The sequence below is a fragment of the Streptomyces sp. NPDC033174 genome (assembly GCF_055577795.1).
The window spans coordinates 216476-272418 of sequence record NZ_JBVIPQ010000006.1; the positions used below are offsets into that span (position 1 = coordinate 216476).

General features: G+C 69.7%; 50 protein-coding genes and 1 tRNA gene (2 of these 51 running past the window's edge). 21 read left to right on the forward strand and 30 right to left on the reverse strand.

Annotated features, from left to right (window positions below; genetic code table 11):
* From pfkB to ACZ5VC_RS20750, 3 genes are all read right to left on the reverse strand, one after another.
* Positions 1-93 carry the 5' end (the start) of a 1-phosphofructokinase gene (gene pfkB / locus ACZ5VC_RS20740; RefSeq protein WP_469121484.1) on the reverse strand. 861 nt of this gene lie to the left of the window's left edge, so only the first 93 of its 954 coding nucleotides appear in the window; the start codon lies at positions 91-93; the stop codon falls past the left edge of the window.
* The gene (locus ACZ5VC_RS20745) at positions 90-851 is read right to left on the reverse strand and encodes a DeoR/GlpR family DNA-binding transcription regulator (protein WP_469121732.1); all 762 of its coding nucleotides are present in this window, start codon (positions 849-851) and stop codon (positions 90-92) included. Before ACZ5VC_RS20745 ends, pfkB begins: the two co-directional genes overlap by 4 nt.
* Before the next feature lie 234 nt (positions 852-1085).
* A complete protein-coding gene (locus ACZ5VC_RS20750) occupies positions 1086-2639 on the reverse strand; it encodes an MFS transporter (RefSeq protein ID WP_469121485.1) in 1554 nt (517 codons plus the stop codon).
* A gap of 63 nt (positions 2640-2702) precedes the next feature.
* Between ACZ5VC_RS20750 and ACZ5VC_RS20755 the strand changes: the two genes are divergently transcribed.
* On the forward strand, positions 2703-3659 hold the full coding sequence (locus ACZ5VC_RS20755; protein WP_469121486.1) for a helix-turn-helix transcriptional regulator: 957 nt from the start codon (positions 2703-2705) through the stop codon (positions 3657-3659).
* 128 nt (positions 3660-3787) lie between these two features.
* Here ACZ5VC_RS20755 and ACZ5VC_RS20760 read toward each other — a convergent pair whose 3' ends face one another.
* Positions 3788-4783, reverse strand: a complete 996-nt coding sequence (locus ACZ5VC_RS20760; protein ID WP_469121487.1) for a sigma-70 family RNA polymerase sigma factor — start codon at positions 4781-4783, stop codon at positions 3788-3790.
* A 148-nt stretch (positions 4784-4931) separates the two neighbouring features.
* Between ACZ5VC_RS20760 and ACZ5VC_RS20765 the strand changes: the two genes are divergently transcribed.
* Together ACZ5VC_RS20765 and ACZ5VC_RS20770 are read left to right on the forward strand one after the other, a co-directional pair.
* A complete protein-coding gene (locus tag ACZ5VC_RS20765; protein ID WP_469121488.1) occupies positions 4932-5462 on the forward strand; it encodes a GNAT family N-acetyltransferase in 531 nt (176 codons plus the stop codon).
* Between the two features lie 96 nt (positions 5463-5558).
* Positions 5559-6695, forward strand: a complete 1137-nt coding sequence (locus ACZ5VC_RS20770) for a questin oxidase family protein (protein WP_469121489.1) — start codon at positions 5559-5561, stop codon at positions 6693-6695.
* A 90-nt stretch (positions 6696-6785) separates the two neighbouring features.
* Here ACZ5VC_RS20770 and ACZ5VC_RS20775 read toward each other — a convergent pair whose 3' ends face one another.
* Entirely contained in the window at positions 6786-8285 is a 1500-nt protein-coding gene (locus ACZ5VC_RS20775; protein WP_469121490.1) for an MFS transporter, read from the reverse strand.
* 241 nt (positions 8286-8526) lie between these two features.
* On the opposite strand from ACZ5VC_RS20775, the gene ACZ5VC_RS20780 reads away from it, so the two are divergent.
* Positions 8527-9285 (forward strand): TetR/AcrR family transcriptional regulator C-terminal domain-containing protein, encoded by a 759-nt coding sequence (locus tag ACZ5VC_RS20780; protein WP_469121491.1) that lies wholly within the window; start codon positions 8527-8529, stop codon positions 9283-9285.
* Positions 9286-9351: 66 nt separating this feature from the next.
* On the opposite strand, the gene ACZ5VC_RS20785 is transcribed toward ACZ5VC_RS20780, so the two are convergent.
* Positions 9352-10140 (reverse strand): dioxygenase family protein, encoded by a 789-nt coding sequence (locus ACZ5VC_RS20785; RefSeq protein WP_469121492.1) that lies wholly within the window; start codon positions 10138-10140, stop codon positions 9352-9354.
* 107 nt (positions 10141-10247) lie between these two features.
* Here ACZ5VC_RS20785 and ACZ5VC_RS20790 point away from each other — a divergent pair, with 107 nt between their 5' ends.
* Positions 10248-10766 carry a MarR family winged helix-turn-helix transcriptional regulator gene (locus ACZ5VC_RS20790; protein ID WP_469121493.1) on the forward strand — a complete coding sequence of 173 codons (519 nt, stop codon included), beginning with the start codon at positions 10248-10250 and terminating at the stop codon, positions 10764-10766.
* A gap of 54 nt (positions 10767-10820) precedes the next feature.
* Here the strand turns inward: ACZ5VC_RS20790 and ACZ5VC_RS20795 are convergent, their stop codons facing one another.
* The gene (locus ACZ5VC_RS20795) at positions 10821-12353 is read right to left on the reverse strand and encodes an MFS transporter (RefSeq protein WP_469121494.1); all 1533 of its coding nucleotides are present in this window, start codon (positions 12351-12353) and stop codon (positions 10821-10823) included.
* A gap of 118 nt (positions 12354-12471) precedes the next feature.
* Positions 12472-13137: a TetR/AcrR family transcriptional regulator gene (locus ACZ5VC_RS20800; RefSeq protein ID WP_469121733.1), complete on the reverse strand. Its 666-nt coding sequence runs from the start codon at positions 13135-13137 to the stop codon at positions 12472-12474.
* Between the two features lie 315 nt (positions 13138-13452).
* Here ACZ5VC_RS20800 and ACZ5VC_RS20805 point away from each other — a divergent pair, with 315 nt between their 5' ends.
* A complete protein-coding gene (locus tag ACZ5VC_RS20805; RefSeq protein WP_469121495.1) occupies positions 13453-14721 on the forward strand; it encodes a M6 family metalloprotease domain-containing protein in 1269 nt (422 codons plus the stop codon).
* 53 nt (positions 14722-14774) lie between these two features.
* Here ACZ5VC_RS20805 and ACZ5VC_RS20810 read toward each other — a convergent pair whose 3' ends face one another.
* The 3 genes from ACZ5VC_RS20810 to ACZ5VC_RS20820 all read right to left on the reverse strand — a co-directional run bounded on the left by ACZ5VC_RS20810 (position 14775) and on the right by ACZ5VC_RS20820 (position 17828).
* Entirely contained in the window at positions 14775-16448 is a 1674-nt protein-coding gene (locus tag ACZ5VC_RS20810; RefSeq protein ID WP_469121496.1) for a class I adenylate-forming enzyme family protein, read from the reverse strand.
* Positions 16449-16487: 39 nt separating this feature from the next.
* Complete coding sequence (locus tag ACZ5VC_RS20815; protein ID WP_469121497.1) at positions 16488-16730, reverse strand: acyl carrier protein; 243 nt, start codon at positions 16728-16730, stop codon at positions 16488-16490.
* Positions 16731-16796: 66 nt separating this feature from the next.
* Entirely contained in the window at positions 16797-17828 is a 1032-nt protein-coding gene (locus ACZ5VC_RS20820; RefSeq protein ID WP_469121498.1) for a beta-ketoacyl-ACP synthase III, read from the reverse strand.
* A 245-nt stretch (positions 17829-18073) separates the two neighbouring features.
* On the opposite strand from ACZ5VC_RS20820, the gene ACZ5VC_RS20825 reads away from it, so the two are divergent.
* The 7 genes from ACZ5VC_RS20825 (at position 18074) to ACZ5VC_RS20855 (ending at position 26689) form a co-directional block, all read left to right on the forward strand.
* Complete coding sequence (locus ACZ5VC_RS20825) at positions 18074-18820, forward strand: phytanoyl-CoA dioxygenase family protein (protein WP_469121499.1); 747 nt, start codon at positions 18074-18076, stop codon at positions 18818-18820.
* 6 nt (positions 18821-18826) lie between these two features.
* Positions 18827-20848: a carbamoyltransferase family protein gene (locus ACZ5VC_RS20830; protein WP_469121500.1), complete on the forward strand. Its 2022-nt coding sequence runs from the start codon at positions 18827-18829 to the stop codon at positions 20846-20848.
* Positions 20835-21731: an acetaldehyde dehydrogenase (acetylating) gene (locus ACZ5VC_RS20835; RefSeq protein WP_469121501.1), complete on the forward strand. Its 897-nt coding sequence runs from the start codon at positions 20835-20837 to the stop codon at positions 21729-21731. Before ACZ5VC_RS20830 ends, ACZ5VC_RS20835 begins: the two co-directional genes overlap by 14 nt.
* Positions 21728-22807 (forward strand): 4-hydroxy-2-oxovalerate aldolase, encoded by a 1080-nt coding sequence (gene dmpG / locus ACZ5VC_RS20840; RefSeq protein ID WP_469121502.1) that lies wholly within the window; start codon positions 21728-21730, stop codon positions 22805-22807. Before ACZ5VC_RS20835 ends, dmpG begins: the two co-directional genes overlap by 4 nt.
* A 75-nt stretch (positions 22808-22882) precedes the next feature.
* A complete protein-coding gene (gene argS, locus ACZ5VC_RS20845) occupies positions 22883-24928 on the forward strand; it encodes an arginine--tRNA ligase domain-containing protein (protein WP_469121503.1) in 2046 nt (681 codons plus the stop codon).
* A 22-nt stretch (positions 24929-24950) separates the two neighbouring features.
* A complete protein-coding gene (locus tag ACZ5VC_RS20850; RefSeq protein WP_469121504.1) occupies positions 24951-25712 on the forward strand; it encodes an SDR family NAD(P)-dependent oxidoreductase in 762 nt (253 codons plus the stop codon).
* Positions 25709-26689, forward strand: a complete 981-nt coding sequence (locus ACZ5VC_RS20855) for an ornithine cyclodeaminase family protein (RefSeq protein WP_469121505.1) — start codon at positions 25709-25711, stop codon at positions 26687-26689. The genes ACZ5VC_RS20850 and ACZ5VC_RS20855 overlap by 4 nt, the downstream gene beginning before the upstream one ends.
* 34 nt (positions 26690-26723) lie before the next feature.
* Here ACZ5VC_RS20855 and ACZ5VC_RS20860 read toward each other — a convergent pair whose 3' ends face one another.
* The 6 genes from ACZ5VC_RS20860 to ACZ5VC_RS20885 all read right to left on the reverse strand — a co-directional run bounded on the left by ACZ5VC_RS20860 (position 26724) and on the right by ACZ5VC_RS20885 (position 32598).
* Positions 26724-27233, reverse strand: coding sequence for a MaoC family dehydratase (locus ACZ5VC_RS20860; protein ID WP_469121506.1), 510 nt, complete (start codon positions 27231-27233; stop codon positions 26724-26726).
* The gene (locus ACZ5VC_RS20865; RefSeq protein WP_469121507.1) at positions 27230-28135 is read right to left on the reverse strand and encodes an HpcH/HpaI aldolase/citrate lyase family protein; all 906 of its coding nucleotides are present in this window, start codon (positions 28133-28135) and stop codon (positions 27230-27232) included. The genes ACZ5VC_RS20860 and ACZ5VC_RS20865 overlap by 4 nt, the downstream gene beginning before the upstream one ends.
* Positions 28132-29385 (reverse strand): 8-amino-7-oxononanoate synthase family protein, encoded by a 1254-nt coding sequence (locus ACZ5VC_RS20870; RefSeq protein WP_469121508.1) that lies wholly within the window; start codon positions 29383-29385, stop codon positions 28132-28134. The genes ACZ5VC_RS20865 and ACZ5VC_RS20870 overlap by 4 nt, the downstream gene beginning before the upstream one ends.
* A complete protein-coding gene (locus tag ACZ5VC_RS20875; protein ID WP_469121509.1) occupies positions 29382-30257 on the reverse strand; it encodes a cupin-like domain-containing protein in 876 nt (291 codons plus the stop codon). Before ACZ5VC_RS20875 ends, ACZ5VC_RS20870 begins: the two co-directional genes overlap by 4 nt.
* Positions 30254-31372, reverse strand: coding sequence for a glycosyltransferase (locus tag ACZ5VC_RS20880; protein ID WP_469121510.1), 1119 nt, complete (start codon positions 31370-31372; stop codon positions 30254-30256). The genes ACZ5VC_RS20875 and ACZ5VC_RS20880 overlap by 4 nt, the downstream gene beginning before the upstream one ends.
* 146 nt (positions 31373-31518) lie before the next feature.
* Positions 31519-32598: a hypothetical protein gene (locus ACZ5VC_RS20885; RefSeq protein ID WP_469121511.1), complete on the reverse strand. Its 1080-nt coding sequence runs from the start codon at positions 32596-32598 to the stop codon at positions 31519-31521.
* Positions 32599-33223: 625 nt separating this feature from the next.
* On the opposite strand from ACZ5VC_RS20885, the gene ACZ5VC_RS20890 reads away from it, so the two are divergent.
* A tRNA-Arg gene (locus ACZ5VC_RS20890) sits at positions 33224-33296 on the forward strand.
* Between the two features lie 282 nt (positions 33297-33578).
* Here the strand turns inward: ACZ5VC_RS20890 and ACZ5VC_RS20895 are convergent.
* Entirely contained in the window at positions 33579-34214 is a 636-nt protein-coding gene (locus ACZ5VC_RS20895; protein ID WP_469121512.1) for a hypothetical protein, read from the reverse strand.
* A 572-nt stretch (positions 34215-34786) separates the two neighbouring features.
* On the opposite strand from ACZ5VC_RS20895, the gene ACZ5VC_RS20900 reads away from it, so the two are divergent.
* Positions 34787-36100: a cation:proton antiporter domain-containing protein gene (locus tag ACZ5VC_RS20900; protein WP_469121513.1), complete on the forward strand. Its 1314-nt coding sequence runs from the start codon at positions 34787-34789 to the stop codon at positions 36098-36100.
* A gap of 85 nt (positions 36101-36185) precedes the next feature.
* On the opposite strand, the gene ACZ5VC_RS20905 is transcribed toward ACZ5VC_RS20900, so the two are convergent.
* Together ACZ5VC_RS20905 and ACZ5VC_RS20910 are read right to left on the reverse strand one after the other, a co-directional pair.
* The gene (locus ACZ5VC_RS20905) at positions 36186-36605 is read right to left on the reverse strand and encodes an SHOCT domain-containing protein (protein WP_469121514.1); all 420 of its coding nucleotides are present in this window, start codon (positions 36603-36605) and stop codon (positions 36186-36188) included.
* 62 nt (positions 36606-36667) lie between these two features.
* Complete coding sequence (locus ACZ5VC_RS20910; RefSeq protein WP_469121515.1) at positions 36668-38068, reverse strand: DUF2252 domain-containing protein; 1401 nt, start codon at positions 38066-38068, stop codon at positions 36668-36670.
* Between the two features lie 712 nt (positions 38069-38780).
* On the opposite strand from ACZ5VC_RS20910, the gene ACZ5VC_RS20915 reads away from it, so the two are divergent.
* On the forward strand, positions 38781-39215 hold the full coding sequence (locus ACZ5VC_RS20915; protein WP_469121516.1) for a DUF7144 family membrane protein: 435 nt from the start codon (positions 38781-38783) through the stop codon (positions 39213-39215).
* Between the two features lie 85 nt (positions 39216-39300).
* Here the strand turns inward: ACZ5VC_RS20915 and ACZ5VC_RS20920 are convergent, their stop codons facing one another.
* The 3 genes from ACZ5VC_RS20920 to ACZ5VC_RS20930 all read right to left on the reverse strand — a co-directional run bounded on the left by ACZ5VC_RS20920 (position 39301) and on the right by ACZ5VC_RS20930 (position 43838).
* Positions 39301-40917, reverse strand: a complete 1617-nt coding sequence (locus ACZ5VC_RS20920) for an MFS transporter (protein ID WP_469121517.1) — start codon at positions 40915-40917, stop codon at positions 39301-39303.
* Positions 40918-41109: 192 nt separating this feature from the next.
* On the reverse strand, positions 41110-42942 hold the full coding sequence (locus tag ACZ5VC_RS20925; RefSeq protein ID WP_469121518.1) for a sacsin N-terminal ATP-binding-like domain-containing protein: 1833 nt from the start codon (positions 42940-42942) through the stop codon (positions 41110-41112).
* On the reverse strand, positions 42939-43838 hold the full coding sequence (locus ACZ5VC_RS20930) for a hypothetical protein (RefSeq protein WP_469121519.1): 900 nt from the start codon (positions 43836-43838) through the stop codon (positions 42939-42941). Before ACZ5VC_RS20930 ends, ACZ5VC_RS20925 begins: the two co-directional genes overlap by 4 nt.
* A gap of 239 nt (positions 43839-44077) precedes the next feature.
* Here ACZ5VC_RS20930 and ACZ5VC_RS20935 point away from each other — a divergent pair, with 239 nt between their 5' ends.
* Positions 44078-46156, forward strand: a complete 2079-nt coding sequence (locus ACZ5VC_RS20935) for a restriction endonuclease (protein ID WP_469121520.1) — start codon at positions 44078-44080, stop codon at positions 46154-46156.
* A 195-nt stretch (positions 46157-46351) separates the two neighbouring features.
* Complete coding sequence (locus ACZ5VC_RS20940) at positions 46352-46867, forward strand: flavin reductase family protein (RefSeq protein WP_468710467.1); 516 nt, start codon at positions 46352-46354, stop codon at positions 46865-46867.
* Here ACZ5VC_RS20940 and ACZ5VC_RS20945 read toward each other — a convergent pair.
* From ACZ5VC_RS20945 to ACZ5VC_RS20955, 3 genes are read right to left on the reverse strand one after another with little or no spacing between them, the layout of a single operon-like run.
* Positions 46858-47811, reverse strand: a complete 954-nt coding sequence (locus ACZ5VC_RS20945) for an MBL fold metallo-hydrolase (protein WP_469121521.1) — start codon at positions 47809-47811, stop codon at positions 46858-46860. The two genes, ACZ5VC_RS20940 and ACZ5VC_RS20945, sit on opposite strands and share 10 nt — an antisense overlap.
* 43 nt (positions 47812-47854) lie before the next feature.
* Positions 47855-48754, reverse strand: a complete 900-nt coding sequence (locus ACZ5VC_RS20950) for a 4'-phosphopantetheinyl transferase family protein (RefSeq protein WP_469121522.1) — start codon at positions 48752-48754, stop codon at positions 47855-47857.
* An 11-nt stretch (positions 48755-48765) separates the two neighbouring features.
* Positions 48766-49194: a nuclear transport factor 2 family protein gene (locus tag ACZ5VC_RS20955; RefSeq protein ID WP_469121523.1), complete on the reverse strand. Its 429-nt coding sequence runs from the start codon at positions 49192-49194 to the stop codon at positions 48766-48768.
* A 103-nt stretch (positions 49195-49297) separates the two neighbouring features.
* On the opposite strand from ACZ5VC_RS20955, the gene ACZ5VC_RS20960 reads away from it, so the two are divergent.
* The gene (locus ACZ5VC_RS20960; RefSeq protein ID WP_469121524.1) at positions 49298-50158 is read left to right on the forward strand and encodes a DUF6081 family protein; all 861 of its coding nucleotides are present in this window, start codon (positions 49298-49300) and stop codon (positions 50156-50158) included.
* A 137-nt stretch (positions 50159-50295) separates the two neighbouring features.
* On the opposite strand, the gene ACZ5VC_RS20965 is transcribed toward ACZ5VC_RS20960, so the two are convergent.
* The 4 genes from ACZ5VC_RS20965 to ACZ5VC_RS20980 all read right to left on the reverse strand — a co-directional run bounded on the left by ACZ5VC_RS20965 (position 50296) and on the right by ACZ5VC_RS20980 (position 54183).
* Positions 50296-51237, reverse strand: coding sequence for an aromatase/cyclase (locus ACZ5VC_RS20965; RefSeq protein WP_469121525.1), 942 nt, complete (start codon positions 51235-51237; stop codon positions 50296-50298).
* A gap of 74 nt (positions 51238-51311) precedes the next feature.
* Positions 51312-51572, reverse strand: a complete 261-nt coding sequence (locus tag ACZ5VC_RS20970) for an acyl carrier protein (protein ID WP_468710477.1) — start codon at positions 51570-51572, stop codon at positions 51312-51314.
* A gap of 50 nt (positions 51573-51622) precedes the next feature.
* Positions 51623-52921: a ketosynthase chain-length factor gene (locus tag ACZ5VC_RS20975; RefSeq protein WP_469121526.1), complete on the reverse strand. Its 1299-nt coding sequence runs from the start codon at positions 52919-52921 to the stop codon at positions 51623-51625.
* Entirely contained in the window at positions 52918-54183 is a 1266-nt protein-coding gene (locus ACZ5VC_RS20980) for a beta-ketoacyl-[acyl-carrier-protein] synthase family protein (protein WP_469121527.1), read from the reverse strand. The genes ACZ5VC_RS20975 and ACZ5VC_RS20980 overlap by 4 nt, the downstream gene beginning before the upstream one ends.
* 238 nt (positions 54184-54421) lie before the next feature.
* On the opposite strand from ACZ5VC_RS20980, the gene ACZ5VC_RS20985 reads away from it, so the two are divergent.
* Entirely contained in the window at positions 54422-55276 is an 855-nt protein-coding gene (locus ACZ5VC_RS20985; RefSeq protein WP_469121528.1) for an SDR family NAD(P)-dependent oxidoreductase, read from the forward strand.
* Positions 55276-55943: the 5' portion of an SDR family NAD(P)-dependent oxidoreductase gene (locus tag ACZ5VC_RS20990; protein WP_469121529.1), read on the forward strand. The gene runs 151 nt beyond the window's last position; the window shows 668 of its 819 coding nt (coding positions 1-668); it begins with the start codon at positions 55276-55278; its stop codon lies off the right edge, out of view. The genes ACZ5VC_RS20985 and ACZ5VC_RS20990 overlap by 1 nt, the downstream gene beginning before the upstream one ends.

The following is a 55943-nucleotide window of genomic DNA, read 5'->3' on the forward strand; positions in this document are numbered from 1 at the left end:
CTCGGCGGAGGCGCGCAGCACGCCGCCGCGCTCCAGGGCCGGCACCTCGTACGTCCGGTCCAGGGAGGGATTCGGGGTGACGGTGAGAATCATGTACGTACTACTTCCGTGCCGGCCGCCTCGATGGCGGCGGCGTCCTCGGGGCCGAGCCCGCTGTCGGTGATGAGCAGGTCGACCTCGCTCAGGTCACCGAAGCGGGCGAAGTGCTCCTGGCCGTACTTGGCCGAGTCGGCGAGCAGCACCACGCGCCGGGCGGCGGCGACGACGGACCGCTTGACGGCGGCCTCGGCGAGGTCGGGGGTGGTGAGGCCGTACCGCGGCGAGAAGCCGTTGGCGCCGAGGAAGACGACATCGGCGCGGACCTCGCCGTAGGCCCGCAGCGCCCAGGCGTCGACGGCGGCGCGGGTGCGGTGGCGGACGCGGCCGCCGACCAGGTGCAGATCGATGCCGGGGTGGTCGGCGAGACGGGCCGCCACGGGCAGGGCATGGGTGACGACGGTGAGCGGGCACTCCAGGGGGAAGGCCGCCGCGAGCCGCGCGACCGTGGATCCGGCGTCGAGGATGACGCTGCCCTCGGCGGGGAGCTGGGCGAGGGCGGCCCGCGCGATGCGGTCCTTCTCGTCGGCCGCGGTGGACTCCCGCTCGGCGAGGTCGGGCTCGAAGTCGAGGCGCCCGGCGGGGATGGCGCCGCCGTGGACCCGGCGGACCAGGCCGGCGCGGTCGAGTGCGGTGAGGTCGCGCCGGATGGTTTCGGCGGTGACCTGGAACGCGTCGGCGAGGGAGAGCACGTCGACCCGGCCGCCCTCGCGGGCGAGTCGCAGGATCTCTTGCTGACGCTCTGGTGCGTACATGTGGGGGTACATCCGTTCCATGCCCGAACCTGTTGTTTCTCTGGCAGGCTACGACGACTCACCCCGAGAAGTAAACACATTCGGGCATGGGAAGGACCGATTCGGGCAGATACGGGCATCGGCCGGTGGGCAGCAGCACGAAGCCGCCCCCCGCCGTACGGAAACCCGTACGGGTCGGGGGGCGGCTCGTCGAACAGCCTCCGTGCCGTCGGCGCTCGCGCGCGCCTCACGCGGTCAGGGCGTCAGTACCGGCTCCCGCTCGTCCCCCGCGGCCCCGGCGCCGTTCTCGGCGCCGTTCTCGACCGCGGTCTCCACGGCGTCGGCCTCCGCGTGCCGCTTCGGCTTCGCCGGCAGCGCGAACATCACCAAGAAGATCACCACCAGCACCGCCACGACCCACCACAGCGAGCTCTGGAAGGCGTCCGCGAACGCCGTGCCGAGCGCGCCCGGGCCCTCCTGCGGCCGGGCGTCGTCGATCGCCCCGAAGAAGACCACCGAGACCAGGCCGAGGCCCAGCGCCGTACCCATCTGGCCGGTGGTGTTGATCAGCCCGGACGCCGAACCGGCGTGCTCACGCGGCACCTCCGACAGCACCGCGTCGGTCAGCGGCGCCACGATCAGCCCCATGCCGAGGCCCATGACCACCAGCGGCGGGATCATCTGCCAGGACTGGATGGCGGTGCCGTAGCGGTCGGCCTCGAAGATGTAGAGCAGCAGTCCGGCGACCATCGTCAGCGCGCCCGCCTGCAGCACCTTGCGCCCGAAGCGCGGGACGAGCTTCTGCACGGACATCCCCGCCGCCACCGAGACCGCGATCGAGAACGGCACGCCGGTCAGACCCGCCTTCAGCGCGCTCCAGCCGAGGCCGATCTGCATGTACATCGTCCAGACCAGGAAGAAGATGCCCAGCGCCACGCCGAAGGTGAGCTGCACGGCGATGCCGGCGGCGAAGCTCTTCACCCGGAACAGCGACAGCTCGACGAGCGGCGAACCGTCCTTGCGGGTCTTGTACTTCTCGTACGCGACGAACGCGCCGAAGACGAGCACGCTGCCGGCCATGCACAGGTGGCCCCACAGCGGCCAGCCCAGCTCGCGGCCGCGCGTCAGCGGGTAGATCAGCATCAGCAGGCCGAGCGTGACCAGCAGGACGCCGACCAGGTCGAGGCGGAGCGCCTTCGGGGCGCGGGACTCGATGATGAACTTCCGGCCGAGGATCAGCGCGGCGACGCCGACGGGCAGGTTGATCAGGAAGATCGGGCGCCACTCCAGACCGAAGAGGTTCCACTGGGTGAGCAGCGCGCCCAGCAGCGGACCGGACACCGCCCCCAGGCCGACGATCGCGCCGAACAGTCCGAAGACCTTGCCGCGCTCGTGCGGCGGGAAGGTGACATGGACGATCGCCAGCACCTGCGGGACCATCAACGCCGCCATCGCGCCCTGGAGGAGGCGGGAGGCGACCAGCATCTCCGGATTGGCGGCGAAGCCGCAGAGCGCCGAGGCGAGGGTGAAGCCCGCGATTCCGATGAGGAACAGCCGCTTGCGGCCGTAGATGTCACCGAGGCGGCCGCCGGTGATGAGTCCGGCGGCGAACGCCAGCGCGTATCCGGCGGTGATCCACTGGATCGCGCCGAAGGACGCGGCGAGGCTCCGCTCGATGCTGGGGATCGCGATGTTGACGATCGTGACGTCGACCAGGTCCATGAAGGCGGCGGTCATGACGATCGCGAGGGCGAGCCAGCGGCGCCGGTCGCCCTGCTCAGGCGCGAGGGTCTCTTGGGAGGAGGTCATACGAAGAAATTAGACGTCATATAGGTCAGCTAGTGTCCTAGATGGACCGGCATCCTGGAACACATGACGGACACTCCGGCACGACTCCTGAATCTGCTCTCGCTCCTTCAGACTCCGCGCGAATGGCCGGGCAGTGAGCTCGCCGAGCGCCTGGAGGTCAGCCCGCGCACGATCCGGCGTGACATCGACCGGCTGCGGGAGCTGGGATATCCGGTCGAGGCGACGAAAGGCGCGGTGGGGGGCTACCGGCTGGTCGCCGGTACGGCGATGCCGCCGCTACTCCTCGACGACGAGGAGGCTGTGGCGATCGCGGTCGGCCTGCGGGCGGGGGCGGGACACGCCATCGAGGGCATCGAGGAGGCGTCCGTACGGGCCCTGGCCAAACTGGAACAGGTCCTGCCGTCCCGGCTGCGCCACCGTGTCTCGACCCTCCAGAACGCGACGATCCCCCTCACCCGGGGCGACGGCGCGACCGTCGACCCGCACACACTGACGGCGATCGCGGCGACGGTCACCGGGCGGGAGCGGCTGCGGTTCGGTTACCGGGCGGGGGACGGTACGGAGTCGAAGCGGCAGGTGGAGCCGTACCGGCTGGTGTCGACGGGGCGGCGGTGGTACCTGGTGGCGTACGACATCGGGCGGGAGGACTGGCGTACGTTCCGGCTGGACCGGGTGAGCGATCCTTTCGCCACGGGCGCGCGCTTCACGCCCCGGGACCTGCCGGCGGGGGACGCGGCGGACCTCCTGTCCCGCTCGATGTCCCGTATGCAGCCGGAACAGGACGTGGACGTCTCCTTCGAGGCCCCCGCGGACTTCGTGACGGCCCGCCTGCCGGGGCACCTCATCCCGACGCCGACGGGCCCGACCACCTGCCGCCTGCGGGCCCGGACGGCGGACTCGGTGGAGTGGCTGGCGATCCGCCTGGCGCTGGTGGACTGCGCGTTCACGATCGAGGGGCCGGCGTCCTTGCGGACGTATGTGACGGATTTGGGGGCGCGCCTGGCGTCGGCCACGCGGTAACCACGGGCCGGGGGGGCTCGTACGGCGGAGGCGGGCGCAACCCGCCCCGGCAGGCTGGAACGCACGGGCTCAAAACCGGGGAGGCGGGTCGCCGCCTCCGCGGTGCCCGCCCCCGTTCGCCGGCCGCCCTAGGCCACCGCGTCGAAGCCCGTGTCGCGGGCCATCTTCTTCAGTTCCAGAAGCGCGTGCTTCTCGATCTGGCGAATGCGCTCGCGCGTCAGGCCGTGTTCCTTGCCCACCTCCGTCAGCGTGCGCTCACGGCCGTCCTCGATGCCGTACCGCATCCTGATGATCGACGCCGTCCGGTGGTCCAGCTGGCCGATCAGGTCCTCGAGCTCCTCGCTTCGCAGCAGCGTGAGGACCGACTGCTCGGGCGACACCGCCGACGTGTCCTCCAGGAGGTCGCCGAACTGCGTCTCGCCGGCGTCGTCCACCGACATGTTCAGGGACACCGGGTCCCGCGCCCAGTCCAGGACGTCGATGACCCGCTCGGGGGTCGAGCCGAGCTCCGACGCGACCTCCGCCGGCTCCGGCTCGCGGCCGTTCTCCCGGTTGAACTCGCGCTGGACACGGCGGATCCGGCCGAGCTCCTCCACCAGGTGGACGGGGAGCCGGATCGTGCGCGACTGGTCCGCGATGGACCGCGTGATGGCCTGCCGGATCCACCACGTCGCATAGGTCGAGAACTTGAAGCCCTTGGCGTAGTCGAATTTCTCCACCGCCCGCACCAGGCCCGCGTTGCCCTCCTGGATCAGGTCCAGCAGCGGCAGGCCACTGCGCGGATAGCGCCGGGCGACGGCGACGACGAGCCGCAGGTTGGAGCGTATGAAGACATCCTTGGCGCGCTCACCCTCCGCGGCGAGCGCTTCCAGCTCCTCGCGGCTCGCACCACCCGCGTCACTCTCGATCTCCTTGTCGAGGATCTGCTGGGCGTAGACACCGGCCTCGATCGTCTGGGAGAGCTCGACCTCCTTGGCGGCGTCGAGCAGGGGCGTGCGCGCGATCTCGTCGAGGTACATGCCGACCAGGTCGCGGTCGGCGATCTCTCCGCCCCCGGCGCGAACGCTGCTTGCCCGGCTCGTCCCGTTGGCAGCGGACTGGCGGGCGACGGCACGGGTTGCCATGCGTGCTCCCTTGCTGAGTAGGGTCGCGACACCTTTCGGGTGCCCTGCATCCGACGGAAACAACGACTGGAATCCGGACAGAATTCCCATGGCGCCCATCGATTTTCGTGATCATGCAGTACCCTGTGCCGCCACCAGGGGAGGCCGGATGCCGCCGGAACACACGGATACGCAGGTCAGAGCGGGGACCGAGGCAGACCTCGTGGCGCTGACGGAGCTCTACAACCACTACGTACGCGAGACCGCCGTCACGTTCGACACGGTTCCTCTCACATTCGAGCAGCGTCGCCCCTGGCTGCATTCCCACCCTGAAGACGGCCCCCACCGGCTTCTGGTTGCTCACGATGTCCGCTCTGGCCGGACTCTCGGGTACGTGACCAGTAGCGCCTTCCGGCCGAAGGCCGCCTACTCCACCTCCGTGGAGGTCAGTGTCTACCTCTCCCCCGACGCCGTCGGCCGGGGCGTCGGCACACTCCTCTACGAGCGCCTCTTCACCGCCCTCGCCGACGAGGACGTGCACCGCGCCTATGCCGGAATCGCGGTACCCAACGACGCCTCGGTCCGTCTCCACACCCGCTTCGGTTTCCGCCACGTCGGGACGTACGGCGAGGTGGGCCGCAAGTTCGGCCGCTACTGGGACGTGGCCTGGTACGAGAAGCGGCTCGGTCCGCAGGCGTAGGCCCCGGCCGGGCGTGAGACGTAGGACCCGCCCTCCACCCGGACTCGGTCCTCAGCCCGTTACGCCCCCGGCCGGCCCGCTCCTAGAGTCCGCTCCATGGACACTTCAGCGGACTCCTCGGACTCCACGGACTCCCCGCGTCGGTCGCCGCGCCCCTCCCCGGACTCCTCGACGGTCGATGCCGCGGACACCCCGACGGACGCCTCGACGGTCGACACCACCGGGATCCTCGACGAAGCGCTGGAACGGCTCCATCTCTCCGGCCCCGAGCGCAACGGCTGGCTCTCCAACCACGCGCCGATGGCCGTCGAAGCCCTCGTACGGCACGGCCAGGCACCGGCCGTGCACCGCTGGCTGGACTACTACAAGGCCAAGCTGGAGGACATGCCGTCACCCAACACGACCATCACGCAGGCCAATTGGCGTGAAGCGCTCGGCGATCCGGCGCGGATCGGGGACTGGGCGCGGTACTTCGGGCGGGAGACCGCCGACCGGCCGTGGCGCGAGGTCCTCGCCGAGTGGTGGCCGCGCCTGCTGCCCGGCATCGCGGCCGGCGCCACGCACCCGGTCATCCGCACCGGTCACGCCGTACGGACGCTGCTGGACGGGCAGGAGTCCGAGCCCCGGGTCACCGAACTGGCCCATGCGCTCGCCTACTGGGCCGCCCGTCACCGCACCCTGCCGGATCTGCCGCCCCTCGCCGCCGCACCCGACGCCGCGTCCGCGCTCGACGCCGTACGGCCCGTACGCAGACAGCACGGCGGGATCCGCGAGCGCCTCGACCAGCTGGAAGGCTTCCCCACGTGGGGTACCGCGCCGGACCCTGAGCTCGCGCCGGCCCCGGACCTCGCGCGGCAGCGGCTGATCGAGCTCGTGACGGCGGCGACGCACCGCTACGCCACCCATGGCCATGGCGAACCGATCATGCTGGTGCACGCGGCGACCGCGCCCAACGCCGTCCTCAGGACGCTCCCCGCTCTCCCGAAGGAGTTGTGGGCGGCGAGCCTGTCGGCGGCGTGGACGGCGAGCGCGGCGGTGACGGCCGCGTACACCCCGGCGGCGCCCGCGCCGTACGCGGCGACGCGCCTGACGGCCGAGGAGCTGTTCGAGCGGGCCGCCGCGCACGGCGACGACCACACGATCAAGTTCACCGACACCGCGCTCGACGTCGGGGACCCGGTCGCGCTGGCGGCGGCGGCGCGGGCGATCGCTCTCAACACGCCTGTGTTCTAACCCCTGTTCGGCGCCCGGTCGAGGAAGAAGGCCGGTGTCCCTGGAGGGACACCGGCCTTCTCGGTACGGACGTGCGGGTCGGACGAGAGGTCAGGCGACGAGTTCGGCCTCCTCCGCCGGGGCCTCGGCGGGCTGGGGCTTGGTGTCGCGCATGACCAGCGTGGCCAGGACGGCGGCGGCGACGACACCGATCGCGCTGACGGTGAAGGTGGTCGACATCGAGGCGGTGAAGGCCTCCCGGGCGGCTTGGATCAGGCCGGTGTCGTGCTGGGCGACGGCCAGGGCGTCCCCGAGGGAACGCTTCGCCTGCTCGGGGGCGTCGGCGGGCATCTCGCGGGTGAAGCCGCTGGACAGGAGCGAGCCGAGGATCGCGATGCCGAGGGCGGTGCCCGCCTGCTGGATGGTGTCGTTGAGCGCCGAGCCGACGCCCGCCTTCTCCTCCGGGATGGTGCCCATCAGCGCGCCGACCGCGGCCGGCATCGCGAGGCCGGCGCCGAGGCCGAGCAGCCCGAGCGCGACCGCCGGGACGGTGAAGCCCGTCTCGGCCGTGACGGTGGCCAGCAGTGCGAAGGAGGAGGCCATGACGAGCATGCCGGCCAGCACCAGGAAGCGGTTGCCGATCTTGACGGCGAGCCCGGCCCCGGCGATGTTGCCGGCCAGCGCGGCGACGGCCAGCGGCACGAAGGCGAGGCCCGCCTTGATCGGCGAGTAGCCGAGTACGAACTGCAGGTACTGGGTGAGCACCAGCAGCAGACCGCCGTTGCCGACCTGAACGAGGGTCAGTGACAGGGAACCGCCGCTGAAGTTGCGGTGCTTGAAGAGGACCAGCGGCACCATCGGCGCGGAGGTGACGTTCTCCCAGACCACGAACCCGGCCAGGGCGAGGACCGCGACGGCCAGGGTGATCGCCGACCGGCCGCCGAAGGCACCGTGCTGCGGGAGCTCGATGATCCACCAGACCAGGGCGGTCATACCGGCGGCGGACAGCACTGCGCCGAGCGGGTCCGGCTTCTGCCACGGGCCCTTCGACTCCGGCATGAGGGTGAGGCCCGCCAGCACGGCCAGCGCGACGACCGGGACGTTGATGAAGAAGATCGAGTGCCAGGAGAGGTGGTCGATCAGCACCCCGCCGAGCACCGGGCTGCCGACCAGGCCGAGCATCGACACCGAGCTCCACACCGCCATCGCCTTGCCGCGCTCGTCCTCGTCGAAGACGGTGATGAGGATCGACAGCGTCGACGGCATGATCAGCGCTCCGCCGATGCCCATCGTGACCCGCGCGGCGATGACCTCGCCGGGGCTCGTGCAGAAGGTCGCGGCCAGCGACGCCGCCCCGAAGAGCAGCAGGCCGATGATCATGATCTTCCGGCGGCCGAACCGGTCGCCCAGGCTGCCGGAGGTGAGCAGGAGCCCGGCGAAGACCAGGATGTAGGAGTCGAGGATCCACTGGGTGTCCTGGGCGCTCGCGCCGATGTCCTCGGTCATCGCCGGCACGGCGACGGTGAGCGCCATGCTGTCGACCACCAGGACCAGCGTGCTGAGGCAGAGCACGACGAGGATCCACCAGCGGCGTGGATTACGGGTTTCCATGGAGTTCCTTTCGGCGGCTGGCGCACGCTGTTCCGTTGATGCGCACACTGTACGCAGAGCGGAACAGTGTGCGCAACCCTCGCTGCCTGTACGCTGGATGCGAACGATGTACGCGCAGTGGGGGACGGTGTTAGCGCCGCGCTGGACGGTGTACGCCCGCCGCGACCGACGGACGGACCGCCCCCGCGAGTGGCGCGCGCACCGCCGGGAACGGTGTCCGCCCCGCCTACGAAGGAGTGCCATGGCCGCCAAGACGAACCCGATTCCGTCCGTATGGGCCCGGCAGCAGCGCGAGCCCGACCAGCCGGCACTCAGCCGGGCCGCGATCGTCCGCGAGGCGATCCTCATGCTGGACGCCGAGGGCATCGACGCGCTGAGCATGCGAAAGCTGGCCGCCCGCCTGAACGCCGGGGCGACCTCCCTCTACCGGCACGTCGCGACGAAGGACGAGCTGATGGAGCTCGCGGTGGACGAGGTCGCCGCCGAGATCGCCGTCCCCTCCCCCGACGCCGTCCGGGGGGGCCTCCCGAAGGGCAACGCCGAGTGGCGCGCCGCCGTCACCGAGGCCGCCCGGTCCTTCCGTACGACGGCCCTGCGCCACCCGTGGCTCTCCTCGGTCCTCGGCCAGGCGGGTCTCGCCTACCTGGGCCCCAACCTGATGGCCTTCTCCGAGCGGCTGGCCGCCCTGTTCACGGCCGCCGGCTTCCCCGAGCCGAGCCGCGCGATCGACACCGTCGTGTTGTACGTGATCGGCATGAGCACCACCGAGGCGGCCTGGCTCACCACGGTCGCCCGCTCCGGCGAGACGGAGGCCGACTTCATCGCCCGCCTCATGCCCGCCGCCCAGCAGGCCGCGGCGGGTCACGACCACCTCGCCGACGCGTACGCCGCCGCCGCGGACGGCGGCGCGACCGTCGATCCCGTGGGGATCCGCGACGCCAAGTTCGCCTACGGCCTGGACGTCGTCCTGGACGGCCTGGCGTTGCGACTCCCGGACTAGTCACGGCGACGCCGGGTGGCGCGGACCGAGGAGGCCCGGACCACCCGGCGTGGTCGGCCGAAGCGTCTAGCCGAACTGCACCGAGCGCTTCGCGAGGCCCATCCAGAAGCCGTCGATGACACTGCGCCCGCCGTCGAGCTCTCCGGCCGCATCGGCGGCGCCCAGCGTCACGAACAGCGGCGCGAAGTGCTCGGTGCGCGGGTGGGCGAGCCGGCCCGCGGGCGAGGTGTGCGTGAAATCCAGCAGCGCGTCCACGTCCGTCGCCTCCAGCGCCCGCCGGCCCCAGTCGTCGAACTCGGCGGACCAACTGGGGACTCCGGGCCCGGTGTGGCGCAGCGCGGCCAGGTTGTGGGTGAAGAATCCGCTGCCCACGATCAGTACGCCCTCGTCGCGCAGCGGCGCCAGCGTGCGGCCGATGTCCATCAGCCGGCGCGGATCGAGGGTCGGCATGGAGATCTGCAGGACGGGGATGTCGGCGTCGGGGAACATCTCGACCAGCGGGACGTACGCGCCGTGGTCGAGGCCCCGGTCCGGGATGTCCTGGACCGGCATTCCGGGAGCGCGGAGCAACTTGCGTACGGACTCCGCGAGTTCGGGCGCGCCGGGCGCGGCGTACCGGACCCGGTAGTAGTGCTCGGGGAAACCCCAGAAGTCGTACACGAGAGGCACGGTCTCGATGGCGCCCAGCGCCAGCGGGGCCTCTTCCCAGTGGGCGGAGACCATCAGGATGGCCTTGGGCCGGGGCAGCCCGGCGGACCAGGCGGCGAGCTCGCCGGGCCAGACAGGGTCGTCGGCGAGCGGCGGGGCGCCGTGGGACAGGTAGAGGGCGGGCATCCGCTCCGGCGTGGTCTTCATGGTCCCACCTGCTTCAACAACACTTACTTTAAAGTTCAAGCTCACCTGACGTGACGAGCGTAGACCTCTTTAGTTCAACTTTCAAGGAGTGGTCGTAAGCTGGACGCATGACCACGGCACCCAGGGACGACGGCGGGCACGAGGCGCCCCGCTGGCTCAGCGACGAGGAGCAGCACGTCTGGCAGGCCTATCGCCATGCCACCACCCTCCTCGAGGACCACTTGGACCGCCAGCTGCAGCGGGACGCAGGGATGCCGCACATCTACTACGGCCTGCTCGTCCAGCTCTCCCGGGCGCCCCGCCGCCGGATGCGGATGACGGAGCTCGCCAAGGACGCCAAGATCACCCGCTCCCGGCTCTCCCACGCCATCGCCCGCCTGGAGAAGAACGGCTGGGTGCGCCGCGAGGACTGCGCCTCCGACAAGCGCGGCCAGAACGCCTGCCTCACGGACGACGGCTTCGACGTCCTCAAGCGGACCGCGCCCGGCCATGTCACCGCCGTCCGGGAGGCGCTCTTCGACCGGCTCACCCCCGAACAGGTGGAACAGCTCGGCGAGATCATGAAAGTGATGGCCGAGGGGCTCCAGCCCGGGGACGCGAACGCGGACCTGCCCTGGCTCCGCTGAGGAGCCAGGGCAGGGAACACACCCACCACGGCAGGTGGCCGGCACACCGGGGGGTCAGTGGGCGATGACGGGGATCTTCACCTCGTCCTCGACGCCCGAGCCGGCACCCTCGCCCGTACCCGAGCCGGTGACCGCGCCCATTCCCGGTCGCCCGGTGTTGATGAACGTCACGGCGATCGTGGCGGCGACCGCCAGGATGCCGACGGCCCACCAGATCGCGGCCGAGTAGCCCTCGACCATGCCCTGGAGCTGGAGCAGCTTCTGCGCCTGCGGGGTGGTCGCGGCGGCCGCGTGGCCGGTCAGGTACGCGGTGGTCGCCGAGGCGGCGATCGTGTTCAGCAGCGCCGTACCGATCGCGCCGCCGACCTGCTGCGACGTGTTGACCATGGCGGAGGCGACGCCCGCGTCCTGCGGGTTCACCCCGTGCGTGGCCAGGGACATCGCCGGCATGAACGCCGTACCCATACCGAGGCCGAGCAGCAGCTGCGCCGGCAGGATCAGGCCGGCGTACGAGGTGCCGACCTCCAGCTGGGTGAGCAGCAGCATGCCGACCGCGGCGGTGAGGAAGCCCGGGCCCATCAGCCAGCGCGGCGGGACGCGGGTCATCAGACGCGTACCGATCTGGGTCGAACCCGTGATCATGCCCGCGATCATCGGCAGGAAGGCGAAGCCCGTCTTGACCGGCGAGTACCCCTTCACGACCTGGAGGTAGTACGTCAGGAAGAGGAACAGGCCGAACATCGCGATGATGGCGAGGCCCAGCGAGAGGTAGACACCGCCGCGGTTGCGCTCGGTCAGGACGCGCAGCGGCAGCAGCGGGGACTTCACCTTGGACTCGACGAGGGCGAACGCGGCGAGCAGCACGGCCGAGCCGATGAACAGGCCGATCGTCGTCGGGTCCGACCAGCCCTCGGACTCGGCGCGGGTGAAGCCGTAGACCAGCGAGACCAGACCGAGGGTGGACAGGACCACGCCGGGGATGTCGAGCGGCGAGCGGTTACGCGCACCGGAGGGCTCGCGGATCACGAAGTACGCGCCGAGCGCGGCGACGATCGCGAAGGGGATGTTGACGAAGAACGTCCAGCGCCAGTCCAGGTACTCGGTGAGGAAACCGCCGAGGATCAGGCCGACGGCGCCACCGCCACCGGCGATCGCACCGTAGATGCCGAACGCCTTGGCGCGCTCCTTGGCGTCCGTGAACATCACCGCGAGCAGCGACAGGGCGGCCGGGGCGAGCAGCGCGCCGAAGGCGCCCTGGAGCGCGCGGGCGCCGAGCATCATCGCCTCGCCGGTGGCCGCGCCACCGAGCGCGGACGCGGCGGCGAAGCCGATCAGACCGACCACGAAGGTGCGCTTGCGGCCCCAGAGGTCGGCGATCCGGCCGCCGAAGAGCAGCAGGCCACCGAAGGCGAGCGCGTAGGCGGTGATGACCCATTGGCGGTTGCCGTCCGAGATCCCCAGGTCCTGCTGGGCGGAGGGAAGCGCGATGTTCACGATCGTCGCGTCGAGCACGACCATCAGCTGGGCCAGGGCTATGAAGACCAGCGCTTTCCAGCGACTGGGGTCAGGGAGAGAGGTCTCGGGCATTTTTGGCATGGGAGTAGCCACCTAGCGGTGCGAAGTGATCAAAAACGGGCGTGGTGGTGGGGGTAACGCTGTACTGAAGTCCGGTGCCCCGCAAGCGATTTACGTCCGGGGCGGGGGGTCAAGGGGTCCCGCGCAAGTCCTCCAGGGTCGCGGCGCAGCCGGGGAGGACGGATCGCGCCGGTGCCTGCAGACCGTCCAGGAACAGTTGCAGGTGCCGGTGGACGAAGCGGTCCATGTTGAGACAGCCGGTGCCCGGCAGAGGCCGGGTCAGCTGGGAGAGGGCCACCAGGAGATCTCCGACGGCGACGTCGGCGCGGAGCCTGCCCGCCTGCTGCGCCCGGTCGACGAGGCCCTGGACGGCCTCCTCCAGCCGCTCGCGCTCGACGTGCAGTTCGGGGTGGTCCTTGTCGAAGGCGCCGGCGAGCATCGGGCACAGGGCGCCGATCCGCTCGTCGGCGGCGGCGTGGGTGAAGCGCCGCAGCGCCTCGAAGGTGTCCGGCTCCTCCTCGGCCGCCTCCCGGGCACGCTCCGCGGTACGGGACATGACGGAGACGACGACCTCGTGGACGAGCGCGGCACGCTCGGGGAAGTGCCGGTAGAGCGTGGCGTTGCCGACGCCCGCGCGGCGGGCGATCTCGTCGAGCGGAACCTCGGGGCCGAACTCGACGAACATCTCCCGGGCCGCCGTGACGATCCGCTCCCGGTTGCGCAGGGCATCCGCCCGCGGTTTGGGGACGCGACGCGCGGGGCTCTCACCCGTGACGTCCGCGGCGCCCTCGCCCATGACGCCCGCGGCGTGCTCGCCCGTGGCGTCCGCGGTGTCGAGTGAGCTGCCCACGACTCCACCCTTCTGGCTGATTGCGATCCGTGTCAGGTTCCGTAACCGGGGACCGACTCCCCGCTTGTCGGAGACACAGGTGCAAACGGGGATCCAGTCCCCGGTTATTTCCCCACCTCGCTGTGACCTGAGTCACTCTCCAGTGGCGGGAAAACCCACGATCGGGCCACCCGGCGCGCGCACTCGCACCACCCGTCACAGGCTGATCGCACTGAGCGCAGCACGGACCCGGCCGGCTGCCGCGGACCCGAAGGCGACCGCATGCAGCAGCCCCGCCGGCGGATACGCAGACCCGTGGCATTCGCCGCGGCCACCGCGCTGACCCTCGCCGCGCTGGCCACCGCGAGCACCAGCCTCCCCGGCCCCCGCAAGGCCTCCGCGGGACCGGTCTCCAACCCGGCCGCCGAGCGACCGCTGGAGCCGTGCCGGATCGCCACGACCCTGGGCGTCCAGATGTCCGAGGGGCTGCCCACCGCCCCCGGGTACACCCGCTCCACCGGCCATGTGCGCGCGCTGAATCTGATGGTCGACTTCCCCGACGCGCCCGGCACCGGCCCGGCGATGAGCCGCTTCTCGGAGTTCTTCCCGCAGACCGCCGAGTGGTTCAGGACCAGCTCGTACGGGCGGCTCACCTACCGGCCCGAGGCCCCACTGGAAGACTGGCTACGGATGCCGATGCCGTTCGCCGCGTACGGGATAGAGCGCGGCTCGCCCTACGAACCGGGATACCGCAAGCTCGTCCAGGACATCGTGACCGCCGCCGACCCGAAGGTGGACTTCAGCGCGTACGACCTGGTCAACATCCTGGTCACCCCGAACGCGGGGCCCTCGGCGCTGGACACCGTCCTGTCCGTGACCTTCTCCGGAAACGACGAGGCCCCCTACGCGGACGGGGTCCCGCTCTCCAACACGTCCTTCGTCTACAGCCGCCAGGACGACGGCTCGGGGTCGTACGCCGAGACCGGATACCGGGTGCTGCCGCACGAGAACGGCCATGTCTTCGGCCTGCCCGACCTGTACACGGTCGACGGCGGCGGGACCGTCGGGCACTGGGACATCATGTCGGAGGACTGGGGGGCCAACAACGACCTCCTCGGCTGGCACAAGTGGAAGCTCGGCTGGCTCGACAACGAGCAGGTCGGCTGCGCGTCGGCGGAGGGCAGGAGCGAGTACACGCTCACGCCCCTGGCCGTGAAGGGCGGCCGCAAGCTCGCGTTCGTCCCGCTGACCGAGCGGTCCGGGTACGCGGTGGAGGTCCGCACCCGGGACGGCAACGACGAGGCGGTCTGCGAGCCGGGCGTACTGATCTACCGCGTCGACTCGGACGTGGACACCGGGCACGGCCCGGTCACCGTCGCGGACAGCGACAAGCGCAGCGGCGGCTGCACCCGCCGCCCCAATGTGCACGCGGAACTGTCGGACGCGCCGTACCGGCCGGGCGAGACGTTCACGGACCGGCAGAACGGTGTACGGATCTCAGTGCTGAGCGCGGACGGCGACGATTACCGGGTGCGGATCACGCGCAGCTGAGGCGGGGCGGTAGCGAAGGTGCGGGCGGGGGCTTCTCGGTCGGCGGGGGACTGCTACCGGTCGGGGTCGGCCGGGGCGGCCGGGGCGGGGACCTGCTGAGGCGGGGCGAAGAGGCGTGTCCTCAGCTCCCGCTTGAGGACCTTCCCGGTGGCGTTCCTGGGCAGCGGCCCGTCTTGCACGAGGATGTGCGCGGGCACCTTGAACGCGGCGAGACGCGCGCCCACATGCGTCCGCAGCGCCTCGACACCGGCGCCCGCCCCCGGCCGGAGACGGACGACCGCGCCGACCTCCTCGCCGAGCGTCGGGTGCGGAACACCGAGAACGGCGGCGTCCACGACGTCCGGGTGGTCGTGCAGGACGGCCTCGACCTCGACGCAGTACACGTTCTCGCCGCCGCGGATCACCATGTCCTTGACGCGGTCGACGATGCTGACCCGCCCGTCCCGCAGGGTGGCGAGGTCGCCGGTGCGGAACCAGCCGTCGGGCGTGAAGGCGTCCCGGGTCGCGGCCTCGTCCTCCCAGTACCCCCGCACCAGGCTCTGGCCGCGCAGCCACAGCTCACCGACCGGGCCCCCGTCCGGCGCGTGGATCCTCACTTCGGTGACGGGCGTGGGGCGCCCGACGCTGCCCGGATCCTCCCGGTACTCGTCACCGAAATTGGCGAAGACACCGCCGCAGGTCTCGGTGAGGCCGTAGCCGTTTCGGGGTTCGATGCGCTGCCCGTACAGCCGGGTGAGGCGGGCGACGAGGTCCGGCGGTGCGGCGGCGCCCCCGGTGTTGAGCATGGTCAGCGAGGAGAGCGGGTCGCCGGTGCGCTCGGCCAGATCGAGCAGCTGGAGGGCGGTGGTGGGCACGCCGGCGTAGTGCGTGACCTGGTACTTCGTGATCAGGTCCAGCGCCTTTTCGGCGTCCCACTTCCGCATGAGGACGAGCGTGCCGCCGGCCGACATGACGGAGTAGAAGGACGTGAACGCGGCGACATGGAAGAAGGGGAACGTCGCCAGGGAGACCGGGGCGGCCCCCTGCCCCGGCACCTTCCCGCGCCGCAGCGCGGAGACGGCGGCGTAGTAGCGGGGGTTCATCGCCGCGCCGGTCTGCGCGAGGTGAGTGGCGACCGCGCCCTTGGGGCGGCCCGTGGTGCCCGAGGTGTAGATGATCGTGGCGTCGTCCTCGGGCCGTACGTCGACATCGGGAGGCCCGAGCACCGGGTCGGCGGCGGGGAGGTCGTCGTACGCCTCGAACCCTTCCTCCGCGCTCCCGTGGAACACCACTCCCCCGACGCCTTCCCGCCGCGCCCAGGCCCGTACGCGGGGCAACCGCTCCCCGTCGACGAGAAGGACACCCGGCCGGCAGTCGTCGAGGGCGTGGCCGAACTCGTTCTCGGTCCACCAGGCGTTCAGGGGTACGGCGATCAGGCCGGCCAACTGGGCGGCCCAGAAGGCGATCTGCCACTCGGGGTGATTGCGCATCGCAACGACGGCGCGGTCACCGGGGCGCAGCCCGTACACGTCGGCGAGGCGCCGGGCGAGGGAGCAGGCCTCCGCGAAGAACTCCCCGTAGGTGTAGCTCCGCTCCTCACCGACCAGGAACATCCTGTCCCCGTACGCCCAGGTCACCTCGACGAACTCGCGCAGAGTCCTCGGGCCGTCCGCGTACACACCGTCCTCGACGGCGAAGGGCGCGCCCGCGGTCGTCAGCCGCGCCACGGCCTCCTTCACGTCCACCACGACAGCCCTCCCTAAGCGCTCGCTCAGCTCCAGGCGATGCTACGCCCCGGGCAGGAGCTTCGCGCGTCGCTGCTCTATCAGCTCCGCGATGTCCCCGACGGTCGCGGCTTCCAGCAACTCGTCATCGCTGATCTCGATGCCGAGCCGCTTGCTGAGCACCATGGACAGCTCCACCATGGCCAGCGAATCCAGCCCGGCCTCCTCCCGGCCGGCCTCCGGCCGCACCTCCTCCTCCAGCAGGTGCAGGTCAGTGATCAGGATGGACTTGAGTTCTTCGTACACGGCTTCTCCGTAGAAGGCTTGCGCGCTATTGGTCGTGAGTGGCGGGTCGGACGGCTGTGAGGGGTTCTACGTGATGCTCTCGATTTCGGGCCAGACCACGGTCGCGGCCCCCCACGTCAGGCCACCACCGAAGGCGGTGAGCAGGACTCGGTGCCCCGGGGCCAGGGAACCGTCGGCTGTCGCCTGTGACAGCAGGACGGGTACCGAGGCGGCAGCAGTATTGCCCACGTGTTCGATGTTCTGCGTTCTGCGGTCTGGGGAGATGCCCAGCTCCGACGCGACGACGGAGGTGATCCGGGCATTGGCCTGATGCGCGACCAGCCGGTCGACCTCGTCGAGGGTCCAGCCGGCGCGCTCCACCGCTTCGGTGGATGCCTCGGTCATCCGCTCCACCGCGTGCCGAAAGACCTCGCGACCACGCATGCGGAAGTACCCCGACCGTGCTGCGGCCGGACCTGCCGACTCCTGCCGCGGCGATCCGGTCTCGACCGCGATCAGATCACTGCGATCGCCGTCACTTCCCAGCACCATCGGCCCGATCGCACCCGGCTCCCCGGCGGACCCCCGACGCAGCACCACGGCGCCCGCGCCGTCGCCGAAGATGGGGACAGTGGTGCGGTCCTCCGGGTCCAGAAGGACCGAGAAGGTGTCAGCCGCGATGAGCAGCACCCGATCCGCGAGGCCCGCGGCGATGAACCCGGCGGCCGTCGCCATCCCGTAGAGGAAGCCGGTACAGACGGCAGAGACGTCGAAAGCGGCGATCCCGGCCAGTCCCAGCCGCGACGCCACCTCCGGAGCCGTGGCGGGGCACGACCGGTCGGGCGTCGTCGTGGCCAGAACCAGAGCTTGGACGTCGGCACCGCCTGCGGACTTCAGCGCCCTGGCCCCGGCCTCCACGGCCAGGTCGGACGTGGTCATACCCGCAGGAGCCACCCGGCGCGACGAGATGCCCGTTCTGCTGTAGATCCACTCCTCCGATGTGTCCAACCGGGCCTGGAGGTCAGCATTGGTCACCACGTTCGGCGGCAACCAGTGACCCAGGCCGCAGATGACCGCGGCATGGCCTGCGGGGCCTGCCGCGGGCATCTCACCGGCCATCACCGACACGCGCCAGGGCAGCGGGGGTTGGGGTCGAGCGACCGCAAGGCACTTCCTCCGTTGATCAGTTGGCAATCTCGCATCAGTGTAGGGCGACGCTCGTACAGAGGCCCGTGAAGGCGAAGTTCCGTTCGAGCGAGGCCCTCTCGCCCTGCGGGCATGCTCGATTCGGCACGTGACGTGGTTAACGGCGCCTGCCGATAACGCCATTGATCATGGCGAGCCCCCGAAGTACTCTCAGCCACATGACGCTCAAAGCCCTCACCGCCAGTCAGGTGGAGCAGTTCAACGATGACGGATATTGCATAGTCCCGGGCTTCCTCAGCCCCAGCGATCTCACCTATATCAAGGACTACTACCGGCGGGCCGCGGCCGCCCAGTCACCTCAGGCGGCGCCCCAGGGCACTACGGCGTGGGACACGGACCAGAGCGCGGCACCCGTGCTCCGAAGGGTGCCTGCCCCCTTCGACAACGACCCGGGATTCCGGGAGATTTTCGGCTCTTCGCGCACCCTGGATCACGTCGAGGACCTCATCGGCCCCAGCATCTACCTGCACTCGTCGAAGCTCATCTTCAAGCCGGCCCGAAGCGGTCGACGCAAGCCCATGCACCAGGATCAGGCGTACTGGACCGACATGTCGGCGCGTCAGGTGACCCTGTGGTGCGCGATCGACCCCGCGACGCCCGAGCGGGGCGGCATGGAACTCCTGCCCGGCTCCCACAAGCGCCATCTGCTCCCGCACGAGGACTTGGACGACTACCAGGTGCGCGAGGACACCCTGGATCTGACCAAGGTCCGTCCGGCCATCATGGAGCCCGGCGACGCGCTGTTCCTGGACGTGCTGACCGTACATGCCAGCGCACAGAACAGCTCTGACCACGACCGGCTCGCCACGGTCGTCAACTACTACTCACAGCCGAAGAGTTCAGAGCAGACGTCACGCTACGGCTCGACCGAACCCCTTCGCTCACCGCATCAGCAACTCTCTTAGGTGGTCATGTCCTCCATGGTGTCCAGCGAGGCCGGGGGCGGCCCTGTCATACTCGGGATTTCGTGCAGTCATGACGCCTCGGCGTGCCTGCTGCGTGGCGGTGAGCTTGTCAGTGCCATCCAGCTCGAACGCATCACGCGGGTCAAGCGAGACGGCCGTCCCTACCTCAACACACGTGCTGCAGCGGACTATTGCCTGGAAGCCGCAGGCCTGACGTACGACGACGTCGACCTGTTCGCGTTCAACACCCAGAACCTGGTGCCTACCCAGGTGGGACTGAACTTCCCCCTCGCCGACGAGAGTTTCGATCTCTTCGACCCGGTCGGCGAGCGTTCGGTGTTCGTTTCGCACCACTTGGCTCACGCCTTCGCCACGTTCTTCAGCAGCCCCTTCGACCAGGCCGCCGTGTGGGTGGTCGACGGCTCCGGTGGAAGCGTGATCGGTGCCGATGACCTTCTCCTGCGAGGTCCGGAACTTGCCGAGTATGTGAACAGGCCCTTGCCCACCCCTCGCCCGCCGTACCACGTCGAGTCCGCCTACGTGTTCGACCGGTCGGGCTTTCGTCTCGTGGATCGGGCCGTAGCGGCTTCCTTCCACCCCATGTGCGGTTCGTCCTCGCTGGGTGAGACGTACGCGTCCACCTCCCAGTACGTCTTCGGCGACTGGCAGGAGGGCGGAAAGCTCATGGGCCTCGCCCCCTACGGTGACGCCTCGAGATTCGGGGAGAGTCTGCTCACGAAGGACGACTCCGGAAGGTCCCGCTTCACCAGTGAGTGGAAGCAGGGGCTCCGCCGCGCCAACCGTCGGGGCAACCCCATGGAGTACCGCGATCTGGCCGCGAGGGTGCAAGCCGATCTCGAGGTGGCGCTGCTTGAGCGCGCTTCACGCGTCCTGGAGCTCACCGGCGAGAGTGACCTCGCCTACGCCGGCGGGGTGGCGCTCAACAGCGTCGCGAATCAGCGCATCGTCAGTGAGTCGGGAGTGCGGAAGTTCTACGCGATGCCGGCGAGCCACGATGCCGGAATCGCCATCGGCGTGGCGGCGGCGGCCCACTACCTCCTGACGGGCGAGACCAAGGGACTGCCGGTCACCAACGACTTCCTGGGCAGGTCCTACCGTCCCGAGGAAGTCGACGCGGCGCTGCACCCGTGGAGCGATGTCCTCGACACCGACGCGTACGAGCAGGCACAGATCGTCGAACGCCTCGCCCAGGGTCAGGTGGTCGGCTGGTTCGAAGGCGGCTCGGAGTTCGGCCCGCGCTCGCTCGGCCATCGCTCCATCATGGCCGCCCCATTCGAACGCGGAATGTGGGAGCACCTCAATCGTTCGATCAAGTACCGCGAGGAGTTCCGGCCCTACGCTCCGATCGTTCCCGTCGAGGTCGCCGACAAGTTCTTCGACATGGGACCGGATCCGGAAAGTCCCTACATGCTGCGGGTGGTCCAGGTACGCCCGGAGTGGCGTGAGCGGCTGGGCGCCGTGGCCCACGTCGACGGTTCGGCCCGTGTCCAGACGGTCGACCGCGTACGCAACCCTCGCTGGCACGCCCTGCTCACCGCGTTCGGGGAGCGCACGGGCATACCGGTCCTGGTCAACACGAGCATGAACGTGCGCGGCGAACCGATCGTCGAGACGCCCGGTCAGGCGATCGACGTGCTGCTGGGCACCCAGATGGACGCCCTGGTGATCGAGGACCGCGTGGTCGCCCCGACCGCGCAGGCGTCCCAGGTCGTCGAAGAGGCCTCGCTGTCCCTCGCCCCGGGCGTGGAACTCTCCGCCGCAGTGGGTGAGCACGGCCCCGAGTACCGGCTTACCAGCCGGCCCCGGGGCGGGGTGGTCAGGAATCTCCCGCTCTCCGCCTTCCTCCTGCTGGCGGCTGCCGATGGCGCGACTCCGCTCCACGACCTGCTCAAGCTGCACTGCCCGGAGCCGGCTCAACGAGCCGAGGCCCTTCAGGCCGTCCGAGACCTTCTCTCGGAGCGGCTGCTGTTCGCCGGCGGAAGGACCTCTGCGCATGTCCCGGCATGACACCCTGAACGTCGCCGTCCTCGGCGCGGGACTCATCGGCATCGACCTGGTCAGCAAGATCGGCCGCTCGGGGTCACTGAGCTGCGGGCTGGTGGTGGGGCGCAACAACGAAGCCCGGGGGCTGCGGCAGGCTGCCGCTCTCGGCTGCGCCACGGCGGCTGACGGAATCGACTCGGTGCTCGCGGCGCCCCGCCCGTTCGACATCGTCTTCGACGCCACCAACGCGATGGCGCACGCCGAGCACTGGGTCCGGCTCCAGCCTCTGGGGACGCTGGTCATCGACCTCACCCCGAGCCGGGTCGGGCACATGGTCCTGCCCACGGTGAACGGCGACGACGCGCTGCGGCACGGCAATGTGAACTTGATCAGTTGCGGTGGCCAGGCCTCCATCCCCGTCCTGCATGCGCTCGCCAAGCGGTACACGCCGTCCTATGTCGAGGTGGTCACCACCGCCGCCAGTCCCAGCGTGGGCCGGGCCACCCGTCTCAACCTGGACGAGTACATCGCGGCGACGGAGGACGCCGTACGGACGTTCACCGGCGTGAGCGACGTCAAGGCGATCGTCAACCTGAGCCCGGCGAAGCCGCCGGCGACATTCCGGGTCGCGATGTCCCTGGTGATCCCGGAGGCCACCGCCGAAACGGTGCGCGCGCTCGTCGACGCGGCCGCCGAGGAGGTCCGCGTGTACGCCCCCGGATACAAGGTCACGGCCTGCACGGTGACCGATGATCGGGTGTTCGTGGCGGTCGAGGTGACGGCCTCGGGTGATCGCATACCCAGGTACGCCGGCAACCTGGACATCATCAACTCAGCCGCTGTGCTGATAGCGGAGCAATACGCCACGAGCCAGGACCTGGTGGGGGCCGGGAAGGAACTGTCATGAGCCAGGTCCCAGGGGATGCCAATCACGCCCCGCGGCAGGTGCTGATCCACGACCCCACGCTGCGCGACGGCCACCACGCCGTGCGTCACCAGCTTGATCGTGACCAGTTGCGCGCTTACGCGGCAGCGGCCGACGCGGCCGGTGTCCCCGTGGTCGAAGTGGGCCACGGGAACGGCCTGGGGGCGTCCTCCCTCCAGGTCGGCCGGGCCAAACTGAGCGACGACGAGATGCTGTCGACCGTACGAGAGGCTCTGCCCAACAGCCGCATGGGCGTCTTCATGCTGCCCGGCTGGGGTACCACCGCCGACCTGCGCAAGGCAGTGGCGCACGGCGCCGACGTGGTCCGTATCGCCGCCCACTGCACGGAGAGCGACGTCACCGAGCGCCACCTGGGTGTCCTTCGCGAGACCGGCGTCGAGGCGCAGGGCATCCTGCTGATGAGCCACATGACCGACCCCCGGCGACTGGCCGAGCAGTGTGCGGCCCTCGTGGAGTACGGCGCGCAGGCCGTGGGCATCTTCGACTCCTCCGGCCACTTCCTGCCCTCGGACGTCACCGAGCGGATCACCGCGATCACCGACGCCGTCGAGGTTCCGGTGATCTTCCATGGGCACAACAACCTGGGAATGGCCGTGGCCAACTCGGTGGCCGCGGTGGAGTCCGGGGCCGGGATCATCGACGCCTGCGCACGGGGCTTCGGCGCGGGGGCCGGTAACACCCAGCTGGAAGTCCTGGTGCCGGTGCTGGAGCGCATGGGCTTCTCGACGGGAATCGATCTGTACACCCTGCTGGACGCGGCGGACCTCGCGGAGCGGGAGCTGATGCCGGCACCGCCGACGATCAGCTCGGAGAGCATCGTCAGCGGCCTCTCTGGGGTATTCTCGGGCTTCAAAACCCGGGTACTGGATGCCTCCCGCCGCGCGGGGGTCGATCCACGCGATGTCTTCTTCGAACTGGGCAGACGGCAGGTTACCGCGGGGCAGGAGGACCTCATCGTCGATGTCGTCATGGAGCTGCGGACCAACAGCGAAATCCGCGGTCATGGCGGATCGGGGCGAGAGCCTGCCCGGCTTTGACCGTCCGGTGACAGTCCGCACAGAACATGTCAGTCACCCGAAAACGACTATTGCTACGGTGCGTGAATCGATCCCATGAACATGTTGGCCAAGCAGAACGAAACCCGTCGCCAGGAAGTCGTCGCACTGCGTGATGCCGTCAAGGAGCGGCGACGCGCGTCGACGCCTCCGGCTGCTGGGGACTATCCGCTGGCCAAGATCAAAGCGCGGATCGAGCAGGCCCTCCGCGAGCGGTCCGGGGAGGACGTAACGCCCTGGGAGGTCGACGTCCTCGACCGCTCCCGGTTCGGTGCCGACCTGGCGGTGCGGGTGACCGGCCTTCTCCAGAAGGGCGGCGCGAAGGAGTACATCAGCTCCCATGTGCCGTGGATCATCGAGGCCCTGAGCTCCCCCTCGATGCAGGATGTCGTGAGCGAGGTCAGCCACAAGGGGATCTACGTCAACCTCCGGCTGACCGACGACTACTACCTGTCCAGCGTCCAGTCGATCATCGACCTGGGCAACCGGTTCGGTCACAACGACACCCGCTCCGGCCGTACGCAGATCGTCGACTACTCCTCGCCCAATGTGGCCAAGGTGCTGCACGCCGGTCACCTCCGGTCGACCATGATCGGGCACGTACTGAGCAATCTCTACGAAGCCAGTGGCGCGCTCGTCTACCGGGTCAACCACATCAACGACTTCGGCGGCTTCGGCTTCATGCTGGAGGGTTACCGCCGATTCGAGGCCCTCTTCCCGCAGGAGATGGGCAACAACGACCGGCTGCTCTCCATCTACGCCATCCGCCGAAGCCTCGAGCGCACGGTTGCCGCCGGAACGGACCTGGACGCCGCCGCCCCGTCCGACCGCGAGGTCATCGCCACCTACTTCCCGGGGGCGACCGACGCGGCCGCGCTGCGGAAGGCCTACGAGGACTTCGTCCACGCCTCGGACGCACGGTTCCAGCGCCTGGAGGAGGGCGACCCGGAGGAGGTGGACCTCTGGCTTCGCATGGTCGAGTGGAGCCTGGCCGACTTCCGGTCCTTCTACGACGCACTCGACATCAACATCGACGTTCTCATCGGGGAGAGCTTCTACCTCGATGCCGGAAACGAGGTCGTCGACGAGGCGATTCGCACCGGTCGGGCCTACCAGCTCACCGGGGAGATGGTGCTCGCCGAGGTCGAGCAGATCAACCGCGCCGTCGCCGACGGTGAGATGACGCCCGAGGTGGGAGCCAAGGCCACCGCCCTTCTGGAGAAGGACCTCGGCGCGATCGTGGTGCCGCTGCCCGGAGGCGAACGGATGGTGGTCCGTCGCTCCGACGGCCGGAGCATCTACGCCACCCGCGACGTGGGCGCCATCAAGCTGCGGCGCGACATCTTCGACCCCACCGACATCAACTACGTGGTGGGCCAGGAGCAGCGCGTTCACTTCTCCCGGCTGTTCCAGGCCTCCGAGGTGCTCGGTCTGTCCGATCCCGATGAGCTGAACCTCAAGCACACCTACTTCGGTTTCTACGTCGACGCACAGTCCGGCAAGAAGCTGTCCAGCCGCGACAGCGTCGCCAGCGTCACCGAGCTGCTCGCCGAGTCCGTCAAGCACTTCCGTGCCAGGACCGAGGGAAGCGGCGGAATGACCGAAGAGGAGATCGACGAGGCCGCTCACCAGCTCGCCGTCGGCTCGGTGGTCTTCAATGACCTCAAGAAGGACATGAAGACCTCGGTCAGCATCGCCAAGGACGATCTGAACTCCACGATTTCCGAGTTCGAGAAGTCGGGCGGCGCCTACCTCGTCTACTCCGCCTGCCGGGCACGGGCGATCCTGCGCAAGTACAACAGGCCGCTGCCGCAGGCCTCCGACATCGCCTCCTTCGACGTCAACGGCCAGGAAGCACTCCTGATCCTGCGCCTTCTGGAGTTCCCCGAGAAGGTGGCCAAGGCGGCTGAAGAGGACAACCCGGCCGTCCTGGTCCGGCACCTGCTCGACATCGCCGGCATCTACAACTCGTACTACGCGAGCGCGCCCGTTCTGCAGGGCGACCAGGCGAACGAGTTCCGACTGCTGATCACGAAGTCCGTGCAGTCGGTCCTGGTCAACGGTCTGCAACTCTGTCACGTCGAGTGCCCGCCCAAGATCTGAATCGAGAGACGGAATCCATCCCATGGGACGACTGACCGGGCAGTGCGCGATAGTCACCGGCGGTGCCAACGGCATCGGGCGGGGCATCGCCACCGCCTTCGCCCGCGAGGGCTGTGACGTGTTCTTCACGGCGTTGGCCGATGAGGCCGCGGCCCAGTCGACCCGCGAGGAGCTTCGCGGGCACGGCGTGCGGGCGGAGTACATGCTGTTGGACGCCGCCGACCCGGATTCCGTCGCGCGCCTGATGGACAGGGCGTCGGAGACGCTGGGGATGGCCGACGTCCTGGTGAACAACGCCGCCACGGCCACCAGGACGGCTTTCCTCGACCTGACCCAGGATGAGTACGAGCAGGTCATGGCGGTCAACCTGCGCTTCCCGTTCTTCGCCACGCAGGCGTTCGCCGCACGGCTCCGTTCCGCCGGCAACTCGGGAAGCATCATCAACATCAGCTCACTCAGTGCGACCAGCGCCATCAGCGCCATGGCCCACTACCAGAGCAGCAAGGCCGGCCTCTCCATGCTCACCCGGGGAGCGGCCTACGAGCTGGCTCCCTTCGGTATCCGCGTCAACACGATCTCGCCGGGGCTGACCGCCACCAAGTCCAACGCCTCGCAGTGGCGTGACGACCCTGAGCTCTGGCGCGAGCGGGGCAAGGACATTCCCCTGGGGCGGCCTGGCCGGCCGGAAGACATCGCGGGCGCCGCGGTGTTCCTCGCGTCCGCCGAGTCGGGATGGATGACCGGCGGCGACATCGCCGTGGACGGAGGAGAGGTCACGCTGTGAGTGCCGACTGGGCGCCGCGGATGATCGACGGGCAGGTGCTCGAGCGGGACGACCTGCTCCTACCCGTCATCGAGGCCTTGGGAGATGCCTTCCGCTCGCTACGCGCCGGCCAGGCACAGAGCGCACCCCGCACTCTGCTCCAGACAGGCTCCGAGCCACGCAATCAGCTCCTGATCAGCCCGGCGGCGTGGGAGCAGCGCGGAGTCGCCGGACTGAAGATCACCACGCTCACTCCGGACAACCCGAGCCGTGATCTGCCCCTGATCCACGGCATCGTCGCCCTGGTCGATCTGAGGACGGGCAAGGTGACGGCACTCCTGGACGGTGCCGCCCTGACCGCCCTTCGCACGGGGGCCGTCGCCGGTCTGGCGACGCGGATCTGCGCCCCGCAGGATGCCGGTGATCTGGCTGTGATCGGCGCGGGGGTCCAGGCCCGCGCGCTGCTCCGCACCATGACCGCGGTACGTCCCATCCGCTCCGTTCGCCTGTACTCCCGGACGAGGGCGAGGGCGGAGACGCTCGGAGACTGGGCCCGGGAGCTCCTGGGCCCCCTGGCGACCGTGACGGTGTGCGACGACCCCCGGTCAGCCGTTCGGGACGCGGAGATCATCTGCACGGCGACGTCCACCGACAGCAAGACACCGTTGATCGAGGCCGACTGGGTGGCGACCGGGGCCCATCTCAACGTCATCGGCGGTACGCACGAGGATGCCCTCGAGATTGCCCCGCAGCTGCTGGCGACGGCCTTCGTGGCGGTCGAGCAGCAGGCCGACGCGCTGGAGGACGCCGGCGAGATCCGGGCGGCGGTCGCCGACGGTCTGATCGGCTCTGCCCACCTCAACGACCTGGGCGCACTGCTCGACGGAGAGGCCTCGCCCGAGCCGGGCCAGACCACCGTGTATCGAAGTGTGGGCCTGTCGATCGAGGACACGGCCGCCGCGGCAGCCGTCTACGACGCTGTGCACGGGGCCCCGTAACCGGCGATGCGGCCGCTCACAGGGCCCCGTGTCCTCAGCGGTTGGTCCGGTCCGGTCGAGCCTCCCGCGACCAGGCCAGGAACGACCTCTCGAACACGATGACGGTCTCGCCCGTGGACTTGGTCCCCGTGGTCTCCACAGCCACGATGCCCTGGCCCGGGCGCGACTGTGACCACCGCTTGCTCAGGATCCGACTGGTCGCGTAGAGCGTGTCACCGACGAACACCGGCTCGTGCAACCGCACGCGATCCCAACCCAGGTTGGCCACCGCGCGAGCCGACAGCGCCTGTACGGTCATCCCGCCCACCAGGGCCAGAGTGATCGAGCTGTTCACCAGAACCCGTCCGTACCCGGCGCCCGCCGCGTAGTGCTCGTCGAAGTGCAGCGGATGCTGGTTCATGAGCAGCAGCGTGAGCCACGTGTTGTCGGCCTCCGAGAGCGTCCGGCCCGGCCAGTGCTTGATGACCATGCCGGGCTCGAAGTCCTCGTAGTCGCCGCCGTGTTCTTCGACGTACTCGTTCTCACCGACGTGCCGCAGCGTCATGCGGATTCCTCCGTGTGCGAGACGGACGAGCCGGGGCCGGACGGGCGGTCAGGCCCGAAGCGTGCCGCCCATGCCTCGCCCCGGGCGAGGGTCTGACGGGCCCTGCGCACGAACGGAGGACCCACCATGCGTCCGTCCACCAAGGTGACGCCGTCACCTGCCGTACGCACCGCGTCCATCACCCGCCGGGCTTCCTTCATCTCGGCCTCGTCCGGGCGGAAGCCCCGGTTGATGGCCTCGAGCTCCTTCGGGTGGACCGTGCCCTTGCCGTGGAAGCCAAGGGCGCGTACCTGCTCTATCTCCTCGCGCAGGACCGACGCGTCGGCGAGCTGGAAATTGCCGGTGTCGATGCAGGCGATTCCATGGCGGGCAGAGGCGAGTGCCATGGCCTGCCGGGCGGCCAGCAGTCCGGCCCAGTTGATCTCGATGCCCAAAGTGGCAGCCAGATCCGCCGAGCCCAGGATCAGTCCGTCACTGGCAGCCGCGATCCCGTCGAGCTCGTCGACCGCTTGGACGGTCTCGACTGTCACGAAGATCTCGGGATGCCATCCGGCCGAGGCGAACGTCTCCCGCAGCAACGTCGGTTCAGCCGGGGTCCTGACCATGGTCATGAACACGAACCCGGGCTTCGCCGCTCCCTCGGTGAGCCATGCGATGTCGTGGACCGCCTCCATCGAACCCAGGGGGTTGATACGGACGGCGACGTTCGTGGTGTCGGACGCCTGGTCCAGCGCCACTCGGCAGATCTCCCGTGCCTGCCGCTTGGCCGGGGCGGGCACCGAGTCTTCCAGGTCCATCAGATGAACGTCGGCGTCGTACGATCGCGCCGCCAGCACCCGGTCCAAGGACAGCGCGGGGGTGTAGAGGATGCTGCGCGCCAGGGCGCGTGCCGTGGTGGTCATCCCTCTGCCCTCGCCTGCGCCAAGGGGGCCTGTCGGGCACCCAACTCCACGAGCACCGCAGCCAGATCACGGATCTGCGCCTCGCTCTGACCAGCTCGCATCATGACCCGCAGTCCGGCTGTGCCGCGCGCGACGATGGGGAAGAAGACCGGTGACACGTAGAAGCCCGCCTCGAAGACCCGGCGGCCTGCCTCGATCACCACGTCATCCGCCATCGGGACCAGCCTGATGGGAAAGGCCGAGCCCGACTGCTCGGTCTCGACCTGGGAGTCGAAGAGTGCGATGTTCTCCCGCAACCGGTCCTGAAGCCGGGTGAGTTCAGCGGTCCGATGAATCTCGGCCGACGCGAGTCCGGCGCCCACCGCAGCGGTGTTCAGCGGCTGCGAGTAGCTGAGCGCGCCGGCGAAGCGCTCGATGACACGCAGCGTCTCCTTGGGGTGCCCATCGAGCAGTACAGCCGCGCCACTGGTCCCGAAGGCCTTGTTCAGCGTGGCCACCACGATGGTTCTGTCGTCCAGGACAGGGCTGTTGGAGCGGACGTAACCGATGCCGCGCGTGCCGTACGCCGAGAGGGAGTGGGAGTCGTCGTAGAACACCCGCAGACCGTATCTGTCCTGCAGGGCGGCGAGTTCCTTGACCGGGGCGTAGCCGCCCAGGCTGTCACTGCCGTCGCAGATGTACCAGACCTGGGAATACTCCTTACACCGGTCCTCGATGAAGTCCAGGTCGTGATGTCGGCAGGTGACGACCTCCGTCTCATCCGCGCACATGGGCTTGGCCTGCGCCATCGAGACATGGCAGTTCTTGTCGAAGATCATCAAAGGGCGTGTGCCGTCGCCGACATGCCCGGAGGCGATCAGCGGCAGCAGCCCGGCACTCGCGGCGCTGGCCGAGATGGCAGACACCACGTCGGCCGAGAACAACTCCCCGAGCGAATTTTCCAGTTCCAGCAGGGCGGGGATCTGCACCCGGCTGCGCGGAATGCAGTGGTCGAGCACACCGTACTTGCGCAGTGCGGCGACTGCCCCCTCGATCACCTGGGGATGGGAGTCCAGATCAAGGTAGGAGCAGCAACTGAAGTTGATGAACTCGTGGCCCGCTTCGGTACGCAGGACGCCATCTTCGAGGTCAGCGACGATGCCCGCCACGCCATTGCGTTCCGACATGTCCCAGAAGGAGTTTCCGATACCAACCGACTTATCATTGTTGCGGAATCGGTTGGTCGGCTGAATGGTTTTTGAGCCGGTCACTTCTTTCCACCCATCGGCGAATCCTCCGGCTGATAGTTGTACAGACCCTTCACCTTTCGGTGAACGTTCTTGTAGAGCGAGTCGGCCAGCACGAGAGGCCGACGGAATATCTTCTTGTTGTACAGCCAGAAGTTGAGGTTGATGTTCACCTCGTCAACGGCGTCGACCTGGTGCCACCAACCAATGGGGAGGTACAGCATCTGGCCCGGCTCCAGAACGATGTCCCGGCGCTGCGCAACCGCGGCCGCGATGCGCGGATAACGCGCGAGATCGACGTTGTCGACCCTGACGGTGTGCGAAGTGTTCGCAAAGCCTTGCAGAGCCGACCGGATGTAGTAGTTCTTGAATCCCGGCGGCATCACAACGAAACGCTTACGCCCTTCGAGCTGAACGTTGAAGTTCTCGAGGTCGTCGAAGTGGTTGCGCGAGCGCATCCCACCGTAATTCGCCCAGAGATTGGCCGAGCTCAACGGAGCCCGATAGTCGAACATCTTCTCGATGTCGAAACCGAGCAGATCACTGATGACTTTGGGGTGATTCTTGATGTTTGAAACGATGCGATACGTGCCGTCCGTATTCGACTTGTAGGGTTCGAGCTCGAAGAAATCCCGAAGCGGGACCTTCGTGATCTCGGCGCGCGTTTCGTTCTCCCTGGCGCGATCCTTCTTGACCAGAGCGACCGTGATGTCGCCGAGTTTCTCGAGCACGGCTGTCCGGTAGAAGCCCGGCTCGGCCGGCGGAAGGACATCGATCACCGCGGGGACATCGGCCCTGATAATGGCGTCGGGGCCCCAGGACAGGAATTCATCAAGGCTGAGCCGGGGGTAGGGAACACTCTCGATGCCGTAGAACGAGGAAAGTGTGTCGCTCATGTGGGTATCCTCTCTGCTTTGTTGGAAGGTGCGTGCGTGGCCGTTGTCGTCGAGCCCAGCCATGCCGCGTAGTCGTCGTGGACGAAGGCGGCCACACTGTCGAAGTCCGCCTGCTGATCACTGTCCAGGTCTTCCCTGGGGCAGGCGCGCTGGTCGGTACAGAAGTCGAAGAGGTCTTCCGGCCGGACCTTGAGTCCGGAGCGAGACCGGGCCGGACGGGACATCACTTCGGCCCGGGCCCGGGCGAGTTCGGTGCGCCATGCCTGGCGCACGGTGAGACTGTCGATCCGGTTTCTTGCCCGCAGACCGTACGTTCGGCGCAGTTCCTCCGAGCGCACCAGATCCAGACAGGCGTCGGCACATTCCTCCGGCGTCCGGACGAGCAGGGCGCTGTCGGGCGTGAGCAGGTCGCGTACACCGCCCACGGGAAGGGCGACACAGGGCAACCCGGCCAGCATCGCTTCCTGAAGGGCCTTTTCGCTGGTCGCGTAGGTGTACGGATTGAGCGGATAGCAGAAGATGTCCAGGCGGTTCAGGAACGCGGCCGGGTCCGCCTGGAAACCCAGGAAGCGCACCCGGCCCTCCAGGCCCAGCCGACGGGCCTCCGCACGGTAGACGTCCAGCGGGCCGTCTCCGGCGAACTCGAAGTCGACCTCCGGCGCGGCATGAATGACGCGCGCGGCGATCTCCAGCATGGCCGAGTGCATCTTGATGGGCTCGACCGTGCCGAGGTAGCCAATGGTGATCCGACCGTCAGGGCTCTTTCCCGTTCCGGCGACGCCACCCGGGCCCACGCCAAGGCCGGCGGCGGAGAACACACAACGGGCCGGCGGAAGGCCGGCAAGCAGCCGGTTCTTCTCGAAGCGCGGGTTCGCCGCGGCACTCGGAACCGTGACGGTGCAGCCGTCGACCCGGGAGAGCAACCCCTCACTTGGGCACATCAGAGGTGCGTCGAAATGCCCTCGGGAGTGCAACAGGACCCTGCCGGCCGGCAGGTCCGTGTTCACCAGGAAGTCATTCACGTACGGGTTGTTCCACCACTCGACCTGCACGAGGTCCGCATCCGCCGCGGCAGCGCGCGCCTCTTCCACACCTCCGACGACCTCGACACCCACGCTTTCGAATGCCGCCCTGTGTTCCGTGCGGGGAGGCACCAGTGAGGCGACCGTGGGAGTCACCTCGGCGGGCGTACCCGCACACATCCGCAGCAGACCCATGCTTGCGCCGCCGTCGGTCACTTCTTTGATGACATGGAGCACCTTCACCGGCCAGGGCCTCCGAGACGCCAGCGGGCCAGCAGATCGGCTCGGGTGTGGGGAAAGCCCCCGAAAATCCTGTCGTTGGCTTCCAGGGCTTCCTCGTCGGCGAGCAGCACGAACTGGAACAGACGGTCCTCGAGCATCGTCTCCCATCGGTTCAGGACAGCCATGTCCTGCGCCCGGCCGGCGTGCTGCAGCCCGTCGAACGAGCTTCCATCGCCGTAGGCACTCACGCTGTTCAGACCGCGGTCGGAGTGTTCCAGCCCCAGTGCGTTGGAGACCCTGCGCCGCTCATCGGCGTCACTGAACCAGGCGTTGAAGGTGAGGTAGGTGTAGCCGAAGGACCGGTTCTCGAGGTAGTGGGCGTACCGCTTCCAGAGGTCCAGGAGATCGCGGATGCGGTAGCGATAGGCGAAGGACGGGTCGTCATGCGCCTGACGGACAATGCTGGCAGCCGTATTGGGATAGTCGCGAAGGACCACCACCACGTCGGAGCGGCGTGCCACGCGCATATTGTGGTGGAGGGGGAACGCAGCGGGATCGACATTCTCGTATCCCACTATCAGGGTGCGCTCCTTCGGGGATATGGACATTCGACTGTATTTGTCGCGGTCCACCGTGAGGAATTCGCCCTCCGTCTCGAAGAGGGAGAGCTCGGCACTATTGAGATACCGCACCTCCGACTCGTCGAAGTGTCCGCGGATCCATTCCGAAATCGCATGGTTTGCGCCACGGCGCAAACCGAAAATGAAGATCGCCCGGTCGAACAGCGGCTGAGGTTCTGGGACAGTCTCCTGCGTCTGGCTGCGCGCCACGGCGGCCCCCAGCTCCCGTACGCGCTCACCCGTCAGCCCCTGAGACCTCGCCAGCTCCAGCGCCGCGTCCCGGAACACCAGTGCCGCGCTGAGGGGAGGCAAATCAGCCAGACCTGCCTCGCGGCCACCCAGGGACCGCAGCACCTCGTCCAGTGCACTCGAGGAAAGCAACTGGGTCAGCGCGTGGATTGCACGCTCCCGCTCGTCCTCCATTCGGGCCCGCGCGAGTTCCGCCTCAGCGAATCGTTCGTTCGACTCAGTATGCATACTTTCCCTTACATGAAACAATTCAACCTGTTGCCGAGGGGATGAATATCACCGCTGCGGATTCAGCGCCGGGCATTTAACCCGTCGACGCACGCGTGAAGGAGGTGGCGCGCACCCGAAAGGGCGGGAGCAGGCCGATCGAGGGGTCGCCTGATCGCCTGTTCATCCCTCACCGCCACCTGCGTCCGGGTGCCGTTCGGCGCGACGGCGGCACAGCCCGCCCGAGCGGTTCGCGCGACGGGGGCTTTGCGCGGCTCGGCGTGGACCGGCTCGCCCCGAGCCCCCTTGCCGCGACCATCTCCGCTCCTGCCACCGCTGCCCCCTCACCTCAACTCCCCTACGCCTTGGGCTCCCATGAGATGCCACTGATCTGGATCATGCCGGTAGACCGTATGTCTGATCCACTGTTCGATGGACGCCGATTGAGAAAATCTGTGCGGCCCGGACCCCGGCCACCGACGCGGCGCCTGTGCAAAGCAACCCATACCCGGACACCACGCCTCATTCAGTCCGGTAGACGTGAGGCGACGGCCACACTCGGTTCGCCTCTGAGCTGGGCGAACAAGATTCTTGCGGGGTCGGGAGGCCGCATCCGCTACGCTTGTCCCCGGATCACAGATCCCCCGCCTCCGTAGCTCAGGGGATAGAGCACCGCTCTCCTAAAGCGGGTGTCGCAGGTTCGAATCCTGCCGGGGGCACAGAGGAACACCAGGTCAGAGCCTGTGTGGGCACAGGGAAGGCTCTCCGTGAAGATCGCGGAGGACCTTCCTCATGTGTGCTGGGAACGCTCTGGGAACACGCCGTCAGGCGGCATCCTCAGCGGGAGCGTCGGGCTCCTCGGGCTCGTAGCCGAGCACCAGCCCTTTCGGGATCTTTCCCGTCTGCCCCGGCGAACTGCCCTTGACAAGGAAGTCAGTCGCTCTGCCAACGAATCCAGCCGAGCTGCGCCTCGCTTCCAATCCCCAAGGTGGAGGGGCCCTTCAAAGCCCTGCGGCTTGCTCTTTCGGGTGCCAGTCCGCCTCGGACCAGTCGTACTCCTCGAAGCCGTCGGGAACCTGCACGCAGGGTGCGTAGACGCTGACGAACAGCGTCGTGGTCGAGTCGTTCCACTGAACGTCGACCTGGTCGCCGCCTTCCGGGTTTTCGAATCGGAAGCCCAGCTCGCGGAAGGTTGCCCCTACACGGTCGCCTTCGTGGGTGAGTTTCCAACCCTGCTTCACCAGCCGCTGGCGCACGCGCCGCTGCGCGTCTCGTGCGGTGGCTTCGGGGATGCCGGGCACGCTCCAATCGAGTCCGAAGCTCCGGACGTCGCTGCGTGCCTCGTCAATGTGGGCGATGCCCCTTAGCCCTCGGTAGTAACAGGCGCCGGTATCGACCCTGCCCGAGTCCGCCGCGTACTTTTCGGGTAGCGCGAAGCCGTCGTACACCCCGTCGGACTGGTCCTTGAGCCGTCGCGCGACCGCGTCGGGGTCGGCCGAGGGATATGGCGCGCCGTTCCATACGGAGCTCCCCGCCTCCGCGGCAGCGACTGACAGTGCGACCAGCACAAGCCCTGTGACGGCGTACAGGACGGATCTGCCGGAGGCTCGGCCTCTACGTAGAGGGGTCTTGGACATACATGTGACGGTAGACGTCAGCATTGTGCGACGCATGAGTAGCAGTACCCAGGTGAGTTCTGAAGCACTCACGAGGTCGTTGCTGAAGCGACGAAGCGCAGAGATCCACTGGGAAGGAGGCTTCAGCGGCGGCATCAGCGGTCTCCAGCAGCCGTCGACTTCGACGCGCCGCCCGACGCATTCCTGAGGTCTCTGCGGAGCAGGGCCAAGAGGTGCGGATGGATCCAGAAGTCCGCTCTCGTCACGCACATCCGGCGGACCTACGAGATTCCCGTCAGGCGATAGCTCGCCTCAGCCCTACAAGTGCGGCCAGCCGTCCCTGTTGGAAAAGGTCTCGAAGCAGTACCAGGTTGAGGGGCGCCGTCGGCCGGCCATCCCGGAGCGACTGCGCCCCGTCGTTCCACTGCCCGGGCGGCGCCGCCCGGCGTGTCCTCGTCGGCGTCAGGGGGCAGCGCTTCGCCGACCTGTAGAAGGAGGCCACGGCGCGCTCACGCGGGAGGCGGGGCTGCCACAGCGGCGCAGGAGTCGACAATCTGCCGGGAGCGACGGCGGGTGGATCCGGAGGGCCGGACATGAGCAGTGGCGCCTGGACCGGTGTGGCGGTGGCGGGCATCACTGCCGCGTACGCGCTGGGCTCGCGTCGGCTGTCCTCGACGCCGCTGTCGCCGGCGGTCGTGTTCGTCGGCTTCGGGATTCTTCTCGGGCCGGCTGTGCTGGACATCGTCGACCTGAAGCGCGACGCCGCACCGATCATCACGCTTCTCGAAGCCACCCTGACGCTCGTGCTGTTCACCGATGCCATGACGGTTCGCAGACAGGACCTGGTGAGCAGCGGCTTTCTGCCAGGCCGCCTGCTGGGCGTCGGACTGCCGCTGAGTCTCGGGGCCGGCTGGCTGCTTGCCTGGCTCTTGCTGCCGGGGCTGACCGTGTGGGAGCTCGCGCTCGTCGGCGCCATCCTCGTTCCCACCGACGCCGCCCTCGAAAAGACCGCCATCTCCAGTCCTCGCGTCCCGGCGCTCGTACGTCATGGCCTCAATGCCGAAAGCGGCCTGAACGACGGCATGGTGCTGCCCTTCTTCGTCCTGTTCCTGGCGGCCATCCCGGGCACGCGGTACTCGCAAGAGGGCGTGGCGGGTGTCCTCTGGCGCGCACTCGTGCTGAGCACCGCGCTGGGTCTGCTGATCGGCGGGCTCGGCGGTCGGCTGCTGCAGTGGTCCCGGGCCAGGGGCTGGAGTACGTGGAAGTGGGGGCAGGTCTACCCTCTGGCCGTCGCGGCGGCGGCGTACGAACTGGCCGTCGTGACGGACGGCAGCGGCTTCATCGCCGCCTGGGTCGCCGGATTCGCCTTCGGCTTCGCCCTCCGGCGCTACCGGACCGGCCACGAGCAGGAAGACCCGGACCGCACAGCCGCGTTCGCCGAGAATCTCGGGGGACTCCTCGCGTCGATCAGCCTTCTGGTCTTCGGGGCGGTGCTGCTCGGCCCCGCACTGGAGCACCTGAGCCGGCGGATCATCCTGTACGCGGTACTCAGTCTCACCGTCGTCAGGATGCTGCCGGTGGCCCTCTCGCTCGCCGGGAGCAGGCTGCGGCCCCCCACGGTGGCGTACATCGGGTGGTTCGGGCCGCGCGGCCTCGCGTCCGTCGTGCTGGCGCTGCTCGTGGTGGAGGAACACGTCCCCGGGGTGGAACTGCTGGGCAGGGTGGTCGCGATCACCGTCGGCCTCAGCGTCCTCCTCCACGGCGTCTCAGCCGTGGCCCTCGCCGAACGGTACGGCCGCTGGCACGCGAAGACCGCGGCGATCACGCCCGACCTGCGCGAGGGCACACCCGTACCCGAGAGCTCCGTGCGCCGACGGCCCGGCCCCCTGGACGAGCCCGAGATGTGAGGCAGCGCCGAATATGTGTGTGGATCGTGCCGGGCACACCGAGGCGCCTTCAGGCGTGGGTGCTCAGTGGGACGCCCTGACGGGATCAGGACGTCAGGACCTTCTGCTTGGCGTGCTGGAACTCCGCGTCGGTGAGCTCGCCCCTGCTCTTGAGCTCGGAGAGCTTGGTCAGTTCGTCCGCGTGGCCGCCCGCGCCCGCGCTTCCGGCGCCTCCCTTGAAGTACGCGTCGAGCGACTCCTGCCGCGCCCTGGCGGCCTGCCCCTCACGCTTGCCCATGTCACGCCCGCGGGCGATCAGATACACGAAGATTCCGAGGAACGGCAGGATGATCACGAAGAAGGTCCATCCCGTCTTGCCCCAGCCACTCAGCGAGTCGTCGCGGAAGATGTCGCCGATGACGCGGAACAGCAGGCTGATCCACAGGATCCACAGGAAGATCCACATCATCGTCCAGAACGCGCCCAGGAGCGGATAGTCGTATGCCAGATACACGTTGTTGTTCATAGTCGTCCTCCTGCCTCTGCCGTGCCTCGCGGCGCGGCGGTCGTTTCCGGCCCCTGCGGGCGCTACGCGTTTTCGGCGTGGACCCGCCCGGTGCGTACGGCGTCGGCGAGTGCCTGATGGTCGCGTTCGTTCTGGTCGGCGTAGCGTTCGGCGAAGACCGTGAGTGCGCGGTCGAAGGCATCGCCGGCGCCGAGGTAGGCGGCGATGGCGATGCGGTCTCCGGAGCGGGCGTGGGCGCGGGCGAGGGTGGAGCCGCAGAGTTCGCCGAAGGCGCGCATGTCCTTGGGGACCATGAGCTGGGGTTCGGCGATGCCCTTCCAGTCCCGCAACTGACGGATGTAGAAGTCGCGTTGGCGTCCGTCGATTCCGGTGACGCGTTCCCAGCCGAGGAAGATGTCGCTGGCGGCCTGCATGAGGCGCTGCCCGGCGACGACCCGGTGGCCCTGGTTGTCGTAGACGCTCGTCCCGGCGTACGGGGCCAGCACCGACCGGTCGGCTTCCTTGGCCTGGAGCAGCAGCGGGTCCTCGTCATCCCTGCCGAGCAGCAGGACGACCCAGCAGCGGGTGCCGACGCTGCCGACCCCGACGACCTTGCGGGCCATGTCGACGACCCGGTACTGGCGCAGCAGATGGCGGCGGTCGGACTGCAGGCTGTGGCTGTACCGCTCGATCAGTTCGCGCAGCTGTTCCTCCAGCGCGTCCCGCTCGACGCCCGGCAGCAGGTCCCCCAGCGGCACGATCAGGGGCGGGTCGGGGATGATCCTGCGCCGGCCGTCGGTCACCCGCGTCAGCTTTTCGAACGCCTGGAGGCCGTCGCGGCTGCGGGCCTTGGCCATGGCCCGCCGGGTGCGCTCGCGGCCCCGCGCTCCCAGCTTCCGGTCCGCCAGCGCCTGCAGCACGTCCATGTCGGCCTGGGTGTACCAGACGGCGAGGTTGCCCAGGCCGGCGAAGTGGCGCATCCGCTCGCGGTAGGACCGTACGGTGGCCCGCACGACGGAGGCCCGTTCGCCGTCCGTGTAGCCGTTCTCGCGTCCGGCGATGGCCAGGCTGGCGGCCAGCCTCTTGACGTCCCACTCCCAGGGGCCGGGCAGGGTCTCGTCGAAGTCGTTGATGTCGAACACCAGATGCCGCTCGGGCGAGGCGAGCAGCCGGAAGTTCAGCAGATGCGCATCCCCGCACAACTGCGCGGTGATTCCCGAACGGGGCGTGTCGGCCAGATCACCGGCCATGATGGCGGCGGCGCCCCGGTAGAAGCGGAAGGGGGACTCCAGCATCCGGCCGTACCGGATGGGCACGAGTTCCGGCAGCCGGTCGGCCGACTGCGCCTCGATGGTGTCCACCGGGTCCGGTCGCTTCGCCGAGGGCCGGTACTCCGCGTGGGCGGAGCGCGGCGCGGACGCACGCGCTGCCCGGCCCCGCGCCTCCCGTTCCTCCGGAAGCCCCCCGCTGACCTGGTCGGCCATGACGCCACCTCCTGGGCGGAGCGGCCCTGTGGGGCGCCTGCCCCGTTCCGGGCCCTCTCCCACCGTTCCACACCCCACACCGGCCGGCATCTCGGCCCTCGGACCGTCCGAGGGCGGGGGCAGGCCGGATCCGTCAGGTGGGGCCGAGCGCCATCAGCGCGGCTCGCCGACTTCGGACGCACTCGCGGGCTGGGCGGGGTCCTTCGGTAGCGAGCCACGTGCCGCAAGAGGACGCTAGAAGAGGGGGCAACGTGATGGAGAGACATCCCATGGCTCGAACCAGCACAGGCCAAAAGCCGCACAAGCCATTCCTTTCCCGCCCCGGCGTACGCCGCCTCATACCGTTCGTTCTGATCACTGCGATCGCTCTGGTCTTCATCTTCGAGAACCGCGCGAGTACCGAGATCCGCCTCCTCATCCCCTTGGTGACCATGCCCCTATGGGGTGCCCTTCTGATCGCCTGGGGCCTCGGCATGCTCGCCTGTGCCTTTACGGTGCGTAGACGCCGGGACCGGCATACAAAACAACCGGTTGAGTAACGCGTCGACACCGCCTTGGCCTGCACAGATGGCCTGCGAACCGCCCGGGGTTGAGCTACCGCTCAGGCACCCCGAGGTGCGCGGCGCGCCGGACAGGAAGAGATTGGAAGTAGCCCAAGCGGCCTGGCACGAAGCGAGGTTGTGCGGGGCCGTACGACCTAAAGGAGCCGGTGATGGCCAGTCATGTGAGTGGGACCCGCTCGGGTGCGGGGGTGCGGAGTTCGGAGAGGACCGGCATCGGGAGCGGCTGGCTGGTCTTCGCCGCCGTCCTGATGATCTTCGGTGGTCTGATGACGCTCTTCGCGGGCATCGCCGCCATCGCCAATGACGATGTGTTCGTCGCCACCCGCAACTACGTGTTCGAATTCGATCTCACCGGATGGGGCTGGATCCATCTGATCATGGGCGTGGTCATCACTCTCGCCGGTGCCGCCCTGTTCCAGGGCGCCACTTGGGCGCGGGTCGTCGGCGTGGGGCTGGCCGGCCTGGCCATGCTCGCGAACTTCCTCTGGATCCCGTACGCGCCGTTCTGGGCCATCGTCCTGATCGCGATCAACACCTTCGTGATCTGGGCGCTGTGCACCGCTCCCAGTCCGTCGGAGCGATGAAGGTCCCTCGAGGCGATGAAGGTTCGTCGGAGCGATGAAGCAGGGGATGGCCTGAGGGGCGGCCCGGCCCCCAGGCCATCCACGGCTAGGGTTTTGACGAGCGGGGCTGAGCCGTCGGGATGCGGTGCGTGAAGAACATCGCGAGGAGCGCGGTGAGGGCGAGGATGGCGAGTGCGGCGCGCAGACCGTCGATCCGGGCGTCGGCGTTGGCGTCGAGGGCCGCCTGTGTCACCTCACTGCTCGCGCCGGCTTTGTCGACAGCGGACTTGAGCTGGGCGTCGGACGAGAACGGTACGCCGCTCTGGAGTTCGACGGCCGCCTGGTTCTTCACGTCGGCCGGGACCGCCGGATTCTGCTCGATGCTGGTCAGGAACGAAGACGTGAGCGCCGCGATCATGATCGACCCGGCGAGTGCCGTACCGATCGAGGCGCCGAGGTTGGTGACGGCGTTCTGGATCCCACCGACTTCCGCGCTCTTTTCCTCCGGCACCGCGGACACGGTGACCGACCCGAGCTGGGACGCCAGCGCGCCCATGCCGAGGCCGATCAACAGGAGGGGAATGGTGACGATTTCCGCGCCGGCGTCCGCGTCGAGCGCGGCCATCAGGACCACCGCGCCCGCGAGCAGCGCGAGGATCCCGATCCGCACGACCCGCCGCGGCGAGACGTCGGGCAGGAAGCGGGGGATCAGGACCGCGGCCGCCAGCAGCGTCACCGAGAGCGGCAGGATGCGAGCACCGGTCACGAGCGCGGACAGGCCCAGGGCGACCGACAGATAGAGCGGGACGACGAAGAACACGCCCATCTGAACGAGGTATTGGAAGAAGAACATCGTCAGCCCGCCGGTGAGCTGCTTGTTGCGCAACATGGCCGGGTCGACGAGTGGCTCCCTGCCCCGCTCCACGAGGCGTGCTTCCCAGCGGAGGAAGAGCCAGATCAGAAGCAGACCTGCCAGCATCAGCCACACGACCAGCGAAATCCCCAGGAACGAAGGCGCGTCGGGCTTCGGCCGGAACCAGCCCCATTCGCTGGTGCGCAGGACGCCATAGACGAAGATCCCCAGCCCGAGGGCGGACAGCACGGCGCCGACGAGATCGATGCGCGGGCGTTCGTCGCTCGCGGCATCGGCGATGCGGCGGGCGAGCACCACGATGCCGACCACCATCACGACCTCACCGGCGAAGACCCACCGCCAGGAGAAGTACGTCGTCGCGACACCCCCGATGAGCGGCCCGAGCGCGATCGCCACGGCCCCCGCGGCCGCGACGAGTCCGTACGCCGCGGGACGGCGTTCAGCAGCGAAGTTGCCGGCCACAAGCGCCACGATCGCGGGGAGGATGAGCGCCGCTCCGACTCCCTCGAGGAACGACCAGCCGAGCAGCAGTACGGGCAGGTTCGGTGCGAGCGCCGTGATCAGGGAGCCGCAGCCGTAGATGGAACAGCCGATCACGAACGCGCGTTTACGTCCGATCAGCGCCCCCACCTTGCCACCGGGGATCATGAACATGGCCATCACGAGGGTGTAGGCCGTGATGGCGCCCTGGATCCCCGTCACCGTCGTGCCCACGTCCTCGGCGACCGTCGCGATAGAGACGTTCATGACCGAGCTGTCGAGTGCCATCAGGAACTGACCGGCCGCGAGTGTCAGCAGGACGAGGCGCGCCGTAGCCGGACTCTCAACAGCGCCTGCCTCGGATGCCATGCGCGAATGGTCCCAGCCTCCGCGGAGGGCGGATCCGCGACCCGCCATGGAGTTCAACCGGTTGGCGGACCGAGGCTCCCGGGAGTTCGGCGTCCGGCCGTGCGGTTGTGCCGCGCGGCCGGGCGCGAGCCGGTGGCCGATGGCCCCCCTCCGGCCTCCGGCCTCAGGCCTCCGGCTTCCGGCTCGGATACGTCACACGCCGGCGACTGTCTCCGCGAACCGTGACCAGTCGGTGAACTCCCAGTCCCAGCGGCGGCAGACACGCTCCTTGGGAAGGTCGTCCCGCGAGGGATCGAGAAGCATCAGCCGGGCCTGGCGGCCGTCGCCGACCACGATGGCGAGGAGATAGCCGCCCGGTTCCGTCAGCATGAGAGACATCTCGTTGTTGGTCATGGCGAACCGCGCGTCGGGCCGGTCGACCTTCTTGACCTCGATCCGTACGGGCTTGCCCTGCGGATCCGTGCCCTCGAGGTCGTAGCCGACGTTCTGTCCGCTGACATCGCGCAGCGTCCAGCCGAGCTGGTTGAGGTACTCCTTCGCCGCGAGCTCCGCCACCCTCCATCGCTTCAGTACGGACGCCAGGGAGCCGTCGGAGCGAGGGGCCGCCTTCGTCACCCGGATTCCTTCGGCCGAGGCCGGGACGACGGGGGTCTCCTCCTGCGGGTCCGGCGGGGAGGCCTCGAGCACGAGCCTGCTCTCCACCTCGGTGAGCTTCCGGCCGTGTGCGCGGGCGAGCTCCTTGAGATGCTCACCGAGCCGTGAGCGCAGCCCGTCGGACAGGTCGGCCGGGTTCACCTCGGTCAGGGCGGCGGCGAGGTCGATGCTTCGCAGGCCCAGTACCGCCTTCAGTACCCGAGCGGCGGCCTGGTTGCGCGGCTCGTACAGCGCCGAAGGAGCGCCGCCGGGAAAGATGACGGTCACGTCCCGCGGCTCCAGCGGAAGTGGCGAGTGGGCGAACGACGGCCGCCGTGCGGTCATCTCCTCCCTCAGCGACGTCACGAGCAGCTTGCCGGCGGACGCGGTGGCCGAGACCATCATGCTGCGCAGGTCCTCGCCGTCCAGGACCAGCTCCCACAGCCGCTCGAACGCCGGGTCGCCGGGCGTGCGCAGCCGCTCCGCGATCGCCCGGGCCGCGTCGGTGAGGACCCGGCGGGTCGACGCGTCCGCCGTCACCGCGTGGGTGCGAGACGGATCGGTGAGGACGTCACCCGAGACGATCACGGGCAGTCCCACTTCGTCCTGGAGTGGCAGGAAACATGCCAGACGGCCGCGTACGCCGGTCATGGCGAGAGCGCGCGCGTCGAGCGGCACCGCCACCGTCGCCACACCGTGCCGCAGCAGACCGAACGCCGCTTCGTCCCCGCCGATGCGCAGCACGACCCGCGAGCTGTCCCGTTCGATGAGGATGTCCTGACGTGCGGTCGCGCTCGACGTCCGGATCCGCTTCACGTTCCGCAGGAACAGCGAGCTGAGCGGGTCGATCACACCGGGTGCTCCCGTGGTGCCCGGCCGGCACGTGACGGTGAAGGCCACGCCGTCGGCCGGCGCGTCGGCATGGACCTCGGCGGGTATCCGGATCAGCGGCACCGCGTTCTCGCCGGGTTCACCCAGCAGCGCCGCGGCAGCCGCCCTGTCGAACACGAAACGCACGCCCGCCGAGCGGACGTCGATCCGGGAGGCGATCGCCGCGAGCGACTTGAAACCGATGCCCCGGTACCCGATCGAGTCACCGCCGCGCGACTTGGTGGAGTTCGCGCTGCGGCACAGCGCCTCCACGTCCGCCGCGTCCAGGAACCGGCCGTCGTTGCTCCAGCGGAACCGGCCCTCCCCGAGATCCTCCACGACCACCGACGTGGAGCCGGCGTCGTCGGAGTTCTGGAGCAGTTCGTACGGCACCCGGTCGCGGTAGGTTTCGGCGAGCAGTTCCTCCATCCGCGCGATCTCGCGGAAGAGTCCCGGTGCCTGCGCGTGCTCGCGTACGAGGGTGTCCTGGAGGGCGGCGACGGCCGCCATGAGGCCGGTCACAGGTCCTCGGCGTCCAGCACGCGCACCACGACGCGGGTCGGCTCGCCGGACAGGTCGTCCAGGTCGAACGAACACTGGGCGACCCAGCGCGGCAGACGCGACGGCAACGCGGCGCCCTTCCCCACGGGGACCCTCCCGTACAGCGACACCTCCCGCTTGTCGAGCAGGAAGTCAGTGCCGTCCAGCACCTCGACGGCGATTCCGGGCATGGGAACCTCGAAGGGACACTCGGCCTCGACGTCGTCCTCGTCGTCGAGGTCGTCGCCCCGCCACGACTCCATGGCGACGAAGTCGGCCAGCAGTTCCCTGGCCGATCCGAACTCCGCGAACCCACCGAGGCGTACCTGCAAGCAGGCGTCGTGCCTCTTGCCGACGATCGTGGCGTCACACGCGGTGGGCTTCAGCCGCACGGCCTCATGAACCGTCTCGTCGATCAGCTCGACGGGCAGCGCCTTCGTCTTCGACGAGGGCCAGACCAGGTCGAGGTTTGTTTCCTCCAGGTCGAAGGAGGTCATCTGGAGGCTGATCTGCTCGGGCTTGACGGGCTTGGAGCACTCCCAGGTGCCGCTGGACTTGGAGAACCGCACCGGCCGCTTGCCGGCTTTCCTGATCGTCTCCAGCAGGGCATGCGTGTAGCTGACCAACTCGGGCCGGTCCACCGGACTCAGCCCCAGGAGAAGGGTGGGCGGGTAGTCGTCGTCCTCGCCCCGCGTGAAACGGTCGGACCAGTCCTCAGGCAGGAACCGCGCCGTGCCCGATACGACGATCTCCTGGAAGTGCGTGTCGTCGAAGCTGTCCGTGACAAGCCTCGCCCGCACGTTCTCGACTTGCCAGCCGACGAGTGACAGAGCCAGCTCGTCCACCGCCACTTCGAGTTCCTCGATCTTCTTGCCCATCGACGACCCGCCCCTCCCACGAACATTTTCACAGGTCATCCCAGCTGTGCGGGTGACGTGCAGACGATATCCCTCCCTCGCGCAACGCCTGCCGTGCGCCGCAGCGCAGGGAAAGCCATCTGTGCGAAGTGGATGGGCAGGTTCCTGATTGCCCACTAGAGTCGCCTCACTACTGTCGGTCATGGGGCCAGGACGGGCTTGCGTATGCCGAGTCCTTGGCGGGGGAGGGCCTGTAGAGCATGAGTCGTCGTTCCAATGGGTTGGTCGGTGTCTGGGCCGAGGCACAACGCCAGCAGCAGCGCCAGCGGGAGGCCGAGGCCAGGTTCCAGCGGGATCAGGAACGACAACAGCGGTCACGTGAGCGGGAGTTGGCTCGCAGTCATCGTGAGCAGAGGGCCGCGTACCGGCAGCAGCGCGAGGCGGATGCCCGACGGCGTACGGAAGAAATCGAGGCCCGGGTCGAGTCGTTGCAGGGCCTGTTGGCCGCGGGCTGCCGGGCTCCGGCGTTCAGGATCGGCACGTTCGCCCGGCCCGAGCAGGTCGAGCCCTTCTCCCCCGGCCCCCTCGCCTGCCCCATCCGGATGCCGGACCCGAACCAGTATCAGCCGCAGGGCGGTTGGACGGCCGGCCGACGGGCTCAGGCGCAGGTGGAGGCTCGGAGCCGCTTCGAGCACGACTGGCAGGCCGCGCAGGCCGCGGAAGCCCAGCGTCAGCGGCAGCTGGCCGCCTACCAGCGTCAGTACGACCAGTGGGCCCATGCTCAGCTGGCTGAGATCCGCCGGCACAACGCCGGCATCACCGAGATGACAACGGGGCTTCGCGGCGGTCGTTCCGAGGCCGCGGTGGAGTACTTCTCCGCCGCACTCTTCGCCTCGACCGCGTGGCCGGAGGATCTGCCGCGTCAGGTGTCCGCCGCGTACGACTCCGGTGCGCGGCAGCTGGTGCTGAACTGGGAACTGCCGAAGTACGACGTGATCCCGGAGACGAAGTCGGTGCGCTACATGCCTTCCACCGACCAGGACAAGGAGACGGCCCGGCCGGTGACCCAGCGCCGTGCGCTGTACCGGGACGTACTCGCGCAGTGTCTCCTGCTGGTTCTGCACGATCTGTTCGCGGCGGATGAGTTCGGCGCGCTGGACTCCGTCGCGCTGAACGGATTCGTGGACGACCACGACCCGGTGACCGGCAGACGGGGGCACATGTTCCTGGCCACCGTGATGGCCTCGCGTTCGACCTTCGCCGAGCTGCATCTGGAGCAGGTGAACGCGGTCGACTGCCTGGTGGACGGCCTCCGGGGCCAATTGTCGTCGCGCCCCGATCAGGGCGCGACGGTGCGGCCCGGGCGGGTGCCCGAAGACATGGGCAATGACGTCGTCACTCACGGAGGAGACGAGGAACCGGATCTGTACGAGATGGATCCCCTCGCCTTCGAGTCGCTGGTCGCGGAGCTGTTCAGGGCCATGGGCATGCAGGCCGTGACGACTCAGCGCTCCAACGACGGCGGTGTGGACGTCGACGCGCTGGACCCGGCCCCGATTCGCGGCGGCAAGATCGTCGTACAGGTCAAGCGCTACCGCCACACCGTGCCCCCGACAGCCGTCCGCGACTTGTACGGCACCGTCCAGGACGCCGGCGCCAACAAGGGCGTGCTGGTCACGACGTCCGGCTTCGGCCCCGGATCGCACACCTTCGCCAACGGCAAGCCCTTGGAACTGGTGGCGGGCTCCGAATTGGTCGACCTGCTGCACCGCCACGGGCTGCGTGGACGCCTGGGCACCGGCGAACGCACGGTGCCCGCCCAGCGGACCGCACCGGACGCCGGGGACAGGACGGACGACCACAACGTGTTGGGCATGTACTGGTCGGGCAACGTCGCCCTGGACGTGTGCGCGCTCGTCTGCCAGGGCAACCGGGTGCTGGACGACGACCACTTCGTCTTCTTCAACAACCCCCGCACACCCGATGGCACGGTCCGCGCGCTCACCCCCGCCGCTCCGGACAAGGCCGCCATCCGAGTCTCCTTCGACGCACTGCCCGACCGGGCCGACCGCCTCGTCATCATTGCCGCGGTCGATCCCGTGGCGAATCCGGGGGCGGATCTGTCCGGGTTCACCAGGGCCGGCATCCGGCTGCTGGACTCCTCCGGATCCCCGCTCGACCGGCTGGAGGTCTCCGACGGCCGCGCCCGTGAAACCGCCCTGGTACTCGGGTCCTTCCGCCGCCGTGCCAACGGCGACTGGACGTTCGTCATCGGAGGCAAGGGGTACGAAGGCGGCCTGGAGGAACTGGTCCGGGAGTACGGCATCGACGTGGACTAGCGCGCCCCTCCTGTCCGGGTGCGGGGCGGGAAGACCCTCGGTCGATCAAGGCTGGGGGTCCTGCGCATGGGTGCGCCCGGGGCCGGGCCCGGGTGCCGGGGTTCGAGTGGGAGTCCAGGTGGGTTCCAGAGCCGGGCGGGAGCGTGGGGGGTGTGGTCGGGTTCGCCGGCTGCTCGAGTGACGGCGGTGAGAGACATGGCAGTGGGACCGACAGCGTTCCGTGACTTCTTCGGGTCCGTACCGACGCCCGTGGCGGTGGTGACCACGGTGGGGCCGGACGGGAGGCCCCTCGGGTTCACCTGCAACGCCTTCTCCGCGGTCTCCCTCGACCCTCCCCTGCTGCTGGTCTGCGCGGACGAGCGGTCCCGGACGCTTCCGGCGCTGCTCGGGTCCGAGGTCTTCGCGGTGCATCTGCTCGCCGACGGCGGGGCGGAGCTCGCGCGGGTCTTCGCGGGGCGGTCGGAGCGGAAGTTCGACCAGGTGCCGTGGCTGCCGGGGAGCGTCGTACCGGGATGTCCGGTACTGCGGGAGGGGGTGCTGGCGCACGCGGAGTGCACGCTGGAGCGGAGTGTGCCGGTGGGCGACCACCGGCTGCTGATCGGGCGGATGGAGAGCGCCCAGGTCCGTGAGGGCGGCCGCCCGCTGCTCTACCAGCGGGGGGCCTTCACCTCGTGGGACCGGATGCCCGAAGAGATCGCCGTTCAGGCGTGACAGGCCGGCAGCCCGCCGTGGAACTCCACCATGCGGCCGAAGAGTGCGTTCATGTCCACCGGGGATCCGCCGGGCTCGCCCTGTTCCTCGGCGTACGCCCGGAACAGGTTGGGGACGAGCCTCTCGGAGTCCAGCCACGCGGCGTACGGGCCGAGGTCCGTCTCCCGCGCCAGGGCGACCGGGTCGAGACCCGCGGCGACGCCCTGCGCGGCCAGGCTCTGCAGCAGGCGCAGATAACCCTCGGTCTCGTCGAACACCTCGGGGCCCGCGACCGGGCCGTGTCCGGTGACGACCACCTCGGGGGCGAGCGCGCGCAGCTTGTCCAGGGCCTCCAGCGAGCCGGCGACCGAGCCCATGGGGCAGAAGGGCGTCACCCCGCTCATCACCAGGTCCCCGGTGAACAGCACCCGCTGGCGGGGCAGCCAGACGACCGTGTCGTTGGTCGTGTGCGCGGGCCCGAGGTGCACGAGTTCGGCCGTCGTGTCACCGATGTGCAGCGTGAGCCGGTCCCGGAAGGTGAGGGAGGGCAGGGCGAGTTCGAGCTCACCCCACTCCACGTCCGGCCACAGGCCGGTCAGATGCAGTCCCGCCCCGGCCATCTCCGTACGGACGCGTTCGTGGCCCACGACGAGCGCCTCGGGGAAGACGAAGTTGCCGAAGGTGTGGTCGCCGTGGAAATGGGTGTTGACCAGGACCTGTGGGGCGGCCGGCGCGACGGAGAGCGCAGCGGCGCGCAGCGCGCGCGCCCGGGCCTCGGTCGCCGCGGTGTCCACGAGCGCGGCCCGGCCGCCCGAGACGATCAGCCCGGCGTTGTTCAGGCACCAGCCACCGTCGGGCTGCACATACGCGAAGACGCCGTCGGCGACCTGCTCCAGTTCGGGCGTCCGGCCCTCCGGGCCCCCCGTCCCACCGGTGGTCACCCGGGCGGTCACTTGGCCAGTCATATGGGCCTCCTCGTCGACATCGTGGATCTGGCCCATCGTCGGCTCAGCGGCTGGAGCCCTGCTCGAACCCTCCCGGACCCGAATTCCCGCCTCGGCCCGGAGCCGGTTCGCCCCGCCTCGCCGCCACGCTGATGACGTAGGGGCGGGGCAGGCCCTCCCGTACGACGCGGGTGGAGAACGCCCAGCGGCCGGGGTTCGGGAGGGCCTCGCCGTCGACCAGGACCGGCCCGCCCGGGGGGTCCGCCGCCAGGCCGTCGAAGCCGAAGGTGCGCGGGGAGCGGCGCAGGCCGACCCCCAACGCCTTGGTGTACGCCTCCTTCAGCGTCCACAGCCGCAGCAACGCGCGGTCCCGCTCACTGCCCCGCAGGCCCTCCAGCGCCCGGCGTTCCGCGGGCGTGCACAGACGGTGCTCCAGTACGGACATACGCCGGTCCGCCCGCTCGGCGTCCACCCCCACCGCACCGTCCGGGACCACCGCGACGCTCAGCAGCGGGCCCGTGTGGCTGAGGCTGAACCCGAGGCCGGGGAAGTCGGGGGCGTAGGGGCGGCCCAGGGCGGTACGGGCGAGCCGCAGCTCCGCGGAACCGGGGGCGGGGGCGGTTCCGGGGCGGGATGCGGTTGCGGAGGCGGTTCCGTCGCCGGCGCCGGAGGTGGTTCCGGTGGCCGTGCCGAGGAGGTTGCCGAGGAGGGTACGCAGCAGCCGGCGCGAGGCGAGGAATCGTCGGCGCACCGCCTCGCCGCGCAGCGCCTGCCAGCGCTCCGCGTCCGCGGGGCCGAGAGGGTACGGCGGACCCGAGCCGGATGGCTCCCAGTCCGCCGTCGTCCCGTACACCGTCACCGCGTCGCCCGCTCCGGCCGCCGAACAGGCCGCGAAGGACTCCAGGACGGCCGCCCAGGGGCCCTCGGGCGTCAGTCGCAGGGGTGGCGGCGGGACCGGTGGCACGTGGTCCCGCCTCAGAACATCTGGTCGTGCGTGACCATCCGGGAGCGGGTGAGCACGCCGCTCTCCTCCACCACGAGGACGTCATGCACGACACAGCTCGGCGCGATCTCCGGCTTGCCTCCGGGACGTACGGTCACGACCAGCGCGTACACCGTCGAACGCAGCGAACCGTCGGGCTGCGGTTCGAGTGCGATGTGGTTGAACCAGTGCCGCCGCTGCACCGGGTCGCCGTCGAACCTCTTGTGGAACTCGGTCAGTTCGGCGACGATCCCGTCCCTGCCGACGGCCGGTTCGGCCTGCGGGGAGTGCTGGAAGGTCCCGTCCTCGGTGAAGGTCGCGGCGTAGTCGGCGAACCGGCCGCCGTCGAGCGCCTGCATCTGATGGGCGTAGAAGTGCTGGACCAGGGCGTAGACATCGGTCCGTACGTCGGTGGCAGTCACCGGTTCCTCCAGTACGTGAAGCGGGTGAACGGCTGCCAGCCTCGTGCGGCGGACTCGAAGTGTCCTCCACTGCGGCTCGAGCGCCGCCGCAGAGCCTCGGGCCATGGCAGACGATGAGCGCCGAGGGCGTGTGGTGTTCGAGGACGGCTTCGAGGAGGACTGGGCGGCTCCGGGGCGGCGCGCGCGGTGGCGCGTACGGCCGCTGCCATGGCTGCCGGAGGGCGACGGCCGGGTCGAGACGACAGCCGGCGGGCTGAGCGTCGTGTCCGGCGCGGTGGCCCCGGAGAGCGGGCTTCCGGCCTTCGGCGAGGTGCCCGAGGGGCAGGAGGGCGCGGCCCAGCTGCGGTGGGCGGCGTTCGCGCGTCCGGAGCCGGGCGCGGGCGGCGGCGCCGACGGTGACGACACGGGCGACGCGGCGTCGGACACCGGCGTGCTCCGCGCCGAGACCGTCCTGTCGGCCGAGATCCTGGGCGCGGACCGCCACCCCGAGGGGGACGGTCCGCGCTGCGCCATGGCCGCCATGATCTGCGTGGATCTGGAATCGGGCATGGCCTTCGACTTCGCGCTGACGAACAACGCGGTCTGGGTGCTGTACGAACGGCTGCCGCGCCCCGGCGCCCGGCACGGCACCTTCGCCTACGCCGTACCGGTGGCCGGGCGCACCCCGGACGCCTGGCACCGGCTCACCGTCGAGGTGTCCGCGTCCACCGGGTGGGCGTGGTGGCTGCTCGACGGGGTCGAGGTGTTCGCCGTGCCGGCGATCGGCCTGCGTCTGCCCTCGCAGAGATATCTGGAGCGCTCGACGCCCGGCCCCGAGGAGCGGGTCGCCCCGCGCGAACTCACCCTCGGCCTCGGCCTGCTCGCGGAGACCACATACGGCCAGGGCGCGCGACTGCGGGCCCGCAGCGCCACTCTGTCCGTCCACGAACTGCTCCAGGGCGCGCCTGTGGCCCCGGGAAGGTAACCGCCCAGGGCCCCGCGCCGGAACGGCGCGGGGCCCTGGCCAGTGGCGGCGGGACGCGGTGATCGCGGTCAGGAGGCGGAGCCGCCCCCTAACCGGCGGGCGGGGCCCGGCCCCCGCCCCACCTCACCGCCGCGGCGTCACCCCCGCAGCGTCGCCTCCGCCGCGTGTCGGAGTGTCGTCAGGCTGTTGCGGCCGAGCGCCTCGCGGACGTACGTACGGGCCTGTTCCAGGGTGGCCTCCGGGCCGAGCACCTCCGTCACCCCGGACGGGTCGATGGCGACGGTGTGCCGGGCCGTGGCCACCGCCCCTTCCGGGCTCTCGGTGAAGGTCCACTCGCCACTGTGCCCGGAGAGCAGCCGGGGCGTGCGCTGCTGCTTGTAGGCGATCCACTCCGGCGCCCGGCACACCCGTGCCGACCGTGTGGTGTGGGCCGAGCCGTCCGCCGTGACCGTGTCCATCTCAAGCCACTGCAGGCCCGGTTCGGGCTCCGTCAGCTCCACTCTGGCGACGTGGGGCAGCAGGTCGGCCCAGCGGTCGGCGCGGTCCACGAAGGTGTACGCGGCCTCGGCGCCGCCCGCCAGGGTGAGGGTGTCGGTGAAGGAGAAGACCAGGTCGCCGACGGGGTGACCGGTCTCCGCGAGGGCGGCGAGAGCGCCCAGTTCGCGAGCGCTGTTGCGGTCGAGTGCTTCCTCGATACGGGCCACCGCCTCGGGCGCGTCGTCGGCGACCGTGAAGCGGTGGCGGAGCACGATCTCCGTACGGCCGTCGGGCAGTTCGCGGAAGAGCCAGCCGCCGGACATGGACGTGACCGGCGGGCGGCTGTGTTCCTGGCGGAAGGAGACATAGCGGCGGCGCGGATCCAGGACGCGCCGGGACGTCCAGTGGGCGATCTCGCCGTTGACCTCGGCCCAGATCTCGAACCGCTCGCTGCGCTCGCCGCGTTCCAGGTGCCGGACGTGGACGGTCGGTTCGAAGACGGCGGGCCAGCGGGTGACGTCGGCGACGAGGTCGTACAGCGCCGAAGCCGGGGCGGCGACGGTCAGGGTGTGCTCACTGCGGTGGAGGGTGGGGCGGGCCATCGTGCGTTCTCCTTGTCCGGGTCGTGCGGGAAGGGGCCCGCACGGCTCGGTGCGGGCCCCTGCGCGTGCGCTGCTCAGGCGGCCTGGGTGACGGACCCGTTCACCAGGTCCAGGAGCGCTCGGGGGGTGTTCGCCTCGCTGACCTCGTCGTCGGGCAGGGAGACTCCGAACTGCCGCTCGATGCGGGCGGCGCTCTCCATCAGGGCGAGCGAGTCGTATCCGAGGTCGTCGAAGGTGACGTCGAGGATGTCGCCGGTCAGGTCGACGGAGTCGTCCTCGCCGGCGCAGGCGACGAGGATGCGGCGGAGTTCGTCAAGGGTCAGCAGCTGGGCCATGGCAGTTGTCTCCTCAGGGTGGGGAAGGCCGGGGGTCGCGGCGCCGGTGCTCACAGCGCCGGTGCGGTCACGACGACCGCCGAGTTGAAACCGTGCCGGCCCCGCGCCAGTACCAGCGCGGCGCGCAGGGGCACGTCGCGCGGATCGCCGACGACGAGGTCGAGGCCGTACTCCGCCGGCACGGAGGTGGTGTGGGCGGTGGCCGGGATCACCTGGTCGCGCAGGGCCAGCAGGGCCGTGGCGATGTCGGCGGGGCCGCCGCCCGCGTACATCCGGCCCGTGAGGGCCTTCGGGGCGGTGACCGGGACTCCGCGCGGTCCGAAGACACGGCGGATCGCCTCGGCCTCGGCACGGTCGAGCTCCGGCACTCCGGCGCCGTCCGCGAACACCACTCCGATGTCCGCGGGAGCCAGTCCCGCCTCGGCGAGGGCGAGTTCGGCGGCGCGGGCCAGCCCCGGCGGGCGCCCCGATCCGGGCGCCGGGTCGAAGGTCGCGGCGTACCCCGCGATCTCGCCGTGGATCCGCTCGACACCGCGCCGCCGGGCGGAGTCGGCGTCCTCCACGATCAGTACGGCGCCGCCCTCGCCCGGGACGTAGCCGGACGCGGCCGTGTCGAACGGCAGATAGGCGCGTTCCGGGTCGGTGGCCGTCGTCACCAGTCCGCCCGCGAGCTGGGACGACCAGCCCCACGGGTCGAGCGCGGAGTCGACGCCGCCGCTGAGCACCAGCCGGGTGCCGCGGCGTACGGTACGGCGGGCGTGGCCCACCGCGTCGAGGCCGCCGGCCTGTTCACCGACGAGCGCGGCGCTGGGCCCGCGCATGGCGTTGCGGATGGAGATCTGGCCGGTGTTGACCGCGTAGAACCAGGCGAAGGACTCATAGACGCTGACGTACTCGGGGCCCTCTCTCCACAGCTTGTGGAACTCCCGGTGGGTGAAGTCGAAGCCGCCCTGGGCGGTGGAGGTGACCACACCCATGTCGTAGTCGGTGAGCCCGTCCCCGGGCTCCGGCCCGGACCCGGTCCCGGCACCCGACGCCGGGCCCACTCCCGCGTCGGCCAGCGCCCAGTCCGCGGCGGCCAGCGCGAACCGCGTCGACACGTCGGTCTGCGGCAGCAGCCGGCTCGGCAGGTGCTCCTTGGCGTCGAAGTCCGTGATCTGCCCGGCGAGCCTCGACGGATAGCGCGAGGCGTCGAAGCGGGTCAGCTCACGGATGCCGTTCTGGCCGGCCAGCAGCGCCTTCCAGAAGTTCTCGGTGCCCAGGCCGCCGCCGGGGGCGACGACCCCGATGCCCGTCACGACCGCGCGGACGGGCCGCCCTGTCTCCCCGGTCCTCGTACCGCCGCTCATGCCGCCACCTCCGGACGGTGCAGGACCATGGCGCTCTGGAAGCCGCCGAATCCGCTGCCGACGCTCAGTACGGTGTCGACGCGCTGCTCCCGCGCGGTCAGCGGGACGTAGTCGAGATCGCATTCGGGGTCCGCCGTGTGCAGGTTCGCGGTCGGCGGGACCACATGGTGCTCGATGGCCAGCAGCGAGGCGGCGATCTCGATGGAGCCGATGGCGCCGAGGGAGTGGCCGACCATCGACTTGATCGAGCTCACCGGGACGGCGTAGGCGTGCTCGCCGAGACTCCGCTTGAACGCGGCGGTCTCATGGCGGTCGTTCTGCTTGGTCCCCGAGCCATGGGCGTTGACGTAGTCCACGGCGGTGCGGTCGAGGCGTGCCTCGTCCAGCGCGGCGCGGATCGACTCGGCCATCTCGCGGCCGTCCTTCTTCAGACCGGTCATGTGGTACGCGTTGCAGCGGGTGGCGTAACCGCCCACCTCGGCGTAGATGTGCGCCCCGCGCCGCTTGGCGGCCTCGTACTCCTCGAGGACGAACATGGCCGCGCCTTCGGCGAGGACGAAGCCGTTGCGGGTGCCGTCGAAGGGGCGGGAGGCGTGCTCGGGGTCGTCATTGCGCGGCGTGGTCGCCTTGATGGCGTCGAAGCAGGCGACGACGATCGGCGAGACGGGGGTGTCGGCCGCGCCCGCGATGACCGCGTCGGCGCTTCCCTCGCGGATCAGCTGGACGCCGTAACCGACGGCGTCGAGACCGGAGGTGCAGCCGTCGGACACCATCGTCACCGGCCCCTCCGCGCCCGCCGCCCAGGCGACTTCCGCGGGCATCACGCCGGGGCTGTGGTAGTCGAACATGTACGGGGACAGATGCGCGGGGTCCACCAGCCAGTCCCGGCCGGCGTCCGACATCACCAAGTACTCGTTCTCCAGGCTGGTCGCGGACGCCACGGCGCTGCCCAGGGCGACGCCGATCCGGTGTGGATCGAGCGCCCCCGGCTCCAGTCCGCTGTCCGCCAGCGCGTCGCGGGTGCACGCCACGGCGAACTGGGTGGCCCGGTCCATGCGCCGGATCTCCCGCGCGGAGAATCCCTCCGCCCTCGCGTCGAAGTCGACCTCACCGGCGATCCGTGAGCGGAACGGCGAGGCGTCGAAGAACGTGATGGCCCGGGTCGCGGTGCGACCCGCGGTCAGCAGGTCCCAGAACTCCTTCGTCCCCGACCCGCCCGGAGCGCGCACTCCGATTCCGGTGATCACTACCCGCCGGGTCACAGCCGGCCTCCTGAACTGCTGGGCATCGCGTAGGGCTCCTTCCGCCCGCCGTACCTCACTGACACGACGGCAGACTCCGGCCCCCGGCTCGAGAGCGGCTCGCGGACCGATGGGACGGCTCGCCGGGGCCGGGCCCTGCCTGGTGCGGCGCCCGCTCCATCCGGCTTCCAGCCCCGCTCGAGCCGCCCTGGCGACGCTCCCTCACAGACCGGACCGCACGGGCAAGGGAGACAGACGCATGACGACGGAGAAGGCCACGGACAGGGCCACGGAGAAGGCGGCGGAGCACGCGGAGACCGGGTCCCCGACGGCGCCGGTGGTGAAGCCCGTGGCCCTCGTGACGGGAGCGACGAGCGGAATCGGCCTGGCGACGGCCCAGCGCCTGGCCGCCCTCGGGGCCCGTACGTACCTCTGCGCACGTGACGAGGCGCAGCTCCGGTCGACGGTGCGGGACCTGCGGGACAAGGGCTACGACGTCGACGGCAGTGTGTGCGACGTCTCGGACCCGGCCCAGATCCGCGCGTTCGTCGCGGCCGCCGTCGAGCGGTACGGAACCGTCGACATCCTGGTCAACAACGCGGGCCGCAGCGGCGGCGGCGCCACCGCCGAGATCCCGGACGAGCTGTGGTTCGACGTGATCAACACCAACCTCAACAGCGTCTTCCTGATGACCAAGGAAGTGCTCAACCAGGGCGGGATGCTCACCAAGCAGCGCGGCCGCATCATCAACATCGCGTCCACCGGCGGCAAGCAGGGCGTCGTCCACGCCGTCCCGTACTCCGCCTCCAAGCACGGCGTCGTCGGCCTCACCAAGGCCCTCGGGCTCGAACTGGCCCGCACCGGGATCACGGTCAACGCCGTCTGCCCCGGTTTCGTGGAGACGCCGATGGCCGAGCGGGTGCGCGAGCACTACGCGGGGATCTGGGGCGTCAGCGAGGAGGAGACCTTCGACCGCATCACCGCCCGGGTGCCGATGGGCCGTTACGTCGAGACCCGTGAGGTCGCCGCGATGGTCGAGTACCTGGTCAGCGACGACGCGGCCGCGGTCACCGCGCAGGCGCTCAACGTCTGCGGCGGGCTGGGGAACTACTGATGTCCGGGGCAGCACACCGCACCACCGGCAACCAGACCGGCAGCGAGGTCAGCGGCGAAGCCGGCGGTGACGCGGGCTTCGGCGCCGGAGCCCGGGTCGCGCTCGTCACCGGCTCCTCCTCCGGGATCGGCCGCACCGTCGCCCAGCGCCTGGCGGCCGAGGGCTTCCGGGTGGTCGTCAACTCCGCCCGTTCCGTCGAGGACGGACGCAAGACGGCGGCCGGCCTGCCGGACGCCCTCTACGTCCAGGCAGACGTCTCCGACGAGGCCGACGCCCGGCGTCTGGTGGACACCGCCGTCGAGCACTACGGACGGCTGGACGTCCTCGTCAACAACGCCGGGAGGACCCGTGCCATCCCGCACGCCGACCTGGCGGCGGCCACCCCCGACATCTGGCGCGAGATCCTCGGGCTGAATGTGATCGGCACCTGGCAGACGACCGTCGCCGCCATGCCCCACCTGTCCCGCACCGGCGCGGGCTCCGTCGTCAACATCTCCTCGATCGCGGGCAGCCGCCCGGCGGGCAGCTCCATTCCGTACGCGGTGAGCAAGGCGGCCATCGAGCACATGACCCGGCTCCTGGCCAGGACCGTCGGCCCCGAGGTCCGGGTCAACGCGGTCGCGCCGGGTCTGATCGAGACGCCCTGGACACAGGGCAGCGACTTCTT

Bases quoted from the DNA above. Each gene is read 5' to 3' on its own strand.
- ACZ5VC_RS20745 (WP_469121732.1), bottom strand. From the start codon at position 851: ATGTACGCACCAGAGCGTCAGCAAGAGATCCTGCGACTCGCCCGCGAG.
- ACZ5VC_RS20750 (WP_469121485.1), bottom strand. From the start codon at position 2,639: ATGACCTCCTCCCAAGAGACCCTCGCGCCTGAGCAGGGCGACCGGCGC.
- ACZ5VC_RS20755 (WP_469121486.1), top strand. From the start codon at position 2,703: ATGACGGACACTCCGGCACGACTCCTGAATCTGCTCTCGCTCCTTCAG.
- ACZ5VC_RS20760 (WP_469121487.1), bottom strand. From the start codon at position 4,783: ATGGCAACCCGTGCCGTCGCCCGCCAGTCCGCTGCCAACGGGACGAGC.
- ACZ5VC_RS20765 (WP_469121488.1), top strand. From the start codon at position 4,932: ATGCCGCCGGAACACACGGATACGCAGGTCAGAGCGGGGACCGAGGCA.
- ACZ5VC_RS20770 (WP_469121489.1), top strand. From the start codon at position 5,559: ATGGACACTTCAGCGGACTCCTCGGACTCCACGGACTCCCCGCGTCGG.
- ACZ5VC_RS20775 (WP_469121490.1), bottom strand. From the start codon at position 8,285: ATGGAAACCCGTAATCCACGCCGCTGGTGGATCCTCGTCGTGCTCTGC.
- ACZ5VC_RS20780 (WP_469121491.1), top strand. From the start codon at position 8,527: ATGGCCGCCAAGACGAACCCGATTCCGTCCGTATGGGCCCGGCAGCAG.
- ACZ5VC_RS20785 (WP_469121492.1), bottom strand. From the start codon at position 10,140: ATGAAGACCACGCCGGAGCGGATGCCCGCCCTCTACCTGTCCCACGGC.
- ACZ5VC_RS20790 (WP_469121493.1), top strand. From the start codon at position 10,248: ATGACCACGGCACCCAGGGACGACGGCGGGCACGAGGCGCCCCGCTGG.
- ACZ5VC_RS20795 (WP_469121494.1), bottom strand. From the start codon at position 12,353: ATGCCCGAGACCTCTCTCCCTGACCCCAGTCGCTGGAAAGCGCTGGTC.
- ACZ5VC_RS20800 (WP_469121733.1), bottom strand. From the start codon at position 13,137: ATGGGCGAGGGCGCCGCGGACGTCACGGGTGAGAGCCCCGCGCGTCGC.
- ACZ5VC_RS20805 (WP_469121495.1), top strand. From the start codon at position 13,453: ATGCAGCAGCCCCGCCGGCGGATACGCAGACCCGTGGCATTCGCCGCG.
- ACZ5VC_RS20820 (WP_469121498.1), bottom strand. From the start codon at position 17,828: ATGGCCGGTGAGATGCCCGCGGCAGGCCCCGCAGGCCATGCCGCGGTC.
- ACZ5VC_RS20825 (WP_469121499.1), top strand. From the start codon at position 18,074: ATGACGCTCAAAGCCCTCACCGCCAGTCAGGTGGAGCAGTTCAACGAT.
- ACZ5VC_RS20830 (WP_469121500.1), top strand. From the start codon at position 18,827: ATGTCCTCCATGGTGTCCAGCGAGGCCGGGGGCGGCCCTGTCATACTC.
- ACZ5VC_RS20835 (WP_469121501.1), top strand. From the start codon at position 20,835: ATGTCCCGGCATGACACCCTGAACGTCGCCGTCCTCGGCGCGGGACTC.
- dmpG (WP_469121502.1), top strand. From the start codon at position 21,728: ATGAGCCAGGTCCCAGGGGATGCCAATCACGCCCCGCGGCAGGTGCTG.
- argS (WP_469121503.1), top strand. From the start codon at position 22,883: ATGAACATGTTGGCCAAGCAGAACGAAACCCGTCGCCAGGAAGTCGTC.
- ACZ5VC_RS20850 (WP_469121504.1), top strand. From the start codon at position 24,951: ATGGGACGACTGACCGGGCAGTGCGCGATAGTCACCGGCGGTGCCAAC.
- ACZ5VC_RS20860 (WP_469121506.1), bottom strand. From the start codon at position 27,233: ATGACGCTGCGGCACGTCGGTGAGAACGAGTACGTCGAAGAACACGGC.
- ACZ5VC_RS20865 (WP_469121507.1), bottom strand. From the start codon at position 28,135: ATGACCACCACGGCACGCGCCCTGGCGCGCAGCATCCTCTACACCCCC.
- ACZ5VC_RS20875 (WP_469121509.1), bottom strand. From the start codon at position 30,257: ATGAGCGACACACTTTCCTCGTTCTACGGCATCGAGAGTGTTCCCTAC.
- ACZ5VC_RS20885 (WP_469121511.1), bottom strand. From the start codon at position 32,598: ATGCATACTGAGTCGAACGAACGATTCGCTGAGGCGGAACTCGCGCGG.
- ACZ5VC_RS20895 (WP_469121512.1), bottom strand. From the start codon at position 34,214: ATGTCCAAGACCCCTCTACGTAGAGGCCGAGCCTCCGGCAGATCCGTC.
- ACZ5VC_RS20900 (WP_469121513.1), top strand. From the start codon at position 34,787: ATGAGCAGTGGCGCCTGGACCGGTGTGGCGGTGGCGGGCATCACTGCC.
- ACZ5VC_RS20905 (WP_469121514.1), bottom strand. From the start codon at position 36,605: ATGAACAACAACGTGTATCTGGCATACGACTATCCGCTCCTGGGCGCG.
- ACZ5VC_RS20910 (WP_469121515.1), bottom strand. From the start codon at position 38,068: ATGGCCGACCAGGTCAGCGGGGGGCTTCCGGAGGAACGGGAGGCGCGG.
- ACZ5VC_RS20915 (WP_469121516.1), top strand. From the start codon at position 38,781: ATGGCCAGTCATGTGAGTGGGACCCGCTCGGGTGCGGGGGTGCGGAGT.
- ACZ5VC_RS20920 (WP_469121517.1), bottom strand. From the start codon at position 40,917: ATGGCATCCGAGGCAGGCGCTGTTGAGAGTCCGGCTACGGCGCGCCTC.
- ACZ5VC_RS20930 (WP_469121519.1), bottom strand. From the start codon at position 43,838: ATGGGCAAGAAGATCGAGGAACTCGAAGTGGCGGTGGACGAGCTGGCT.
- ACZ5VC_RS20935 (WP_469121520.1), top strand. From the start codon at position 44,078: ATGAGTCGTCGTTCCAATGGGTTGGTCGGTGTCTGGGCCGAGGCACAA.
- ACZ5VC_RS20940 (WP_468710467.1), top strand. From the start codon at position 46,352: ATGGCAGTGGGACCGACAGCGTTCCGTGACTTCTTCGGGTCCGTACCG.
- ACZ5VC_RS20945 (WP_469121521.1), bottom strand. From the start codon at position 47,811: ATGACTGGCCAAGTGACCGCCCGGGTGACCACCGGTGGGACGGGGGGC.
- ACZ5VC_RS20960 (WP_469121524.1), top strand. From the start codon at position 49,298: ATGGCAGACGATGAGCGCCGAGGGCGTGTGGTGTTCGAGGACGGCTTC.
- ACZ5VC_RS20965 (WP_469121525.1), bottom strand. From the start codon at position 51,237: ATGGCCCGCCCCACCCTCCACCGCAGTGAGCACACCCTGACCGTCGCC.
- ACZ5VC_RS20970 (WP_468710477.1), bottom strand. From the start codon at position 51,572: ATGGCCCAGCTGCTGACCCTTGACGAACTCCGCCGCATCCTCGTCGCC.
- ACZ5VC_RS20975 (WP_469121526.1), bottom strand. From the start codon at position 52,921: ATGAGCGGCGGTACGAGGACCGGGGAGACAGGGCGGCCCGTCCGCGCG.
- ACZ5VC_RS20985 (WP_469121528.1), top strand. From the start codon at position 54,422: ATGACGACGGAGAAGGCCACGGACAGGGCCACGGAGAAGGCGGCGGAG.